This is a genomic window from Streptomyces sp. NPDC002867, assembly GCF_053591895.1.
The window spans coordinates 1-55327 of the sequence record NZ_JBSFUR010000038.1; the positions used below are offsets into that span (position 1 = coordinate 1).

Here is a 55327-nt window from a genome sequence, read left to right on the forward strand (position 1 = left end):
GCACCCTTCTGCCATTCGGGCGCCCCCCAGCAGTCGTTCTGTCTTTCATCGCCTACCCGGAGGCCGGGTGTTGCGACGTTGATTAGAACCCAAGACGGGGGCGGGGCGTGGGCGGGTTCCGGCGTCGGTACGCCGGGCCCGGGCGTCGGCCGGTACGCCGGGCACCGCGTCGGCCGTACGCCTCCCGGTGCGCAGGGCCCCGCGCCGGCCGTACGCCTTCGGTGCGCGCCCGACCTCAGCCGATGGCCAGCTCGGCGCACGCGGCCTTGAACTTCGGGGTGCAGATCTCCTCGGCCGTGTAGATGCCGTCCCTGATGACCGTCTCCTCGATGTTGGCCTGGGTCAGGGCGATGACCGGGACCAGGACGGAGGGGATGTCCTTGGTGGTCGGGCTGTCCACGTGCGTCTGGGCGACGGTGTGGAGCGACTCGCCCTTGGCGAGCGCCACGGCCATCTCGGCCGCGGCGGCGGCCTCCGGTGCGTACGGCTTGTAGACGCTCATGTGCTGCTCGCCGGAGATGATGCGCTGTACGGCGGCGAGCTCGGCGTCCTGGCCGGTGACCGGCGGGAGCGCGGTGACGCCCGCGGCCTTGAGGGCGGCGATGGCGCCGCCCGCCATGCCGTCGTTCGCGGAGTAGACGCCGTCGATGGCGTCGGCGCCGAGTTCGGCGATGGCGGCCTTCATGTTGGCCTCGGCGTTCTCGGGGCTCCACTCCTCGGTGTCGTACTCCTTGCCGACCGTGACCTTGCCGTCGAGTTCGGCGTGGGCGCCCTTCTTGAACAGCGCGGCGTTCGGGTCCGTGAGGGCGCCGTTCACCATGACGATCCGGCTGTTCTTGGCCTTGTTGCCGAGGGCCTTCAGAAGGGCCTTGCCCTGGACGTGGCCGACCTCTTCGTTGTCGAACGAGGTGTAGGCGTCGATCGGTCCCTCGGCCAGGCGGTCGAAGGCGACCACCGGGATGCCGGCCTCCTCGGCCTTCTCGACGCTGCCGGCTATGGCCTTGGCGTCGACGGCGTCCAGGATCAGCACGTCGACCTCGTCCTCGATCATGTTCTCGACCTGGAGGGCCTGGAGCGAGGCGTCCTGGTTGGCGTTGGCGTAGACGACCTTGCCCTCGCCGATCGTCAGCCTGTCGACCTTGTCCTCGATGACCGGCCGGTCGAACTTCTCGTAGCGCGCTGCCTCCCGGTCCGGGAGGAGCAGACCCACGACGATGTCGTTGCTGATCACACCGCTGTGTTCCTCGCTGCCGCAGCCGGACAGCGAGAAGGCGAGGACAGAGGCTGAAGCGGCCGCCACGGCACTACGCACACTTCTGTTCATTTGTGGAAACCAACCTCCAGGACAGGCCGCCAGTTTTCGGCCGAGGTGGCGCAAAGCCAACTCTCTGTCACTGCTGGGCGTCAAGAGCCGCACACGTAACGTGATGGCAACGGTGTTGCGTGTTGAACAAGTGGCGAAGGCGTGGTGAAAGCGCTGTCCGTCGGCTTTCGGGGCGTGCGGGAACCGATCCGCGCCGCCGCTCGTGTAGAAGAACGGAAGAGTCGGACGTCAGGTACAGGAGAAGGGGGACGCATGCCCGGTCGCACGACAAGCGTGTTCCGTCCCGCCGTGCTCCTGCTGTTCCTCCTCGTCGAGGTGCTCGTCGAGGCCGTTCTCGTCGACGGCGACGGCCTCACCGCCGCCCTCGCGCTCGCCGCGACCGCCACCGCGGCGGCCGGTTCCGCGCTCGTCGTCTGCGCCGTCATCAGCGCGCGCTGCGTGCCCGCCGTGCCGCGCACCCGGGTGCGCACGGCGATCCGCGACCGCGAACAGCGCACCGCCTTCCTCCCGCAGCGCGATCCCGACGCCCGGGGCCGCACGCGCCCCCGAGCCCCCGGCCGCCTCCTTCCGGCGGCCGTGTAGCGACAGATCCCTGCGAGGTCCCTCCACGGGCCGTCATGCCGCCATGCCCCGCATGACCCGTTCCCCGGCACGACACGACCCCTGGAGGGGGCCACCCATGTCCGTATTCGCCGATCTCGTCGAGCGCCTCGCCGACCTGCTCCACCCGCTGTTCGCCGCCTCGGCCACCGCCGCCGCCATCGTCGTCTTCACCGCGCTCGTACGGCTCGCCGTCCATCCCCTGTCCCGCTCCGCCGCCCGTGGTCAGAAGGCCCGCGCCCGGCTCGCCCCCGAGCTCGCCGCGTTGCGCGAGAAGCACGGGGGCGACCGGGAACGGCTGCAGAAGGCCACGATGGAGCTCTACGCGCGGCAGAAGGTGTCGCCGCTCGAAGGCTGCCTGCCGTCCCTGCTCCAGCTGCCGGCGTTCTTCCTCATGTACCACCTGTTCTCCAGCGCGCGGATCGGCGGCGAGCCGAACGGGCTGCTCGACCACACCCTCTTCGACGCCGCGCTCGGCGGGCGCTGGGCGGACGCGCTGTCCGACGGCGGCGTGCTCGGCGGCGCCGGGCTCGTGTACCTGGCCCTCTTCGGGATCGTCGCCGCCGTGGCGACGTTCACCTGCCTGCGCACCAAGCGGCAGATGGCGGCCGCGCCCACGGCGGCCGGGGAGCAGATGCCGGGCATGGGCGCGATGCTCAAGGTCATGCCGCTGATGCCGTTCGCCACGCTGATCACCGTCGCCGTCGTGCCGCTCGCGGCCGCGCTGTACGTCGTCACGAGCACCACGTGGTCGGCGGTGGAGCGGGTGTTCCTCTACCGGGACATGCCTCTGGCCGGGGCGCTTGCTACCGCCCCGTAAAGGTCCAGGTTGTGAACAGGGTCTTGCAGGGTGGTCGGATGTCTTGGAGGATCAGCCAACCCTCCGATCCTCCGATGGCCGCACCTGTCGGGCCGGGTCCGCACTCGACGCACTCGACCAGGGGAGACAAACCATGAAGCTGCTGCGTGTCGGTACGGCGGGCGCCGAGCGCCCCGCCCTGCTCGACGGGGACGGGCTGACCCTGCGCGACCTGTCCGGTCTCGTCGCGGACATCGACGGCCCGCTGCTCGCGGACGCCGCCGCCCTCGACCGGATCCGCGCCGCGGCCGAAGCCGGTGACCTGCCCGTACTCGACGCCGCCGGGCTCCGGGTCGGGCCGCCGCTGGCCCGTGTCGGCAAGGTCGTGTGCATCGGGCTGAACTACCACGACCACGCCGCCGAGACCGGCGCCCAGCCCCCGGCCGAGCCCGTCGTGTTCCTCAAGGCGGCGGACACGGTCGTCGGCCCGGACGACACCGTGCTCGTGCCGCGCGGCAGCCGCAAGACCGACTGGGAGGTCGAGCTCGCGGTGGTGATCGGACGTACGGCGCGCTACATCGCCGACGACGAGGACCCGCTTTCGTACGTCGCCGGGTACGCGGTCGCCCACGACGTCTCCGAGCGCGAGTTCCAGATCGAGCGCGGCGGCACCTGGGACAAGGGCAAGAACTGCGAGACGTTCAACCCGCTCGGGCCCTGGCTCGTGACCGCCGGCGAGGTGGCCGACCCGCAGGCGCTGCGGCTCAGGCTCTGGGTGAACGGCGAGCTCAAGCAGGACGGCACCACCGCCGACCAGATCTTCCCGGTGGCCGATGTCGTCCGCTACCTCAGCCGGTTCATGACCCTGTACCCGGGCGACGTCATCAGCACCGGTACGCCGGCGGGTGTCGCGCTCGGGCAGCCGGAGCCGAAGCCGTTCCTGCGCGCCGGTGACGTGGTGGAGCTGGAGATCGACGGGCTCGGGCGCCAGCGCCAGGAGCTCAAGGACGCGTAGCGGCCGACCGGGCCGGCGGCATCGGTGGGTGCCGCCGGCGGCGGGTTTCCGCACGGCTCGCCTCGCGCTGCCGGAACGGACGGCTGCTGGGACGGACGCGGCGGGCGGTGCGGCGGGTCAGGAAGGCGGCCCGGCCGTACCGCTCGAACCGTTGGCGTGCGCGGCGAACCGCTCCAGCGCCTCGACCACCATCGCGTGGTCGTCGGCCTGCGGCAGGCCCGAGACCGTGACCGAGCCGACGACGCCGACCCCCTCGATCGTGATCGGGAAGGAGCCGCCGTGGGCCGCGTACACGTCCGGGTCCAGACGCGAGGACTCCTCGAACGTCGTGCCCTTGGCGCGGTGCCGCGCCCCGACGAGGTACGAGCTCTCGCCGTAGCGCTCGACGACGCGGCGCTTGCGGTCGATCCACGCGTCGTTGTCGGCGCTGGAGCCCGGCAGGGCGCAGTGGAACAGCTGCTGGGCGCCGCGCCGGATGTCGATGGCGACGGGCGCGTTGCGCAGGTGCGCCATCTCGACGAGCAGGCTGCCCAGCTTCCAGGCGTCGTCGTGCGTGAAGCGGTGCAGCGTCAGCCGCCGCTCCTGCTCGACGATCTCGTCGACGGTGAGGTGCTGGCGGTGGGTGCTCATGCGGTGATCTCCACGGTGACGCCCTCGCGGGCGGAGCGGCGGGCGGCTTCCAGGACGTCGAGGGCGGCGGCCGCCTCGAGCGCGGTCACCGGCGGGGCGGTCTTGTCGCGCACGGCGGCGGCGACGGCCGCGTAGTAGGCGGGGTAGTCGCCGGGCAGGGTCTCGACCGGGGTGCCACCGCCCGTGACCGGGGACTCCCCGGCGCCGATGCGGCCCCACAGCGCCTCCGGCTCCACGCCCCAGGGCTCGCCGACGGCCGGCAGCCTGCCGTCGCGCAGGTCGGCCTCCTGCGGGTCCAGCCCGTACTTCACGTACCCGGCCTTCGAGCCGAGAACCCGGAAACGGGGACCGAGCTGGGCGGTGGTCGCGCTCACGTACAGGTGCGAGCGGACGCCGCCCTCGTGCGTGATCGCGATGAAGGTGTCGTCGTCGGCCGCGGCGCCGGGGCGGCGCACATCGGACTCCGCGTACACCCGCGCCGCGGGGCCGAACAGGGTCAGCGCCTGGTCGACGACGTGGCTGCCCAGGTCGTACAGCAGGCCGCCGATCTCCGCCGGGTCGCCCGACTCGCGCCAGCCGCCCTTGGGCTGCGGGCGCCAGCGCTCGAAGCGGGACTCGAACCGCTGGACGTCGCCGAGCTCGCCGTCGGCGACGAGGCGGCGGAGGGTGAGGAAGTCGTTGTCCCAGCGGCGGTTCTGGAAGACCGAGAGCATCAGGCCGCGCTCGTCGGCGAGAGCCGCCAGAGCGCGCGCCTCGGCGGCGGTGCCGGCGACCGGCTTGTCCACGACCACGGCGAGACCGGCCTCCAGGGCGGCGGTCGCGATCGGGACGTGCGTCTTATTGGGCGAGGCGACGACGACGAGGTCCAGCTCGTCCGCCCGCTCCCACAGCTCGTCGGGGGCCGCGGCGAAGCGCACGCCGTCGCCGAGAGCGGCGCGGGCCTTCGCCCGGCGCTCCTCGCTCGACGTGACGACCGTGTCGACGACGAGGCCGTCGGTGGTGGCGATCAGCGGGGCGTGGAAGACGGAGCCCGCCAGGCCGTAGCCCACGAGTCCGACGCGGAGGGGGGAGCCGGATCCAGTCATGGCTCCACTTAAGCAACGCTGTTGCCAAAGTGCAACCGCTGCGGAGAATGGGAGGGTGACGAGGGTGGAGGCGGGCATGAAACGAGGCGACGGCGCCGATCCGAGGGGCAGCGGGGCCGGAGTGAACCTTCCCGCTCTGCGCAGCCACAACGCGGCGCTGGTGCTCGACCTGCTGCGTACGGCCGGAGAGGCGGGCATCAGCCGGATCGAGCTCGCCGAGGGCACCGGGCTGACTCCCCAGGCCGTGAGCAAGATCGTCGGGCGTCTGCGCGAGGAGGGCCTGGCCGCGGAGGCCGGCCGGCGCGCCTCCACGGGCGGCAAGCCGCGCACGGTGCTGCGCCTGCTGCCGGCGGCGGGCCACGCGGTGGGCCTGCACCTGGACCGCGACGAGCTCACGGCGGCCCTGCTGGACCTGTCGGGCGCATGTGTCGCGACACGCACGTCCCCGCTCGACCTGGGCGCGGGCGCGGACGCGGTGCTGGAGGGGGCGGCCGGGGAGGTACGGGAGCTGATCACCGGGGCGGGGCGCCGCGGCGGCGGGACCCGGGTGCTCGGCGTCGGCGTGGCCATGCCCGGGCCGCTCGACCACGCCACCGGAGTGCCGCACCGCGTCACCGGCTTCCCCGAGTGGGACGGCTACCCGCTGCGCGACGAGCTCGCCGCGCGGCTGCGGCTGCCCGTGGTCCTCGACAAGGACACCAACGCCGCCGCGCTGGGCCTGGCGCTGCGCGGCCCCGGCGACTCCTTCGCGTACCTCCACCTCGGTACGGGACTCGGCGCCGGACTCGTGCTCGGCGGCGAGCTCTACCGGGGCGCGCGGACGGGGGCGGGGGAGTTCGGGCACCAGGTCGTCCAGCTCGACGGGCCGGAGTGCGGCTGCGGCAACCGCGGCTGCGTCGAGGCGCTCTGCCTGGCCGCCGTCGCCCGCGGCGACATCGCGGGCGCGGCGCGCGTGCTCGGCGTCGGCGCCGCCAACCTGGTCGAGCTGCTCGACATCGACCGGGTGGTGCTCGGGGGCCGGGTGGTGGACGCGGCGGAGGAGGAGTTCGTCCGCGGGGTGGGCGCGGTGCTCGCGGCGCGCAGCCGGGTGCCGGTGGCGACGGCGGGCGGCGGGGGGCGCACGGTCGCGGAGGGGGCGGCACAACTGGTGCTGGCTCCGGTGTTCGGCCGGGCGCGGGCGGCGTTCGCCGCGAACGAGGGTGAATGAGAAAGCGCTGACGGGAGGGGTACGGGGCCGCTGTTCGGCGGTACGCGACCGTACACAGCGGGCCGCCGCGGGCAACGATGGCAGAGCCCGCGCCGCGGCGCGGGCGTCCCCCGGCGGTACGCGAGCAAGCAAAGGCCTCTCATGCGACTGCGCAACGCCCTCGCCCTCACAGTCTCGACAGCGGCGCTGACGGCCGTCTGCCCCGCGACGGCCCTCGCCGCGCCCGCCGCCTACAACGCGGCAAAGACCGCTCCGGCGGCGGCCGCTCCCGTACGGGGCGTGCCCCGCGCCGAGGACGCCGCTCGCGTCGGCGGCGCGCCCGTGGGGGAGGACCGGCCCGGGGAGCTGCCCGCCGACCAGCAGCCCACCTGTGGCAACGAGGCCGACCCCGACTTCCCCATCCGGACCCGGATCCACGGCGGCCCGCGCACCGTCCACCCCGGGGGCGGATTCCAGAGCGTCGGGCTCGATCTCACCAACACCACCCGGGAGTTGTGCCACCGCATCCACCCCGTGGTCATTCTCACCGGCCGCGGCCCCGGCCTCACCGCCGACAAGGTCCGCGTCCAGTTCCGCGACGAGGACGCCGGACGCTGGCGGCCCGTCACGCTGGAGCGCTCCAGCGAGGACGAGATCATCGGCGCCTTCGACGACGGCTTCCGCGGCTTCGTCGTACCGGCCGGGAAGACCGTCACCGTCAAGGTCCGCCTCGCGCTCGCCGCCGGCACCGCGCCCAACACCGTCACCGTGAACGCCGCCGTCGTCCAGCGCAGGGGCAACGACGGCGACTGGGTCGGCGCGTCCGGCGACTACCGCTTCGACGTCACGGAGGCTCCCGAGGACTCGGTCCTCGCCCGCTCGCTCGACCAGCTCGCCACCACCGGCTCCCGGACAGCCGTCCGCGTCGCCGCCGCGGGCGCGGTCATCGCACTCGGCACCGGGCTGCTGCTGCTGGTGTCCCGCCGCTTCGTGACCCGCCGGCGCTGAGCGTTCACCCACGTCCGCGAACATCCGTACTACGCCGTCGAGGCCCGTATCCCGCAGGTGAGGGACGAATTGGGGCGAGGGTGGGCCGCTGCCCACCGAGCGTGATCTCGCCTGCGCCGGGAGGTCTCGACGAGACGGTCCGTCAGGCGCTGCCGCCTCAAACGTGAGCTTCCGCCTCCGTTGCACCGGTTCCGACAACTGGTACTGGGGCATCGACGGGGTCAAGATCCAGGCTTCCTGATTAGGCTGGGGGCCGTCGCCACAGTGCTGTCGCGGCGCCCCAGCACGCACGTATGCACGGCAGGAGTCCGCCACATGGCAGAGCGCAAGCCGATCGAATCCTGGCTCACCGACATGGACGGTGTCCTGATCCACGAGGGCGTACCGATCCCGGGCGCGGACGCCTTCATCAAGAGGCTGCGGGAGACCGGGAAGCCGTTCCTGGTGCTCACCAACAACTCCATCTACACGGCGCGCGACCTGCACGCCCGGCTCGCCCGTATGGGCCTCGACGTACCGGTCGAGAACATCTGGACCTCGGCGCTCGCCACCGCCCGGTTCCTCGACGACCAGCGCCCCGGCGGCACCGCGTACGTCATCGGCGAGGCGGGCCTGACCACGGCGCTGCACGACATCGGCTACGTGCTCACCGACCACGAGCCGGACTACGTCGTGCTCGGCGAGACGCGCACGTACAGCTTCGAGTCGCTGACCAAGGCGATCCGGCTGATCAACGCGGGCGCCCGGTTCATCTGCACCAACCCGGACAACACCGGCCCCTCCACCGAGGGCCCGCTGCCGGCGACCGGCTCCGTGGCCGCGCTGATCACCAAGGCGACCGGCAAGGAGCCGTACTTCGCGGGCAAGCCCAACCCGCTGATGATGCGGACCGGGCTCAACGCCATCGGCGCGCACTCCGAGACCAGCGCCATGATCGGCGACCGTATGGACACCGACGTGCTCGCGGGCCTGGAGGCCGGCATGGAGACGTTCCTGGTCCTCACCGGGTCCACGACGCCCGCCCTGGTGGAGCAGTACCCCTTCCGGCCGTCGAAGGTCGTCGACTCGATCGCCGACCTCGTGGATCGCGTCTAGGCAGGTCAAACGCCCCTTCGGTGATCTGGCGACCACCTCTGCGGATGCGGGATCGGCCCGCGCGCGTGACTCTTGGCCTATCAGGAGGTTCACGATGCGTGCAGGTTCGATTGCTTTCCGTTCCGCCGGGGTGGCCGCCGCCCTGATCCTGGCCCCCGCGACGGCGGCCGTCGCGGACGACTCCGCCAAAGCGGTCCTCGCCCCCGCCACGACGGCCCCTGGAGGCCGGGTCGGCATCAGCGCCACCGGCTGCACGGGCTCGACCGCCACCGCGAGATCCGACGTCTTCGTGACGGACGCCGAGCTGACGGCCCGGCGGGGCTCCCGTGGCCTGACCGGTGAGGCGAGCGTGCGGTCGGACGTCCGGCCCGGCGCCTACGACGTCCGCGTCCGCTGCGACGGCCGCGAGTACCCCTCCTCCGGCCGCCTCGAGGTCGTCGGCCGGCTGCCGGGGACCGCCGAGCCCGTGAAAGCGGCGCACGCGTCCCCCGTGGCGCCCGTCCGCGCGGGCGGCGGCGGGACGGTGGCGATCGCCGCGCCCGTCGCCGCCGTCGAGGAGGAGGACGCCGGTCCCAGCGCGACCCAGACCGTGATCGGCCTCGTGCTCGCGGGCGCCGCCGCCGTCGCGGTCGCCGTCCGCAGCGTGCGCCGCCGTCGTACGGACTCCGACTGAGATGTCCGGCACACGGCCGCGCGCACGGCACGCCATCCGAGGCTCGGGCACCGTCCGGGCGGTCGTCGGCGTGCTGTGGGCGTTCCTCGTTCTCGTCCTGTGGCTCTGGGGCGGCGGGGCCCCCGGCGGAGCGGCCGGCAGGTCGGCGCTCACCACGGGCGACATGGCGGCGGTCGGCCGTCCGCCCGGTGTCCCGATGCCCCCCGCGCACGCCCCGCTCGACGCCGCCGAACCGCGCCGCGTCGAGATGCCCGCTCTCGGCCTGTCCGCCCCCGTCGTCGTGCGCGGTCTCGACGAGCGGGGCGCCGTCGCACCGCCGCCCCTGGAGACGCCGGACACCGTGGGCTGGTACGGCGGGGGCGCGCGGCCGGGCGAGCGGGGCGCGGCGCTGCTCGTCGGTCATGTGGACACCGATACACGGCCCGCCGTCTTCTACGACCTGAGCGCGGCCAGGCCCGGCGAACGGATCCGGGTGACGGGGGCAGACGGCAGGATCGCCGAGTTCACCGTGGACGACGTGCGGGTCTTCGGCAGCGAGCGGTTCGACGCACGCGCGGTCTACGGGCCCCGTGAGCAGGGGCGGGCCGAGCTGCGCCTGATCACCTGCGGCGGCGCCTTCGACCGGGCGACCGGCAGCTACACGGCGAACGTCGTCGTCTCCGCGTACCTGACGGGCACGCGCTAGCGACGCGACAGGCCCCCGGCGTCACCCGCCGGGGGCCTGCGGTCACACGGTCACGCGGTCACGCGGTCACGCCGTGCGGACGGTGAAGCCGCACCAGGCGGTCCACTGCGAGACGGCGTCGCCGTCCTGGACCCGTACCCGCCAGCGGTAGTCGCCGTCGGCGAGCCGGCCCTCGGCCACTTGGAGCGCGGCGTTCTGGCTGGTCTCGCTGACCGTCTGCCGGCGCAGCACCGGCTTTCCGTCCGCCTCCTCGACCTCGAAGACCACCTTCCGGCCGGGTGCCGCCTCGCCGGGCCTCTCGACCGTTCCGGGCGGGGCCACCGACTCCAGCGTCGCGGCGAGCGTCGCCGAGCCCGAGGTGACGACCGGCTGCTGCGGCGCGCGGCAGAACTGGAAGCCCGCGTACGGGCCGTCGGACACGCGCGGGTTGTCCGGGGTGCCCAGCAGGTCCCCGGGCGTACCGGCTTCCGCGCCGGCAGCGGTGGTCCGGGTCCCCGGGTTCGGGTCGGCCATGGACAGCGGCGCCGCGACCGCGGCGGCGGGAGCCGGCGCGCCGCCCTGTTCTGCCGTCGGGCAGGTGGGTCGATCTGTGCACGTGGTTCAGCCTCCAGAACAGTTGCTGCATGAGAACTGCCTGAGTACTGGCATACGAATCGTGGTAGTCGACGCCTCGCCGTGTCCCGGATCTTCACGAGTGGGGGATGCGAGGGTGATCATGGACGGAATGAGGAACTCCGGTATCCGCGGCGGCAGTTGAAAGAAGATCGCCTTCGGTGGTGGTCACGTGCCGGCCGAGCGCGCCGCGCTCCCGAGGGGGAGTGACGGCACGAGGCCCCCGTCCGTGGGACGGGGGCCTCGTGTGTCGGTGCGCCGCCAGGGACTCGAACCCCGGACCCGCTGATTAAGAGTCAGCTGCTCTAACCAACTGAGCTAGCGGCGCCTGCTGACCTGGAGAACTCTACCCGATTCCCGGGGGTGCTCCGTGCGTCGCACTCTCGTTCCCTCGCCGCGCCCGGCCTGTCGGATCATCGCTTTTACCCCTCTATCGGTCAAAATGCATCAGGTCATGTCATTGAGGACTCTGATGCCCGTGAGAGACCGTCAGAAGATCTTGTCGACTGCAGCTGCGGAGGGGACGCGTATGGCCGTGCCGGTCTTCGAGGAGTACGAGCCCGCCGGTGACTGCGCCTGCGCCGGATGCGCTCGGCGGCGCAGGGCGCCCGCCGCCGGAGCACACCGGTCCGCCCACCGCTGCCGCCGTGCACTGGTGCTGATCACCGCACTCGGGCTGGTCCTCGGCGGCGGAGCGGGGACGGCGGCGGCAGCCGAGTACGTCCCCGGGGCCGCCCGGTCCGCGCCCTCCTTTGACCCCGGGCCGTCGACCGAGCAGGGGGCCGAAGGTCCCCTGTACGGGCCGTCGGGCAAGCCCGCTCGGGGGCAGGCCCTGCGGGCGTCGACCCGGGCGCAGATCATCAACCGCGCGAAGAAGTGGGTCGGCGCCAAGGTGCCGTACAGCATGTCGAAGTACTGGTCCGACGGCTACCGCCAGGACTGCTCCGGCTACGTGTCCATGGCCTGGAACCTCGGGAGCAACGAGTGGACCGGCAGCCTCGCCGAGTTCGGCGACCGCATCCTCCGCGAGGAGCTGCAGCCCGGCGACATCCTGCTCTTCCACAACCCCGAGAACCCCACCAAGGGTTCGCACGTCACGATCTTCGGCGGCTGGACCGACTACACGCACTCCTACTACGTCGCGTACGAGCAGACCAAGCCGCACACCCGCAAACAGGCCACACCCATGGCGTACTGGAACAACTCCGCGAGCTACGTCGCCTACCGCTACAAGGGCGTCGTCACCTCGGCGCCGACACGGGGCTCCGCGAGCTCGGCCACGCCCTACCCGGGTGATGCCTCCTTCGGCGCCGGCGCCGTCAACAAGTACGTCACCGAGCTCGGGAAGATGCTGATGGCGCGCGGAGGCGAACGCTTCTACGCCGACGGCCCAGGACCGCGCTGGTCCGACGCCGACCGGCGTGCCACCGAGGCGTTCCAGCGGGCCCAGGGCTGGCGGGGCGCCGAGGCGAACGGACTGCCCGGGCCCCACACCTGGCGGCTGCTGGCGAAGACGCAGGGCAAGGACATTCCGGCCGCGGTGACCGGCGGCTCCAGAGCGGCGCGGCCGCCCGCCTTCCCCGGGCGCGACCACTTCCGCCCCGGCCGGTCCAGCGGCCACATCAGCCTGCTCGGCAGGCAGCTCGTCCAGCGCGGCTACGGCAGGTACGACACCTCGGGCCCCTCGTCGCGCTGGAGCGAGGCCCACCGGCTGGGCGTCCAGGCGTTCCAGCGCGCGCAGGGCTGGCGGGGCGGTGAGGCGGACGGTTACCCGGGCCCCGATACCTGGCGGCGGCTCTTCGCCGCCCGCTGACCGGGCGGGCCGGTCCCGCCACCGATGCGTCATGAGTACGAGCTGACACGAGCAACGAGCGAAAGCCGAGGCGGCATGAACAGCACGATGTCGGAGCCGGAGGGCACGGTCCCGTCCGACGGCCAGCGGCGCAGCCCCGTCATCGCGGGCGAGACGACGACCGAGATCCCGGTGCACCTGCTCTTCCGGGACGACAACGGGCCGCTCAAGCTGCCCCCGGACCTCAGACCCGCCGTCGTCTCCCGGCGGCAGGGCACTGGCGAGCAGCCGAGGATCGGCCGCTCCACCCCGCCGCCGGCGCCGCCGCCGGCGGCTCCCGAGGCGTCCGTGCCGCCGGTCGACCCGTCCCTGGTCGAGCGTCCCGGACCCGTGCTGCCCGGCTGGACCGGGCTCGTCGCCGGGACCTTCTCGCTCGCCGGGATCGGCGCGGTGCTATGGGGGACGGGGGCCGTGCCGGATGTGGTCGCGGCCCTGTTCGGAGTGACCCCGCCGCCGTACCGGGGCATCGGCATCGGCCTGTGGTGCCTGCTCGCGCTCGGTGTCCTGCTCGCGCTGTTCGGGCTCGGCGGACTCGGCCGCGGGACCGTCGGCCACGCCTGGGTCCTCACCCTCTGCGGTGACTACCGAGGCACCGTGCGCCGTACAGGACTGGTGTGGATGAGCCCGCTGGTGCTGCGCCGCCGCGTCGACGTACGGCTGCGCCACTGGCGCAGCGAGCCGATGCCCGCTCGCGACGCCGAGGGCACGGCACTGCGGGTGGTGGTGCTCGTCGTGTGGCGCGTCAAGGACGCCGCGCGGGCGGTGCTCGGTGTCGAGGACCACGAGGCGTACCTCAGGGAGCAGGTCGAGCTGGCCACCACCCGGGTGCTCTCGCAACTGCCCGCCGACGCTCCCCCTGTCTTCGACGAGGGGACCCCCATCGGGGAGGCGGTCCCCACGCTGCGCGACGCCGAGAAGGTGGGGGCCACGCTGACGAAGGCTCTCGCGGCCGAGTGCGCCCCGGTGGGCATCGAGATCTTCACGGCCCAGCCGACGGCGATCGACTACGCACCCGAGGTGGCGGACGCCATGCAGCGCCGCCGGATCGCGGCGATCGACGAACGCCACCGCGACAGCGTCCTCACCTCGGTGGTCGACGCGGTGGACGACACGGTGAGCCGGCTCACCTGCCGGGGGCTCATCGAGCCGGACGACTACGAGCGCAAGGTGCTGGTGAAGGACCTGACCGTTGCCTTCTGTACGGGCCGGGCCGAGGGCGCGGACCGGTGGCACGCCTCTTCGTGATTGGTCTGGACATGGTGAACTCGCGTCAATACATTGGAACTTGGTCTAGACCGGAATAGGTACGACCGCACGCGTGCCGCACGTCCCACGGAACTCCCCCACGTTCTTCCTGGAGCCAGCATGCGAAAGAAGATAGGTGCGGCCGTGGTCGGCCTCGCCGTGACGGGCGCCACCCTGCTCGCCACCGGCAGTGCCAGCAGCCACGGCTACACCGACTCACCCATCAGCCGCCAGAAGCTCTGTGCCAACGGCACCGTGAGCAACTGCGGTCCCATCCAGTGGGAACCGCAGAGTGTCGAGGGCCCCAAGGGCTTCCCCGCCGCGGGCCCCGCCGACGGCAGGATCTGCTCGGCGGGCCTGTCGCAGTTCGCCCAGCTCGACGACCCGCGGGGCGGCGCCTGGCCCACGACCAGGGTCAGCTCCGGCCAGAACTACACCTTCCGGTGGCAGTTCACCGCCCGGCACCGCACCACCGACTTCAAGTACTTCATCACCAAGCCCGGTTGGAACCCCGGCCAGCGGCTGACCAGGGCCGCCCTTGAGTCGCAGCCCTTCCTGACCGTGCCCTACGGCGGTCAGCAGCCGCCGGCGACGCTCTCCCACTCCGGCAACCTGCCCCAGCGCAGCGGACGCCATCTGATCCTGGCGGTGTGGACCGTCCACGACACGGCCAACGCGTTCTACGCCTGCTCCGACGTCCAGTTCTGAGGCCGGACGTCGCCTGGCGGTCCGTCACGGGGGTAGGGCAGGCCCTACCCCCGTACACCCCCTGGGCACATGGCCCGCGCCGCCGCGCCGCGCCTACCGTGTGCGCCATGGACGGTGTGCGTAACCCCTGGCAGGCGCTGAGCCGGCGGGACTTCCTGCTGAGCGGATGGCCCTGGCGGGCCGCCGCGTACCTGGCGAGCAGCGCCGTCACCGGAGTCGTCGCCCTCACCGCCCTCGTCGTGCTCGCCGCGTTCTCGCTCGTCCTCGTCGGACTGCCGCTGCTCCTCCTCGGCGGGACCACCCTCGCCGTCGTCGAGCGGCGCAGACTGCGGATCGCCGACCGCGAGAACGCGCCCAGCCCGCACCGCACTCCCGGTGCGCCCGGCGTCGCCGCCTGGCTGCGGGTGCGCCTGGGCGAACAGGCGACCTGGCGGGAGTTCGCCTACGGGCTGCTGCACGCCCTGGTCCTGTGGCCGCTCGACGTTCTGACCGTGTGCGTCGGGGTCGGACTGCCCGCCGGGCTGGCCGCGGCGCCCCTGCAGCTCGCGCTCGACGGCGAGGAGGCGCGCGTGGTGAAGACCGTGCTGGTCACCACCTACCCGCAGGCGTTCGCGGTGGCCGCCGCCGGGCTGCTGCTCCTGCCCGTCCTGCTGTATCCGCTCGCCGCACTCGCCGGGGCGCGCGCCCAGCTCACCCGGTTGCTGCTCGCCCCGCGCGAAGGTGAGCTGCGGGAGCGGCTGACGGAGGTGACCCGGTCGCGGGCCCGGCTCGTCGCCGCCTTCGAGGCCGAACGCCGCCGTATCGAGCGCGACCTGCACGACGGCGCCCAGCAGCGGCTCGTCGCTCTCACCATGACCCTGGGTCTCGCCCGGCTCGACGCACCCGACGGGCCCTTCGCCGACCGGATCGCCGCCGCGCACGACGAGGCGAGCCGCGCCCTGACCGGGCTGCGGGAGCTGATCCACGGCATCCACCCGCGGGTCCTCACCGACTACGGGCTCGGCGCCGCGCTCGAGGACGCATCCGACCGCTCGGCTGTCCCGGTCGACACCGGCATCGCACTCCCCCGGCTGGAAGGGGCCGTGGAGAGCGCCGCGTACTTCGCCGTCTGCGAGGCACTCGCCAACGTCGGCAGGCACAGCGGCGCGGCCCGGGCCCGCGTGGACGCGCGGCACACCGGCGAGCGGCTCGTCGTGGAGGTGCACGACGACGGCCGCGGCGGCGCCGAGCCCGCGCGGGGCACCGGGCTGACCGGTCTGGCCGACCGGCTCGCCGTCCTCGATGGCACACTGACCGTCGACAGCCCGGAGGGCGGGCCGACCCTGCTGCGAGTGGAGATCCCTTGCCGAGCGCTCTCCGGATAGTCCTGGCCGAGGACGGTGTCCTGCTGCGCGAGGGGCTGATCGCGCTGATCGGCCGCTTCGGCCACGAGGTCGTCGCCGCGGTCGGGGACGCCGGGGCTCTGCGCGACGCGGTCGCCGCCCATGATCCGGACCTCGTCGTCACCGACGTCCGGATGCCTCCCGGCTTCCAGGACGAGGGGCTGCGCGCCGCCGTCGCCCTGCGCGCCGAACGCCCCGCCCTGCCGGTGCTGGTGCTCAGCCAGTACGTGCAACGGGAGTACGCGGCCGAGCTCCTCGGCACCGGCGACGGCTCGGGCGTGGGCTACCTGCTCAAGGATCGCATCGGCCAGGTCGAGGAGTTCCTGGCTGCCCTGACACAGGTCGCCGCGGGCGGCACGGTCGTCGACCCCGAGGTCGTGCGGCAGCTCCTGCGCCGCCGCCGTGATCCGCTCGCCGCTCTCACGCCGCGCGAGCGGGAGGTCCTCGCGCTGGTCGCGGAGGGGAAGTCGAACGCGGCGATCGCGCGACAGCTCGTCGTCACCGAGGCGGCCGTCGGCAAGCACATCGGCAACATCCTCGCCAAGCTCGACCTGCCGCCGGCCGAGGACACCCACCGCCGGGTGCTCGCGGTGCTCGCCTACCTCCGCTGACACCGCGTCCCGCCCCTTCCCGAACAGCCCTCGCGTGACGGCACGTCGGGACAAGTTCACCCTTTTGACCGGCGCGTACACGCTGTGCGGGACACGCGTTGAGCGGGACTCTGGATCCGCCGTGGACAGGCCACGTGCGTGCACCAACTCCCGCTCTTCGCCCGGAGGTTCTGCATGCGTCGCCGACTTGCCCTTTCCCTCGTGGCCACCGCTCTCGCGGTGCCCGCCGCGCTCCTGCCGGCATCCGCCGCGTCGGCAGCGCCGGCCGACAAGCCCCAGGTCCTCAGCTCCTGGACGCAGACCAGCGTCACCAGCCACCACGCCTGGGCGGCCGCCCGGGCGAACCGGAGCGCCTGGAGCGCGTACGGATTCAACTGGTCCACGGACTACTGCTCCTCGTCCCCGGACAACCCGTTCGGCTTCCCGTTCAGGACGGCCTGCGCCCGCCACGACTTCGGCTACCGCAACTACAAGGCGGCCGGCACTTTCGCGGCCAACAAGACGCGGCTGGACTCGGCGTTCTACGAAGACATGAAGCGGGTGTGCGCCCGGTACGCGGGCGCGACGCGCACCTCGTGCCGTTCGACCGCCTGGACGTACTACCACGCGGTGGCCGTCTTCGGCGTGACGGCGCCGGCCGACGCCCCCGTGACCTGAGCATGCCGAAGGGCCCCTCGCCTGGGCGAGGGGCCCTTCGCAGTGCGTGCGCCGCCAGGGACTCGAACCCCGGACCCGCTGATTAAGAGTCAGCTGCTCTAACCAACTGAGCTAGCGGCGCCTCTTTGCCTGCCGCTCGGAGCGGCTGACTCATTAATAGTACCTGGTCCCGGGGGGTGCTCCTGACCACCTGGGACCGGAGGCGGGTCGCGGCCCTAGATCGCCAGCGAGAGCACCACCGGAGCGGCCCTGCGGTTGAGCGTGTACGCCGCCGAGCGCAGCCGGTGGGCGTGCTCGATGGGCAGGGAGAGCGCCAGGCAGCCCACGGCCGAGCCCGCCGTCAGCGGCACCGCGGCGCAGACCGTGCCCACCGCGTACTCCTGCAGGTCGAGGACGGGGACCGTCGGCGGCTGGGCGTCCAGCTTCGAGAAGAGCAGACGCTCGCTGGTGATCGTCCGCGAGGTCAGACGCGCGATCTTGTGGCGCGAGAGGTGGTCGCGGCGGCCGTTCACATCCAGCTGGGTCAGCAGGCACTTGCCGACCGCGCTGGCGTGGGCGGCCGAGCGGAAGTCCACCCACTCGTTCACCTTCGGTGTGCGCGGGCCGTCGGCGAACTGGGTGATCTTGACCTCGCCGTCGATGTAGCGGCTGATGTAGACGGCGGCGCCCACCGAGTCGCGCAGCTCGGTCAGGGTCTCCTGGAGCTTGGCCTCCAGGGCCTCCTTGCGGGTGGCGCCGGAGCCGAGCAGGACCAGGGAGTCGCCGATCACGTAGGCGCCGTCGGCGACCTGCTCCACGTATCCCTCGCGGCGGAGCATGGCGAGCATGGGAGCGAGATGACCGGCGGGCAGGCCGGTCTCGCGTGCGATCTGGACGTCGGTGACACCGCCACCGTGCTTGGAGACCGTTTCCAGGACGCGCAAGACGTATTGCACCGAGTGGAACGGCGCGGTCGGCTCAGGCTTCAGCGCCACGGTTTCCCCCTAGCAGGTTGTGACCGCAAGCTTCCGTACCACGATACCGGCCAAGAGCCGTTTCGGACTGGGCTGTTGGCGTAAATGCCGCGGCGCCCCAGCGGCCTGTGCTGGGGCGCATCACTTTGGCATGTGCCAGAGTCAAGCCTCACCGACAGAGTGAATGGTCAGAGCACCGCACCGAGGAATTCGCGCGTGCGTTCGTGCTCCGGGTCGGAGAAGATTTTTTCCGGCGGGCCCGACTCGATGACCTTGCCGGAGTCGAACATCAGGACATCATCGGAGATGTCCCGGGCGAAGTTCATCTCGTGCGTGACGCACACCATCGTGATGTCCGTCGTGCGGGCGATGTCCCGCAGGAGATCCAGTACGCCGGCCACCAGCTCGGGGTCGAGTGCCGAGGTCACCTCGTCCAGCAGCAGCACCTGCGGCCGCATCGCCAGCGCGCGGGCGATCGCCACCCGCTGCTGCTGGCCGCCCGACAGCTGCGTCGGCTTCGCGTCGGCGCGGTCGCCGAGCCCCACCAGGTCCAGCAGTTCCCGGGCCCGGGCCTCGGCCTCGTCCTTGGACAGGCCGAGCACCCGCACCGGCGCCTCGGTGATGTTGCGCAGCACGCTCATGTTCGGGAACAGGTTGAACTGCTGGAAGACCATGCCGATCTTCTTGCGCGCCTCGCGGCGCTCCTTCTCGGCGGCCGGGAACAGCCGGCTGCCGTTCACCTGGATCGTGCCCTCGTCGGGCGTCTCCAGCGTCATCAGCAGCCGCAGGATCGTCGTCTTCCCGGAACCGGACGGGCCGATCAGGGTGACGTGCCTGCCGGACCTCACGGAGAAGCAGAGATCGTCGAGGACCGTGGTGTCGCCGAATCTCTTGGTGACGTTCTCGAACCGGATCAGTTCTTCGGGCGTGGTGTCGTGGGTGTCAGCGGACAAGGCGGCGCTCCAGGGCTCGTACGAGAAGAGATGCCGGATAGGCGATGAGGACGAAGGCGAGACCGATCACGGTCAGCGGCTCGGTGTACTGGAACGTCGAGGCGCTCTCCAGCCGCGACTGCTGGAGCATCTCCAGCACGCCGATGGCGGCGAGCAGCGGAGTGTCCTTGAGCATCGCGATCACGTAGTTGCCGAGCGCGGGGGTGATCCGGCGGACCGCCTGCGGCAGGATCACGGCGAACCAGGTGCGGTGGGCGGGCAGGCTCAGGGCCGTCGCCGCCTCCCACTGCCCGGGCGGCACGGCGTCGATACCGGCCCGGTAGACCTGCGCGGTGTACGTCGAGTAGTGCAGCCCGATCGCGATCGTGCCGGTGGTCAGGGCGGAGAACTGGATCCCCCACTCCGGCAGCACGAAGTACAGGAAGAACAGCTGCACCAGCAGCGGGGTCGTGCGGATGAACTCGGTGACGAGATTCACCGGCCACCGCACGAAGCGGCTCGGCGCCCGGAAGGCGATGGCCCACACGAGGCCGAGCGTGAACGAGATCAGCGAGCCGAGCACCAGCACCTGCAGGGTGACCAGCACACCGTCCCAGAAGCGTGGCATGAAGTCCGCGACCGCGGACCAGTCCCAGGTCACTTGGCCGCACCCCCCGTCACCGTGGCGCCGGCGGTCTCGGCCCCGGCGCGCCGGGAGAGCATGCCGCCCAGCAGACCGGGTTCCGGCTCGATGCCGATGTTCCGCTTCGTCCTGCGTTCCAGGGCCTTCATGGACCGGGTCACCGCGAGCGCGAGCACGAAGTAGATCACCAGGCTGATCGTGTAGATCTGCGCGCTCTCCTGGGTGGCGAGCCGCACCAGGTACGCGGCGAACGACACGTCGCCCACCCCGAGCAGCGACACCAGGGCGGTGCCCTTGAGCAGCTCGATCAGCAGGTTGCAGAACGGCGGGATCATCTCGGGCACCGCCTGCGGCAGCAGGATCAGCCGCATCCGCTCCCAGGGCGTGAGGCTGAGCGCGACCCCCGCCTCGCGCTGCGCCTTGGGCACCGCGTTCAGCGCGCCGCGCACGATCTCGGCGCCGTACGCACCGTACGACAGGCCGAGCGCCAGCACCGCGGCCCACATGGGCACCAACTGCCAGCCCATGAGCGGCGGCACCACGAAGAACAGCCAGAACATCAGCACCAGCGCCGACGTCCCGCGGAAGATCTCGGTGTACGCGCCCGCCAGGAAGCGGACGGTGCGCGAGCGGTGCGTCCGGGCCGCGCCGACGCCGAAGGCCACGACCGCGGCGAGCACGGTGCTGTAGACCAGGAGTTGAACGGTGATCCAGATACCGGGGAGCACCCAGTTCTGCCAGAGTCCGGCTGTCATTTCTCGCACAGCTCCTCGGCAGTCAGGGTGGTCATCTCGCTCTCCGTGAAGCCGAAGGGCTTCAGGATGCGGAAGAGTTCACCACTCTTCTTCATCTTGTGGATCTCGACGTTGAACGCGTCGCGCAGGTCGGTGTCGGTGGGGCGGAAGGCGAAACCGCCGCCGTCGATCTGCTTCTTGCCGTCCACGACCGCGGCGAACGGCTCGGTGGCCTCCGCCCGGGTGCTCTTGCGGACCACCTCGCGGGCGGTGAGCGCGGTGCCGGCGAAGACGTCGACGCGGCCGGACTCGACGGCGTTCAGCCCGGCCACCTGGTCCTGAAGGATCACGATGTCCTTCTCGGGTATGCCGGCCGCGACCGCGTACCCGATCTCCGCGTAGCCCGTACCGGACGCGAGCCTCGCCTTGGCCCGCACCACGTCCTCGTACGTCCGCAGGTTCTTCGGATTGCCCTTGCGCACGATGAACGAGTCGAGCATCTGGTACTCGGGGTCGGCGAAGACGACCTGCGCGCACCGTTCCTTGTTGATGTACATCCCGGCCGAAACCACGTCGAACTGCTGGGAGTTCAGCCCGGGTATCAGGGAGGCGAAGTCGGTGGCGACCGGCTGCACCCGGTCGATGCCGAGCCGCTTGAAGATGACCCGGGCGAGCTCGGGCGCTTCGCCCGTGAACTCGCCCTGGTCGTCCACGTAGCCGTACGGCACCTCCCCGGCGATGCCGAGGCGCACCGTGCCCTGGGACTTCAGGCGGGCCAGCGCGTCGCCGGACGGCACCCGGCCGCAGCCCGCGGCGCCGACGGCGGTGAGCGCGCCCGCCGCCGCGGTGCCGAGCAGCAGGGAGCGTCTGCTCATCGATCGTGGTTGTCTTCTACGAGCCATGGGCGCGCGGCTACCCGGGTCGCTCGCGGGTATGCGTAGGAAATGGCCGACCGATACGTGACCGTTGCCCTGGACCGGCGCGGAGTGCGGTGCACCGCCCGGCTCCTGACCGACAAGGCTCCGCTGACCTGCGCGGCGGTGTGGGACGCGCTTCCGCTGTCCGCGGACGTGTACCACGCGAAGTATGCGCGCAATGAGATCTATGCCCTTTTCCCAGCCTTCGCGCCCCAGGAACCGCCGCTGGAGAACCCGACGGTGACTCCGATCCCCGGCGACCTGTGCTACTTCACCTTCACCGACGTGCAACTGGGCACATCGTCGTACGGCTACGAGAGCCGCGCCGCCCCCGTGACGGTGGACCTCGCCCTGTTCTACGAGCGCAACAACCTGCTGCTGAACGGGGACACGGGGTGGGTGCCGGGGATCGTGTGGGGCACGGTGGTGGAGGGCCTGGAGGAGATGGCCTCGGCCTGCCAGGACCTCTGGCGCACGGGCGCGTCGGGGGAGACGCTGAGCTTCCGGCGCGCCTGACGCCCGGGGGCGCTGCCCCTACCCCAGCGCCCCCGGCCCCGGGACCCCTGCCGCGCCCGACTCGTACAACGCGTGGGCCACCCGCAGCACCAGGCCGTCCGCGTACCGCGGTCCCACCAGCTGCGCGCCGATCGGCAGCCCCTCCGCGTCCAGCCCGCACGGCACCGTCGCCGCGGGCTGCTGCGTCATGTTGAACGGGTACGTGAAGGGCGTCCACCCCGTCCACCGCCGGTGGCCCGACCCCGGCGGGACCTCCACGCCGGCCTCGAACGCCGTCAGCGGCAGCGTCGGCGTGACCAGCAGGTCGTACGCCGTGTGGAACCGCGCCATCCGCCGGCCCAGCTCCGCCCGGACGTCCACCGCCGCCAGGTACTCCAGCGCGCTGCGCCGCGCGCCGATGTCGCAGATCTCCCGCAGGCCCGGGTCCAGCTGCTCCCGCTGCCGCGGGCCGAGGTGCTGCACCAGCCGGGCCGCGCCGGTGAACCACAGGGTGTGGAACGCCTCGACCGGGTCCGTGATGTCCGGATCGGTCTCCTCGACGTACGCGCCGAGACCGGCCAGCGCCGCGACCGTCCGCCGCACCGCCGACGCGACCGCGGGGCGGACCGCGACCTGGCCGCCGAGCGTGGGGGAGTACGCGATCCGCAGGCCCTTCACCCCCTCGCCGAGCCCGTGCCGCACCTCGCGTGCCGGCCCCAGATGGGACCAGTCCCGCCAGTCCTCGCCGCTCATCACGTCGAGCATGAGCGCCGCGTCCGCCGCGTCCCTGGTCATCGGCCCGATATGGGACAGGCTGCCGAAGGGGCTCGACGGATACAGCGGCACGCGCCCGTACGTCGGCTTCAGCCCGAAGATCCCGCAGAAGGACGCCGGGATGCGGACCGACCCGCCCCCGTCCGTGCCGACCGACAGCGGGCCCGCGCCGAGCGCCACCGCCGCCGCGCCGCCGCCGCTGGAGCCGCCCGCGGTGCGCGAGGGGTCGTACGGGTTGCGCGTCACGCCGTGCCGCGGCGAGTCCGTGACCCCCTTCCAGCCGAACTCGGGCGTCGTCGTCCTCGCGAGGAACACCGCGCCGTGCTCCCGCAGCCGTGCGACCGACGGGGCGTCCTCGTCCCAGGCCCGGTCCGCGCGCACGGTCAGGGAACCGCGCAGCGTGGGCACACCGCGCTGGAGGACGAGGTCCTTCACGGTGACGGGCACCCCGTCGAGCAGCCCCTGCGGCTCTCCCCGGCGCCAGCGTTCCGCCGACGCCTCGGCCGCGGCGAGTGCCGCGTCGGCGTCGGTCCGTACGAAGGCGTTGACCAGCGGCTGCACGCTCTCGACGCGTTCCAGCGCCGCGCGGGTCGCGTCGACGGGGGAGAAGTCGCCCTGTGCGTAGCCGGCCAGCAGTTGACGAGCGGTGAGGTCAGTCAGGCGAGTGGTCATGCATGGGGACGTACCCACGTTTCTTGTCGACCACGTTCGGCAGGGGCTCTCCGGCCGCCCACAGCTCGTACATCCCGACGAACTGCTCGCTCAGCCGGTCCCGCCAGCCGATCGTGTCACCGCTCATGTGCGGGGAGACGATCAGCCCCGGAGTGTCCCACACCGGGCTGTCCGGCGCGAGCGGCTCCGACTCGAAGACGTCGAGGGCCGCGCCCGCGATCCAGCGCTTGTGCAGGGCGTCGAGGAGGTCGGCCTCGACGACGAGCGGTCCCCGGCCGACATTGACGAAGCGGGTCGAGGGCTGCATCAGGCCGAAGCGGCGCGCGTCGAACATCCCCGCGGTCGCCTGGGTGAGCGGCGCCGCGCAGACCACCCAGTCGGCTCGGGCGAGCAGCGGGTCGAGGTCCTGCTCGCCGTGGATGCCGGGGCGGGCCTGACGGCCCACGACAGCCGTGGTGGCGCCGAGGGCCCGCAGGGCGCCGGCGACCGCCCGCCCGATGGGCCCGGCGCCCACCACCACGGCGCGACTGCCCGCGACCGCGAGGCCCTCCCGGTGCCGCCACTCGTGGCGGCGCTGGAGCTCCAGCGTCACCGGCAGGTCCTTCGCCATGGCCAGGACGAGCGCCGCCACGTACTCGGCAATAGGCTGCTCGAAGATGCCGCGCGCATTGGTCACCACGGTGTCGGACACGGCAAGTTCCGGACAAAGGACGCGGTCGACGCCGGCGCTCGGGGTGTGCACCCACCGGGGCCGGTGACCTTCGCCGGGCCAGGCCCGACGGACCGCGTCGGAGGCGAAGTCCCACACCAACAGGACGTCCGCATCGGGGAGTCGGTCCGCGAGCGTCTCCTCGCCGGCGTACTCCACCCGCACCTTGCCGGTCAGGCGGCCGAGGCGCGGCGGGGGGTCCGCGTTCAGCACGAGCAGAGTGGGTTCGGCCATCGGTCGGAGACCACCTCGTCACGTCGTAGATGTACGGATTGACCCACGCTCGCACCGGAACCTACCTTCGTCAACAAGACGCCAAGGGGGCTGAGCGCATGGATGTCGTCTCCTTTCTCGCCGGGCCGCAACCGCAGCACGGCATTGGTGTGGTGGCACCCTTCGACTTCGCTCTGGACCGGGAGCTGTGGCGCTGGGTCCCCGACGACGTCTCGCTGCGTCTGACGCGCACCCCCTTCGTGCCTGTCGGGGTCTCCCTGGACCTGGCGCGGCTGGTGAGCGAGCACGAGACGCTGCGGGACGCGGTGCGGGCGCTGGGCGCCTCCGAGCCGGAGGTCGTCGCCTACGCGTGCGCATCGGGCAGTTTTGTCGGCGGCCTCGCCGGGGAACGCGCTCTGTGCGAGGTGATGCGCACGGCCGGCGACGTGCCGGCCCTGACGACGTCCGGCGCGCTCCTCGACGCGCTCGGCGAGCTGGGGGCCCGGCGGATCGCGCTGCTGACGCCCTACACGGAATCGGTCACCCGGTCATTGGAGGACTATCTGGCGGAAGCGGGAGTGACGGTGGTGGGCCGGGCCTTCCTCGGGCTGACCCGGCACATCTGGAAAGTGCCGTACCGCGCGGTGGTCGACATGGCACGGGAGGTGTCGGTGGAGGGCGCCGACGCGCTGTTCATCAGCTGCACGAACCTGCCGACGTACGACGTGATCCCGCAACTGGAGGCCGAGCTGAGGATGCCGGTGGTCTCCGCCAACCAGGTCACGATGTGGTCGGCCCTGCGCGCCGTCGGCGCCTCGGCGGTCGGCCCCTATCAGGCTCTGCTGATGGACGCCACGGCGGCGACGGCGGAGCCGGAAGGACAGGAGGGCGTGACATGACGACGGTGGGCCTGCTCTACCCCGGGCATGCGGCCGAGGACGACTACCCCCGTATCGAGACGCTGCTGACCGGTGTCAACCTGCCGGTCGTCCACACCGACATCGGCGAGGACGCGCACCGCGAGGACGCTCTGCGCGAGATGGGCTCGGCCGAGCGGCTGGCGGCCGGCGTGGAGGAGCTGAGGCTGTCGGGCGCCGAGTCGGTGGTGTGGGCATGCACCAGCGGTTCGTTCGTGTACGGGTGGGAGGGGGCCCATGAGCAGACCCGGGCCCTGGCGCTGGCGGCCGGGCTCCCGGCCTCCAGCACGTCGTTCGCGTTCGCCCACGCCGCACGGGAGGTCGGGGCCACGCGGGTGGCGATCGCCGCGACGTATCCCCAGGACGTGACGGACCTGTTCGCCCGCTTCCTCGAGGCGGCCGGGCTCGAGGTGGTGGCCGCGCGGGCGAGCGGGATCGTGACGGCGGCCGAGGTGTCGACCTGGGGGCGCGAGCAGGTGCTGGAGCTGCTGCGGAAGGGGGACGACCCGAGGGCCGATGCCGTCCTGCTGCCGGACACCGCCCTGCACACGGTGGCGCACCTGCCGGAGCTGGAGGAGGTGACAGGCAGGCCCGTGCTCACGGCGAACCAGGTGACGGTGTGGGAGGGGCTGCGGCTGGCGGAGCGCAGGGGCGCCTGGTCGGACGAGCTGGGCAGGCTGTTCGCCCGCAAGGACTGACCGCCCGGTTCGCGGGTCTGCCGGGAATAAAGCGGAGATGGCCTCCTGTTGTGGGTCGGGATACGTACGACTCATCCAGGAGGGCCCCACCCGTGAACGCAGTGGACGAGATCCGAGGCACGGCGGCCGGCACCGCCCCCGTCCCCCTGTCCGTGCTCGACCTGGTCACGGTCGGCAGCGGCCGCACGGCCTCCGACGCGCTGCGCACCAGTGTGGCCATCGCCCGCCTCGCCGAGAGCCGGGGCTACCACCGGCACTGGGTCGCCGAGCACCACTCCATGCCCGGCGTCGCCTCGTCCTCCCCGGCCGTGATCCTCGCCCACCTCGCCGCCCACACCGAGCGCATCCGCCTCGGCTCCGGCGGCGTGATGCTGCCCAACCACGCCCCGCTGGTCATCGCCGAGCAGTTCGGCACCCTGGAGGCGCTGGCGCCGGGCCGCGTCGACCTCGGCCTCGGCCGCGCGCCGGGCACGGACGGCGCCACGGCAGCGGCCCTGCGCCGTTCCGACACCCTCCACGAGGGCGCCGACGACTTCCCGCAGCAGCTCGCCGAGCTGATCCGGTTCCTCGACGACGACTTCCCGGACGGGCACCCGTACGCGCGCATCCACGCCGTGCCCGGACCGGTGCAGGCCACCGCGCCCGGCGGCGTCCAGTCCCCGGCCCGCCCGCCTGTCTGGCTGCTGGGCTCCTCCGGGTTCAGTGCCCGGCTCGCCGGGGCGCTCGGGCTGCCGTTCGCCTTCGCCCACCACTTCTCCGCGCAGAACACACTCCCCGCCCTGGAGCTGTACCGGGAGAGCTTCCGGCCCTCGGCCGTGCTGGATGCCCCGTACGCCCTGATCGGCGTCTCGGCCCTCGCGGCGGACGACGAGCGGGAGGCCCGTCGCCAGGTGCTGACCGGAGCGCTGTCGATGGTGCGGCTGCGCACCGGCCGGCCCGGGCTGATCCCGACGCCGAAGGAGGCGGAGGAGTACGCGTTCAGCCCGATGGAGCGGGAGTTCGTCGACAGCTGGCTGGCAAACATCGTCCACGGGACGCCGGACGCGGTGCGGGCGGGGCTGGACGACCTCCAGAAGCGCACCGGTGCGGACGAGCTGATGATCACGGCCAACGCGCACGGCGGTGATGTGCGCCTGCGCAGCTACGAGTTGATCGCGGACGCGTACGGTCTGCCCGCCTGAGTGGTTCGCCGGTGAACCTCTCGCGCGTGGCTCATTAAGGAGGACTTAAACCGCTCGTCACCCCGTGTGGCGAGCGGTTTTTCGCAACAGGCGCAGGTCTCGGGCGAGGGATTTCGGGCCGAAATTGGTCTAGTCCTCATTTGGTGCAGACCATTGACGCGGGCTTCCGGGGACCGTTATCACTGCTCCAACTCCCGTACCACGCACCCCCCTCGGAGGTCGCACGTGCACGTCCGCAAGCCCTTGCTCGCCGCGCTCACCGGTGTGGCGCTCGCCGCCGGCGCGCTGACCGCCGTCGGCGGCCCCGACACCGCCCAGGCGGCCGACGCCGCGCCCGCCGCGTCCGCCGGCGGCGTCAAGATCGCGTACTACGACCAGTGGAGCGTGTACGGCAACGCCTTCTACCCCAAGCACCTGGACACCCGGGGCATCGCGGGCGAACTCGACGTCCTGAACTACTCGTTCGGCAACATCCACCCCACCGACCTCACCTGCTTCATGGCGAACAAGGCGGCGGGCGACGACGCCAATCCCAACGCCGGTGACGGCGCGGGCGATTCGTACGCCGACTACCAGCGCAGCTTCAGCGCGGCCGACAGTGTCGACGGCGTCGCGGACACGTGGGACCAGCCGATCGTGGGCGTCTTCCACCAGTTCAAGGAGCTGAAGGCGAAGTACCCGAAGCTGAAGATCAATATCTCGCTGGGCGGCTGGACCTACTCCAAGTACTTCCACGACGCGGCGAAGACGGACGCGAGCCGCAAGAAGCTGGTGTCCTCCTGCATCAAGCAGTACATCGCCGGCGACCTGCCGGTCGAGGGCGGCTACGGCGGTCCCGGCACCGCCGCGGGCATCTTCGACGGCATCGACATCGACTGGGAGTACCCGGGCTCGCCCGACGGCCACCTCGGCAACCACTACGGCCCCGAGGACAAGCAGAACTTCACGCTGCTGCTGGCCGAGTTCCGCAAGCAGCTCGACGCGTACGGCGCGGCGCACGGCGGCAAGCAGTACCTGCTGACCGCGGCGCTCCCGGCGGGCCAGGACAAGATCAAGCACATCGAGACCGACAAGATCGGTGCGTACCTCGACTACGCGAACATCATGACGTACGACATGCACGGCGCCTGGGACGGCGACGGGCCCGCCTACCACCAGTCACCGCTGTACTCCCCGGCGTCGGACCCGACCGACCCGATCAAGCCGGGCACCCAGAAGTACTCGATCGCGGGCGCCATCGACGCCTGGATCGACGGCAACGCGGCGTACGGCATCACCGGCGGCTTCCCCGCGGGCAAGCTGACGCTCGGATACGAGTTCTACTACTGCGGCTGGAAGGGCGTCCCGGCCGGCACGAAGAACGGTCTCGGCGGCAGCGCGACCGGCGCCTCCGCCGCCCGTCCCGTCAGCCAGCAGGCCGGAATCGCGCACTACAAGGAGCTCGGCGGCATCGTCGACAACCCGGCGACCACCTTCTGGGACGACGAGGCGAAGGCGGCGTACTTCTACAAGGACGGCGAGTTCTTCACCGGACTGGACCGGCGGGCGATCCAGGCACGGGCCGACTACGCCCACAGCCGGGGCCTGGCGGGCGCGATGATGTACTCGCTGCTCGGACTGGACGCGAACGCCACGCTGTTCAAGGACATCGTCGCGGCGGTCGGCTCCTCCCCGACGGGCCCGACCCCGACCCCGACTCCCACCCCCACGCCGACGGACCCGACGCCGACGGACCCGACGCCGACGGACCCGACGCCTTCCCCGTCGGAACCGGGCCTCGGCTGCACGGCCCCGGCCTGGTCCGCGACCGAGACGTACACCGGCACCACGGAGGTCTCCCACGAGGGGCACACGTGGCGGGCGAAGTGGTGGACGAAGGGCGAGGAGCCGGGCACGACGGGCGAATGGGGGGTCTGGCAGGACCTGGGCGCCTGCTGACGGACGAGGGCGGGGTGGTTCCCCACCCCACCCCGCCCTCTCCCCTGCGGCCTGTCGGCCGTGGGGGACCCCCCTTTCCGCAGCCGGGGCCGCTGCCGGGGGCCCGTCCCGGCGCGTACCGCGCGCCGCGCGGTGTCCCGTTCCGGTTCCGCCCCGGGGCCGTGGTCCTGCGCCCTTGCGGGCGCGGGCTGCGGGGTTCGGCCCCGGTCTCCGTTCGAGGCTCCGCCCGGCCCCTTCCTGCGCCTGCGCGCGTGCGGGGAACCCAGCACCTCGATCACCGGCCCGTTCGGGGACTCCGCCTGGCTTCGCCGGCGGGGACCACACCCACGGCCGCCAGGCCGTAGGCGAGCTCGAGGACACCGCGCGAAGCGCGGTACGAGTCCGGGGCTTGCCCCGGTTTCGGGGTGGGGTATCGCCCACGGCGGCCAGGCCTTCGGGGGAGGGCGGGGAGGGGAACGGCCCCGCGCGGCGGCCCCGCCACCCGGCGGCGTCCCCTCAGCCCGACGCCCCCGCAGGCTCCGCGCGCGTACCCGTGCCGAGCATCTCCGCGATCCGCTCCGGCGCCACCGCCCGCGAGTACAGCCAGCCCTGCCCCGTGTCGCAGCCGATGCGCCGCAGCCGGGACGCCTGTCCCGAGGTCTCCACGCACTCGGCGGTGACCGTGAGCCCCAGCCGGTGGGCCAGTTCGACCAGCGCCTCGACGATCGTCTCGTCCGCCGGGTTCGCGTGGGCCTCGTCCTGGAACCCACGGACGAACGTTCCGTCGAGCTTCAGTGCGGACACCGGAAGCCGGCTCAGGTACGCGAGGTTCGAGTAGCCGGTCCCGAAGTCGTCGATCGCGATCTGCACGCCCATCTCGCTGAGCGCCTTCAGCGCCTGGAGCGGCCGGCCCGCCGAGCCCATCACCGCCGACTCGGTGAGCTCCAGCTGGAGCAGATGCGGCGGCAGTCCCGTCTCGGCCAGGATCTCCGCGACATCCGCCACCAGGTCGGAGTCCCACACCTGCCGTACGGCGACGTTGACGCTCACGAACAGCGGTTCCACGCCGGGGTGGTCGAGCTGCCAGCGGCGCGCCTGGCGGCACGCGGTGCGCAGCACCCACCGCCCGAGCTGCACGATCGAGCCGTCCTCCTCGGCGATGGCGACGAACCGATTCGGCGTCAGCGTGCCGAACTGCGGGTGGTTCCAGCGCACCAGCGCCTCCACTCCGCGCGTCACCCCGTCCGCGAGTCCCACCAGCGGCTGGTACTCCAGCGCGAACTCGCCGCGTTCCACGGCCGGGCGGAGCGTGGAGGAGAGCGCCTGGCGCGTCATCCGGTGCGCGTTGCGCTCGGGGTCGAAGAGGGTCCAGCGGGCCCGGCCGTCCTCCTTGGCCCAGTACAGCGTCGTGTCCGCGGCCTGCATCAGCCCGGTGGCGCTCGTGCCGGTCACCGCGCGCTCCACGACACCGATGGAGGCCGACACCGACAGACGCCGGCCGGCCAGGTCGAACGGTTGCTGGAGCGCCGCCAGTACGGCCCGTGCGAGATCGGCGAGCTGCTCGGTGCCCGTGGAGTCCTCGACCAGGATGGCGAACTCGTCCCCGCCGAGCCGGGCGACGAGGTGGCCGCAGCCGCGCGCCCCGCTGTTGTCGGCGCACTCGGTCAGGCGGTCGGCCACGGCGGCCAGGAGCCGGTCGCCGACCCGGTGCCCGAGCGTGTCGTTGACGGCCTTGAACCCGTCGAGGTCCAGGTAGCACAGCCCGATCCGGCCGGTGGAACCGTGGTCGTACGGTGAGGACTCCAGCGCGGCGGTGAGCCGTTCGAAGAACAGCGTCCGGTTGGGCAGCCGGGTCACGGGGTCGTGCAGCTGCAGATGGCGCAGCCGTGCGTGCAGCTCGCGCCGGTCGCTGATGTCGGCGACGGACAGCAGCACGTCGCCTGTTCCGGACACGGGGGCGACGGTGACCTCGGCCCAAAGCGCCCGCCCATCAGGATGCTTGAGCCGCCGGGTGCAGCGGAACCGCGAGCGCCGGCCGCGCAGCACCTCGCGGTAGGCGTGCCAGGTGCGGGCGTCGGAGGCGAGGTCGATGAGGTCGGCGGCGCACTGGTCGCGCAGTTCGGCGGGACGGGTGCCGAAGAGGGCCGCGAACGCCTCGTTGGCGCCGACGACGAGTCCTTCGTGGTCGACGACGGTCATGGCGAGCTGTGCGGCGTTGAAGGCGGCACGGTAGTCGCACAGCTCGGCGGAGCTCCGGCCCACACCGTTACGCTCGGTGACGGACTCTCGGACGTTTCCGGGGACTGCGACGCCCGCGGGCCCTTGTCCCTCGGAGGTTCCGCTCACCGCTCACTCCCGCATGCAGTGTGTCGTACAGGGTCGTGCAAATGTGGTCGGGGGCTGGCCGCCCGAGACATTCACCGAAGAAATCCCGCAAGGACTCGGGGAAAGTGTGCCGATCATAGAGGCTGGCGCGGCGGCCGTTCCAGCGTCACCGACCCGGCGCGGGCCCCCGCACACCACGGCCGATCGTTTCTGCGCGGGTGGCGACCGGTGTCGGAACCAACCTGACCGGATGTGACGTTCCGTGAACCTTCGGAGTGTCGCCGCATCTCGGGTCGGCATCGGGCCGGTGTCAGGTCGGTCACCCGAGTGGGGCACCGGAACAGGGCAAACATCCGTAAAACATCACAAGGTGGGTGAGGCATCCAGCATTCCCGAGCCGGAGGTCTACGTGGAGGGTCAGCAGTCGCCCGAGGGAACACCCGTGAGAGTGGAAGGGGCGCGCCTGCGCAGTGTTGCCGCGGCGCTCACCTCTCTCGTGGCGTTCACGGCAACGTCCCTCGTGACCGGGCCCGCCGTGGCCGTCTCCTCCGCCGGTCCCTGCGCCCTGCCCCGCACGCAGGCCCACCACTCCCTCGGCCTCGACTCCTGGAACTCCGCCTATCCGCAACCCGTCGACCGGCTCGACGCCGTCATGATCTTCCTGTCGTTCCCGGACTCCGTCCCGCTGAACAGACCGCAGGAGCTCGCCGCCGACCACTTCCCCGCCACGAGCGACTTCTTCCGGCGCGCCTCGTACGGCAAGTTTCTGCTGCGCGCGCACCCGCAGAAGGAGTGGGTGCGCATGCCGAAGGCGTCCGTCGTCTACGACATAAGGCGTGACTGGGACCCCGAGCGGCGCGCCACCTACCTCCAGGACGCGATCGACGCGGCCGACGACGACGTCGACTTCTCGCGCTACGACGTGGTCTACCTGGTCGCGGACCCGGACGCCCCCGGGGTCGACTCCGACGCCACCAAGGTCGTCAACTTCGACCGGCCGCTGTCCGCGGACGGCGCCGAGATCCGGCGGGTCGTCACCGTCTTCGAACGCCACCCCCCGGACCGCAACGTCCTGGCCCACGAGACCGGGCACGTCTTCGACCTGCCCGACCTCTATCACCGGCCCGAGGACGGCGGCTACGGCGACTGGGACACCCACGTCGGCGACTGGGACGTCATGGGCAGCCAGTTCGGCCTCGCGCCCGACCTGTTCGGCTGGCACAAGTGGAAGCTCGGCTGGCTCGGCCGGGCGGAGGTCCGGTGCGTGAACGGCGCGGACGAGGCGCCCGCCTCGGCCGGCCCGCCGGGCGGCGCGGAGATCGTCACCCTGGAACCGCTCGCCGCCGCGCCCGTGCACGGCGGCAGCGTCGGTACGCGGCTCGCGGTGGTGCGCACCGGGCACAACAGCGTGCTCGCGATCGAGGCGCGCAGCGCCACGGGCAACGACGAGTTCACCTGCACCGAGGGGGTGCTCCTCTACCGGGTCCGGGGGGAGGCCGCGTCCGGGGACGGGCCGATCGAGGTGGTGGACACGCACCCGGAGACCGAGGCGTGCGGCGACGAGTCGGTCTACCCGCCGCTGGCGGACGCACCGCTGCAGGTGGGCGAGACGTTCACGGTGCCCGGTCCGCCGGGCGGGCGGGCCCGGGTGGAGGTGGCGGACCGTACGGCCACCGGAGCGTGGACGGTCAAGATCACGACCGCGTGAGGGCGCGTGCGGGCGGTCTGCGCGGACGGATACGAAAAGGCCCCTCGCTCTCGCGAGGGGCCTTTTCCGTCTGTGCGCCGCCAGGGACTCGAACCCCGGACCCGCTGATTAAGAGTCAGCTGCTCTAACCAACTGAGCTAGCGGCGCCTGCTGACGTCGTAGACCTTAGCATCCTGGTCGGCGGGAGGAAAAATCGATATGCGGACCCCCTGCCGCGCCCCGTCGCGAGCGGCCCGGACACAGGCCCAGAGCAGCACCTCGGGCCCCGGCAGCCAGGGGCGACGTGTGTCGGGGGCCACAAGCCAGCGCGGCGCCGAGGGGGCGCCGGAGGGCGTCAGGGCCGGGACGGTCACGGCGTCGCCGATGCCGTGGCAGATGAGCGGCGGGACGGCCTCGCCCCACTCCTCCCAGTCGAGCAGCGACGGCAGGCGCTGGGCTGTGCCGGGGGCGGCGAAGAGCATCATGCGCCCCCGGTGCATGGCGACGGGCCCGGAGCCGGGACCCTCGTCCCACAGCCGGCCGAGCATCCGGCGTCCGAAGACGGTGGGCACGTTCACGACGTCGAAGACGGTGCCGCAGGGGAGGACGGCGGGGGCGGTGGGCCGGTCCTCCCACTGCGCCAGCGCCGAGCGGGGATGCGCCTGGGCGGAGGCGAGCCACCCGTCGCCGGGCGGGGTGACCTCGGCGACGTGATCGCGGCTCTCCTCGCGCAGGAGGGCGAAGATGTCCGTGGTGTGCTCTCGGTCTCGCGGCCATGCGCTCATGGGGACAAGGTCTACCGGCAGTAACGTTCCGGTTTCCCAGGGTTGACGAAATCGGGGACAGGGTGGGGCGGAGGGGAGTATCTTGCGCCTGGCCGCGTGTGGCTGGCATATGCGGGGCCATGGCGCACGCGGGCGTGCGGGCGCGGACCGGGGGCCTTTCCCCCGCCCCGCCCCTTCCCGGAACCGGGGCTTCGCCCTGGACCCGTGCGGGCCAAGGGAACGTGGGGGCTGATGCCCCTACGCCCCTACGCGGCGGCTTCTTCGCCGTGGGATGGCGGCACGTCCTCCGGGCGGCGGCTTTGCCCCGCGGGATGGTCGTATGCGGCGCGCGTGCTTGGCCTGGCCGGTGGCTTTCCCCCCGCCCCGCCCCTTCCCGGAACCGGGGCTTCGCCCCGGACCCCCGTTGCGGGGCAAGGGATCGTCGGGGCTGACGCCCCTGCGCCCGTCAGCGGCAGCTTCGCGCCGTGGGATGGCGGCACGCCCTCGGGCGGCGGCTTTGCCTCGTGGGATGGTCGTACGCGGCGCGCGGGCTTGGCCGGTGGCTTCCCCCTCCCCGCCCCTTCCCGGAACCGGGGCTTCGCCCTGGACCCGTGCGGGCCAAGGGAACGTGGGGGCTGACACCTCCCCTACGCCCCTACGCGGCGGGATGGCGGCACGCCCTGAGAGCGGTAGCTCCGCGCTGCGGGCATGATCGCGCCCGGCGCGCGGCGTCGCCCCCTTTCGCGGGGGAGCTTCCGCGCCTCGGAATGGTCGGGCGCGGCGTGCGGGCGGGCCTGGCCCGGGCTTTCGGCTACCCTGCCCCTTCCGAAAACGGGGGCTTCGCCCTCGGCCCTGTGCGGGCCAGAGGACTGTCGGGGCTGACGCCCCTGCCCCCGTTAGCGGCAGCTGCGCGCCGTGGGATGGCGGCACGCCCTCGGGGCGGCGGCTTCGCGCCCCGGATGGCCGCATCCCCATACGCGGCAGCTTCGCGTCGCGGGCATGGGGGCCCGCTGGAGGCGGCAGCTTCGTGCTGCTGGCGCGGGCACGCGCCCACGTGGCGGCTCCCCGTCGCGGCATGGTGGGCCGGCCCCACCATTTCCACGGGATCGGGGCGTGGCACCCCGGGGCGCGGGGACACGCGAGCGTCAGCGAGCCCCGCGGAGGAGGTCGCGGCCGAAGTCGATCATTTTCTGCGCGTAGTCCTCCGTCCAGCCCGCCCGTTCCCCGATCTCCGTCGGCGTCAGCCGGTCGAAGCGGCGCGGGTCCGCCAGCTGGGCCGCGGCCATCGCCTGGAACTCCATGGCGCGGTCCGTCGCCGCCCGGAAGGCCAGTGTGAGCTCCGTCGCGCGGGACAGCAGCTCCTGGGGGTCCTCCAGGGACTCCAGGTCGAAGAAGTGCTCGGGGTCGGCGGCAGCCTCCGAGGGCTCGAAGAGCAGCGGGGCCGGCCGCATCCTGCGCTCGGTCGTCCGCTCCGGTTCTGCCATGTCCGTTCTCCTCCTCGCACCACGGCCCGGGCCCCGGGCCGTCATCCATTGTCCCGCTCGCCGCAAGAGGGCCTCACGGCCGCCAGCTCACCCGGTGCTCGGCCAGGTGCGCCAGCACCGCGTGGTTCGCCTCCCAGCCGTCCGGGAACTTCACGGTCACGCCGAGCTGCACCGGCTCCGTCGAGGGGTGCTCGTCCAGCAGATCGCCCACACCCGCGCGGCACACCACGATGCACGCGTGCCGGTGGCGCGAGGCGAGGACGCACAGGCGGCCCGTCTCCAGATGGAACGCCGTCGCGTCCGGGCGGCCCGACAGCGGGTGCAGCACGACGGTCACGTCGTACTCGCGGCCCTGCAACCGGTTCGCCGTGTCGACCGTGACGCCCGAGACCCCCAGGTCCGCCAGCGCCACGCGGACCGCCGCCGCCTGGTCGCGGTGGGCGGTGCCGACCGCGATCCGGTCGGCGGTCAGGGGCACGGGCTCGGCGGAGACCTCGGAGACCGCCGCCCCGCCCCGGTCCAGCAGCCGCCGCACCACCAGCGCGACCGCCCCGACCGCCTCCGGGTCCGTACGGGGCGTGCGGCGCGCGGGCAGCTCCAGCAGGCCCCAGCCGGACTCGGCCGCCTCGTCCAGCACCCGGTCCGGGCCCGAGCCGTCGGAGGGGACGCCGAAGGCGAGCCGCCGGTCGCCCGCGCCGGTGCCGCTGCGGAAGGGCGTGAACGGGTAGAAGGCGTCGGACACCAGCGGCGCCGCCGAGGCCGGCAGCCGCCACGAGACGGGCAGCCGGTGCTGCGGCAGGTCCGGGTTGTGGGCGAGGAGCGTGGAGACCGCACTCGCCGACGGGTCGTACGAGAGCCCCGCCCACTGCTCGGAGCCGACGATCGAGAACGGGTCGAGCTGGCCGGGATCGCCGACGAACAGCGCACGCTCGAACAGTCCGGCGACGGCGAGCAGCGCGTCCGAGCGCATCTGGTAGGCCTCGTCGACGATCGCGTGCCGCCACGGCTCGACGTTCTGCACGTGCGCCCACTTCGCCGCCGTCGAGATGACGACGTCCAGGCCGGCGAGATCGGCGGCCTTCGCCGACGTACGGACGTTGTCCAGGGCGTCGAGCGCCTTGTCGTACGGGTCGGAGTCGTTGGAGTGGAGGCGGCCGACGGGCAGCTCCGGCTCCTTGTCGGCGAGACGGAGCACCAGGTCGTCCACCTGCGCGTTGGTCTGCGCGACGACCATCAACGGGCGCCCGGCCCCGGCCAGTTCGAGCGCGGCCCGCACCACGAGCGTCGACTTGCCCGCGCCGGGCGGGGAGTCGACGACGACGCCCCGGGCGTCCCCGTGGAGGGTGTCGTGCAGGATGCCGGCGGTGGCGCGCGCGGCCTCCGCCGAGGGGTCGAACGTCACGGGAGACGTCACAGGAGATCCTCCGGGGTGACGAGGTCGGGGCTCTCGGCGGTGTCGGAGCGCGGAGGTCCGCCGTGTGTCCACGGCGTCTCCTCCGGGTCGGGCAGCTTCGGGCCGCCCCGCTGGTCGTGCTCGAACAGGGTCCAGTCGATCAGGTCGCCCTTGGCCGGCACCGACCCCTCGGCGGGCTCCTTCGCACGGCCCATGCGGTCGGTGACGCGCAGCACGAGGACGCCGTCCCCCTCGTACCGCACGAACTCGGCGGTCTGCGGCTTGCCTTCGAGCGAGCGGTACACCTTCGCCCGCTCGCCGAGGTGCGGGCGGTCGTCCGTGCGCACGGTGACCAGCGGGCGCGGGCTCGGGCGCTTCGACTCGGACCAGGCCATCTCCACGTCGAGCACCTCGGCGGTGAACGCCTGGCCCGCGAGCCGGTGACCGGCCAGCACCAGCGGATCGTCCAGCGCCTCGTGCGCGTCCAGCTGGGCCTGCGCGCTCTCCCGCGCGGCGAGCTTGTGCGCGGCGGTCACCGCGTCGTCGCGCCTGGGCTGCGGCGGCTCCCCGGCCCGCACCCGGTCGCGATGCGCGGTGAACGACCAGCGGTCGCGGGTCCAGCGGTCTGCCACCCGGGCGCCCTCGGGCAGTGCGCGCATCAGCTCCACCGTCCGCCACACCGCCTCCCAGGTGGGCCGCAACTGGCTCGCGATCAGGCGGCGGATCTCCCGCTCCGCGTCGTGCAGTTCGCCCAGGCGCTCGTCCGCGCTCGCCCCGTCCTCCGCGGCCGCCAGCAGCTGACGCGCCCGGTCGAACCGCTCCGTCGCGGGCGCCAGCAGCCGGTTGTCGAACGCCGGGTCGGTCGCGGGACCGGCCGGCGGGCACAGCAACTGCCCGTCCCGGCCGCGGGCCAGCTCCGCCCGCAGCGCGGCCTCGGCCCCCGACTCGCCCTCGCCCGCGTCGATCCACGCGAGCACGGCGCCCAGGTGCTGGTCCTCCAACGAGGACTGGCCCGTCGCCCAGTGCCGGTTGAGCAGGTCGGTCGCCGCCAGCAGCAGCGAGGAGCCGGGCACACGGGCCCGCTCCCCGTAGTGCGTGAGCCAGCGGCCCAGCAGCGGGACGCGCGGCGGCGCGGGGTAGGGGGTGTCGGGGTCCTGCTCGGCCGTGCGCCGGAAGCGCATCGAGCGGCCCAGGATCCGCACGTACTCGACGCCCGCGCGGCTCGGCACGATCAACTGCGGGGCGTCAGCGCACAGTTCCACCTCGACGGTGACCTTCTTGCCGGTCTCCGCGTCGGTCTCCTTGCGTTCGACGTGCTCGACGTCGTCGCCGAACCCGTCCATGTACGGAAGGACGGCGTCGGCCAGCTCCGCGAGGAAGGCCGACCGCAGGTCGCGGTCGCGCGGCTGGGCCACGACCAGCAGCCGCGGCCGGCCGGGGTCCGTGCCGACCAGTGCCCCGAGCGGGGCGCCGGCCTCGCCCGCGGTCGTGAGCGGGACGAACACCAGGGGCCGCTGCGACAGATGGCGGTGGCGGACCGTCGCGAGGGGCTGGGCCCGCCCGGACTCGACGGCCTCCAGCCGCGCGAGGGTCGAGATCAGCGACATTCGACGCCCTCCTCGGCCAGGGCCCCGCGCGGCGCGACCGAGCTCGCGCGCGCGGCGTCGGCCTCCCTCACGGGCGCGGTCTCGCGGCCGGCGGCAGCCTCCTGCGCCACGGCGGGCCTGTCGGCGGCGGTCCGGCCGGTCGTGGTGGGACGGCCGGCCGCGCGGTGCGTCCCCGGGCCCGGGGACGGGACCCGGTCGGGGGCGGTCTCCGTCACCGCGGCGCTCCGGCCGGCCGGCCGCAGGGACTCCGCCGCCCGCAGCGACTCCGCCCGCAGGGCCGCCGCCCGGCGCAGCGCGCCGACCGCCGGGTCGTCGGGGTCGCCGTCCTCACCGCGCGCGGCGGCGAGGACGTCCCCGATGGTCGTCAGCCCGCCGAGCTCGCCCCGCACCGACCGGCCCAGCGCCTCCACCGCGCCCGCGAGCCGGGCGCGGTCGCGGCAGTGGAACGCCAGCTCGCAGGCGGCCAGACACTCGGGCGCGTACGCGTGCGGCACCTGCTCGACGGCGTCGGCCAGCTCCTCGGCCGAGCACGACTCCACGTCGAACGTCACGCCGTCGGGCAGCTCCGCCGCGATGTCCTCCAGCCGCGCCAGCCGGGTCAGCTGGCGCCGGGTCACCGACAACTGCTTGCGCACGTCCACCACGGACGCGGTCGGCATGTTGGTGAAGTCCTTCGGGCAGACCAGCAGAACACTGTGGGACACGGAGGCGCCCTCGGTCAGCGCCGCGAGCCGCTCCAGCGCCAGCACGTACACCGCGGCCTGCCGCGCAGCCGCGCCCACCTTCGCGGCGTCCGCGGCCGCGTCGATCATCGGGAACGACTTGATCTCCACGACCGTCCACCGGCCGTCGGGATGCACCACGACCGCGTCCGGCTCCAGATACGCCGGGGAGCCCGCGACGTCCAGCGCCAGCATCGGGTGGTCGAGCAGCGCGAAGCCCCCGGCGCCGGTCGCCTCGCGCAGCGCCAGCGCGGTGCGGGCCGTGCGGCCCTCGGGGCCCGTCGCCGAGAGGTCGGGGACATGCACCTCGTGCGGATCGTCGAGACCGAGCAGCCGCATCAGCTCCTTGCCGCTGTCGGCCTTGACCTTGGCCTCGAAGGCGTTGCCCCGCATGAACGCGAACTGCGACTGGCCGAAGGACGCCGGAGAGCCGAGCGCCGAGGCCAGCGCGGCCTTGTCCACGCCGACGCCGTCCAGCAGGGCGCGCCGCTCGCAGCCGGGGTTGGCGGCGAGGGCCGCGAGCGCGCGGGCGTCCAGCGGTTGGGGCTGCGCGGCGGGGCCGCGCAGCTCAGCGAGCCGCTGCCTGAGTGCTGTCGTCGGCGCCTTCGGAGGAGGTGCGCTGTCCGGGGATTCGCTCACCCGCCGAAGTCTCGCATCCGCCACCGACAACGGGGAGAACGGCGGGCGTCGCGCGGTGCGCGAAGCGGCCGGTGACCCGGTCGGCGAGCCGCATCGCGTACGGCCCGAGCAGCGCGCCGACGCCCATCACGGCGGCTCCGGCGACGGCGTCGAGGAAGTAGTGGTTCGCGGTGCCCATGACGACGACCGTGGTCAGCAGCGGGTAGGCGACGCCGAGGGCCTTCATCAGCGGCGTACGCCCGTGCCGCCAGAGCATCACTCCGCACCACAGGGCCCAGCCGACGTGGAGGCTGGGCATGGCCGCGTACTGGTTGGTCATGCCGCCGAGCCCGCGCGGAGCGCTCGCCTCCCCGCCCCACCAGCCGTACGCGCTGTACTGGGCCATCGTGTCGACGAAGCCGTGGGCCGCGTCGAGCAGTCTCGGCGGACAGGTCGGCATCAGCGTGAACCCGGCCAGGCCGAGCAGGGTGGAGACCATGAGCCAGGTCCGGGCGGCCCGGTAGCGGGCGGGGCGGCGGCGGAAGAGCCAGACGAGGATCGCCGGGGTCACGAGGTAGTGCAGGGTCGCATAGGCGAAGTCGGCGGGTATGCCGATCGCCGGGGTCTCGGTGAAGAGACGGTTCAGCGGGTGCTCGGCATCGACGAGGAGCGCCTTCTCCACGCGCAGGATCGCCAGTCCGTGGTCCACGGCCGTCGACACGTCGCCGCGGGCGAGGAGCCGTCCTGCGGAGTAGGCCGCGTACACCACGGCGATCAGCATCAGCTCGGTCCACCAGCGGGGCCGTTGGTGCTGCGCGGGGAGCGGCATCCGGTCGGTCTCCGTCTTCAGTTCGAAGGATCACTCGTCCTGGAAGGGGACGCCTTCCCCGTCCCGGAGGTTGCCTCCCGATGGGGTGCGGGATGATGGGACGACAAGCACTCGTGAACACCAGGGAGCGCCCATGGCACCGCGGATCCTCCTCGCACGGCACGGCCAGACCGAATGGTCGCTGAGTGGCCGGCACACCGGCAGGACGGACATCCCGCTGCTCGACGAGGGCAGGCGCGGCGCCAAGCTGCTGGGCGAGCGGCTGCACCGGGCGCCGTGGTCCGGGCTCCCCGGTGCCGAGATCCGCACCAGCCCGCTCGTGCGGGCGAGCGAGACGTGTTCCCTGGCCGGCTTCGGAGACCGGGCGCAGCCGTGGGACGTGCTGATGGAGTACGACTACGGGGCGTACGAGGGGCTGACCCCGCCCGAGATCCAGGCCCGGCAGCCCGGCTGGCTGCTGTGGCGCGACGGCGTCCCGGAGGGAGAGACGCTCGCCCAGGTCTCCGCCCGCGCGGACGAGGTCGTCGAGTGGGCGCTGTCCGCCGACCGTGACGTGCTCGTCTTCGCGCACGGCCACATCCTGCGCGCGATCGGGGCGCGCTGGCTGGGACAGGACATCTCGTTCGGCGCGCGCATCCGCCTCGATCCGACGAGCCTGTCGGTCCTCTCGTGGGCGTACGGGGAGCGCGCGTTCGAGCGCTGGAACGATCTGGGGCACCTGGAGGTCTGAGCAGCGGCCGGCGTCCTCCTACGGGCGCCCGGCCGTCCTCCCGCGGGCCCGCGCCTTACGCGCGGGACACCCCTCGGGTCGCCGTCGCATGGTGGTCCAGGAAGGCCGCGACCCCCTCGGCACGCCGGTGCGGCGCCAGCACCCGCGCGGTGTCCGCCAGCATGGTCCGGATACGCGACGACCGGACGTCCCCGAGCAGCGCGAGCACCTGCTCACCTGCCGCGGCCGCCTCGTCCGGGACGCCGGCGCGCGCCAGGTCGGCGGCGAGCTCCGCGCGGTAGAGCGCGAGGTTGCGGGTGAAGCGGTGGTCCTGGAGCGCCGCCGCGCGGCGCGCGTGGTGCGCGGCGCGCGTGAAGTCGCCGAGCGCCGCCCAGCACTGCGCCTGCAGCGCCTCCCGTTCGGGCTCGGCGAAGAACGACATCCATTCCGGGTCGTCGGGCGACGCGCCCTGCTCGAAGTACGTGTGCGCGCGGGCGAGCGACTGCTCGCAGCCGGCGCGGTCCCCGAGCCCGGCCCAGCCGCCCGCCTCCCGCAGCGCGAGCAGCGACAGCAGCCGCGGCGAGGCGACCTGCCGGGCCGCGCGCCGGCCGGCCTGCGCGGTGCGCACCGCCTCCCGGAACCGGCCGGCATCCCTGGCCAGGAACGACGTGTTGCAGAACGCGTGCGCCTCCAGGGCCGGGTCGCCCGCCACGCGCGCGGTGGCCAGCGCCTCCGCGTAGTGCGAGCGCGCGTCGTCGAAGCGGCCGGAGTCATGGGCCAGCCAGCCGACGGAGATGGCCAGTTCGCCCGCCCCGGCGTGCAGCCGGTCCGCCGTGGACCTGCGGGACCACGTCCCGGCGTCGAGCAGCGCGTACGCGGCGCGCAGGGGCTGGGCGGCCCGCCGGTAGAGCCCGTCGGCGCCGTGCCGGTCGTCGAGGAGGCGGATGCGTCGCACCGCCTCCTCGACGGCGCCGACCTCGGCCTCGCCGACCCGGTGCTGCGCGGGCACGGAACCGGATCCGGAACCGGATGCGAAACCGAGTCCCAGGGAGGCGGCCGCCACCGTGACGGAGCCGCTCGTCATGAATGCGCGACGCAGCACGTCGCTCTCCTCGTCGATGTCACTGTCGCTGCTGGGCCGGCCGCCGTCGAAGGGACGGCACGGCGGGAACGGGGGTGCCGGGGGGCGGGCCTCCGGCGCATCGGTGGCCGCGCGGCGGCCGCGGCCGCGCACGTCCTCCCGGGCGGTGAAGCCCAGATCGGTCAGGGTGAGACCGGGGAACATGTGCAGGAACACCCGCTCGTAGGCGTAGTTGGGGCAGCGGATCTCGCCCGCCTCGACCCGGCCGATGTAGCGGGCGTCGCACGAGACCTGCTCGCCGATCTCGCGGGCGGCCCTGCGGACGGCCGTGGCGAACTCGCCCGCGGAGCGAGATCCGCGCAGTCGGCGGAAGGCCAGGTTGGGGTGCGCGGGGTGCGCCCTCGATGCCTGTGACGACGACGCCATGGCCGAGCCCTCTCTTGGTGCAGCCGTGTTCCGGCGGAGCAAGAACGTACCTGCTGTGACAGGGAACTCACACAGGGTTTGGCTACAAAAGGGACATCTCGTCGGCGATCTGCCATGAACTGCCATCCTTTGCGGCGGCGTGCCGCCGTAGCCGTTGACGCGCACGGCCGTTGAACCGTAAGGAGACCGGCTACGTGTCTCCCTATGGGACTCGGCGAGGAGGGGGATCCCCTTGTTGGAGGTCGGCATGGAGACCGGTGCGACGCCCTCGACCACGGTGGCCCACGGGCCCACCCCGGACAGCAGCGTGCCGCCTGCCGCGCCGTGCGACCTGGTGACGGTGCCCGCGCGCCAGGGCCTGGAGGCCGTCGACATCCTGCGCCGCGCGGCGGCGGCACCGGGGGTGGGGCCGGTGCTGCACGACGGGGCGTGCGACACGCTCGGCTTCCTGGTGCCGCCGGGCACGGCCGACGGGTGGGACGTGCCGGGGAGTGCGTGTACGCAGACGTCGGGGCGGGGGCTGCGGCTTCCCGGCGTTCCCGGCGTGCCGCCGCCGGTGCTGGGCTCGGGCTGGCTGCTGCCGCCGGAGGGCGCGGAGGCGGTGACGGACCCGGCGGTGCTGAGGAAGGCGCTGGGGGAGGCGGCGCGGCTGATCGAGGCGGCGGACAACTGCTGCTGAGGCGCGCGCGCAGCGCGGGCCGTCCGCGGGGGTGATGCCCCCACCCCGCCCCTCCCCGAAACTCTGCCGAGAGCTGGGGCGCTGCCCCTGCGCCTGCTGCGCGGCGCGAGGGAATGCGGACCGGGGCTCCGCCCCACGCACCTGCCGCGCCCGCTTCGCGGCGCGAAGGCACCGTCGTGCCGGTGCTCCGGCCATGCGTCTGCTGGGCGGCGCGGCGGGCCCACCCCCGAGACCGGCCCTGCCGCGCCCGCTTCGCGGCGCGCGAAGGCATCCGCCGGTGCTCCGGCCATGCGTCTGCTGAGCTGTGCGGGGGGTCCACCCCGAGCGGCCCTGCAGCGCCTGCTGCGCGGCGCAAGGGAATGCGAACCGGGGCTCGGCCCACGCACCCCTGCGGCGCCCGCTTCGCGGCGCGAAGATGCGAACCGGGGCTCCGCCCACGCGCCCCTGCGGTGCCCGCTTCGCGGCGCGCGAAGGCATCCTCGGGCCGGTGCTCCATCCATGCGTCTGCTGGGCGGTGCGGCGGGTTCACCTCCCGGATCGGGTGTTTCGCGGCGCGGTGGGCACGAGCTTGGGACCGGGCCCATGGGCGCCTGCCGCGCGGCGCCGGCGAGCACCGTTGTGAGCGGTCTTTCCGCAGGGAGGGGGCACAACGTCACGGGGGCGGGCGGGGGAGGCCCCCGGCGCGCTCGTGTGCGAGCCGCGGCGATAATGGAGGCGTGGGCAGGCGCAGACAGCGGGAGCGGGACGGCGGGGGGCTCGTCGAGCGCGTGGACGGCGGCGTCGCCGAGCTCGTCGAGGACCGCGAGCGGCCCCGCGGCTGGACCCTCCTCATCGACGGCGCGCCCCAGTCGCACGTCGACCTCGACGACCCCGGCCACCTCTCCTTCGAGTACCAGCGCAGACTCGGCCACGTCATCGACCTGACCGCCCCGCCCGGCCGTCCCCTCCGCGTCGTGCACCTCGGCGGCGGCGCCTTCACCCTCGCCCGGTACGTCGCAGCCACCCGGCCCCGTTCCACGCAGCAGATCGTCGAGGTCGACGCCGCCCTCGTCGAACTGGTGCGCACCCGGCTCCCGTTGGACCCCGGCGCCCGGATCCGGGTCCGCGCGGCCGACGCCCGCGCCGGACTCGCCAAGGTGCCGGACGGCTGGGCGGACCTCGTCATCGCCGACGTGTTCAGCGGGGCCCGCACGCCCGCCCACCTGACCAGTACGGAGTTCCTCGCCGAGGTGAGAAGGGCGCTGCGCCCGGGCGCGTACTACGCGGCGAACCTCGCCGACGGCCCCCCGCTCACGCATCTGCGCGCCCAGATCGCGACCGCCGCCGCCGTCTTCCCCGAGCTCGCGCTCGCCGCCGATCCGACGGTGCTGCGCGGCCGCCGCTTCGGCAACGCCGTACTGCTCGCCTCGGACTCCGAGCTGCCGGTCGCCGAGCTGACCCGCCGCGTCGCCGGCGACCCCTTCGCGGGGCGCGTCGAACACGGCCGGGCGCTCGCCGACTTCACCGGAGGAGCGGCGCCGGTCACGGACGCGAGCGCCAAGGACTCGCCCGTGCCGCCGGCCGCCGTCTTCAAGAGCTAGCTACCGCTCGTCGAACTGGACCATCGGCGGGTGTCCGTTCCAGGTGCAGAACACCGACACCTCGTGGCCGTCCCGCGTGAACGTCACCCGGATCCACGCCGGTTGCGTCCACACCTGCATCTGCCAGCCCGACGCCGGGGTCGCCGAGACCAGTTCGGCCGAGCTCTCGCCGATGTCGAAGACGACCCGGCCGCCCTTGACCGTGTAGCCCTTGACGTTCCCCGCGGAGGCGGAGGGCGACGGACGCTTCGACGGCTCGGCCGGCGACGGCCGCGACGGCGGGGGCGTGGCGGACGGCTTCACCGGGGACGGCGTGGGAGACGGGCTCGGCGGCGGCGGCTCCGGCGACGGAGCCTGCGGGGCCGAGGTCTGCGCCGTGATGGGCAGCGCGCGCGGGCGGTCGTACGCGGTTCCGGCCATGACCGTGTGGACGCCCCACCAGGACAGCGTCACCGCGGCTCCGGTGGACAGCGACCATGCCAGGGCATGCACCAGTCCTCTGCTCATCCGGGCCATAGTGCACCACTCGGTCCCCGGCTGTCCCGCCTGCCCGTCCACGGGGCCGGTGTCCTCCGGATGGCGTACGGTGCGGCCCATGGCAAGTGTGCTCGTGGTCGAGGACGACCAGTTCGTGCGTTCCGCCCTCATCAGGCACTTGACCGACGCCTCCCACACGGTACGGAGCGTCGGCACGGCCCTGGAGGCCCTGCGTGAGGTGGCCCATTTCCGTTTCGACGTGGTCATTCTGGACCTCGGTCTGCCCGATCTGGACGGCGCCGAGGCCCTGAAGATGCTGCGCGGTATCACCGACGTACCGGTGATCATCGCGACCGCGCGGGACGACGAGGCCGAGATCGTGCGGCTCCTCAACGACGGCGCCGACGACTACCTCACCAAGCCGTTCTCCGTGGAGCACCTGTCCGCGCGGATGGCCGCCGTGCTCCGCCGGGCGCGCGCCGGCACCGGTGACGCCCCGCCGAGCCGTGTCCTCCAGGTCGGCGGGCTGTCCATCGATCCGCTGCGCCGCCAAGCGGAGTTGGACGGGGCCCCGCTCGATCTCACCCGCCGCGAGTTCGACCTGCTGGCCTTCCTCGCGGGCCGGCCCGGCGTCGTCGTCCCCCGCAAGGAGCTGCTGGCCGAGGTGTGGCAGCAGAGTTACGGCGACGACCAGACGATCGACGTCCATCTGAGCTGGCTGCGCCGCAAACTCGGCGAGACGGCCGCTCGCCCCCGGTACCTGCACACCCTGCGGGGAGTGGGAGTGAAGCTCGAGCCGCCGAAGGCCGTGCGGCCATGAGATGGGCCCTGGTCAAGGTCTCCCTGGCCGTCACGGTGATGGTCGTGCTCGCCTTCGCGCTGCCGCTCGGCATGGTGATCAAGGAGATGGCGCGCGACCGCGCGTTCTCCAACGCCGAGCGGCAGGCCGCCACCATCGGCCCCACGCTCACCGTCACCACCGAACGCGGGCCTCTGGAGCGGGCCGTCGAGTCCACGCCCGCCGGCGCGGCCGGCCGGATGGCCGTGCACATCCCCGCCTCCGGCGAACTCGGCAGCGTCCCACTGGAGATCGGGAGCCGGCGCGCGGCCGCCAAGGACCTCGCCACCGTGCAGCGCATCGGGCGTGCCTCGATCACCGAGGTGCCGGGCGGTTCCGCGCTGCTGCAGCCCACCGCCATCGGCACCGGGCAGATCGCCGTCGTCGAGATCTTCGTGCCGGAGGGCGAGGTGTCCAACGGCGTCGACACCGCCTGGCTCGTCCTTTCGGGCGTCGGTGTCGCGCTCGTCGTCGGGTCGGTCGCCGTCGCCGACCGGCTCGGCGTCCGCATGGTGCAGCCCGCCCAGCGGCTCGCGGGTGCGGCGCAGGAGCTGGGGGAGGGCAGGCTCGGGACCCGCGTCCCCGAGGAGGGGCCGCCCGAACTGCGCTCCGCGGCCGTCGCGTTCAACTCGATGGCCGACCAGGTCGTCCAGCTCCTCGCCAACGAGCGCGAGCTGGCCGCCGACCTCTCGCACCGGCTGCGCACCCCCCTCACGGTGCTGCGCCTCAACGCGGCCTCGCTCGGCGAGAGCGCCGCCGCCGAACAGACGAGGGCGGCCGTCGCCCAGCTGGAACGCGAGGTCGACACCATCATCCGTACGGCGCGCGAGGCGAAGCCGCAGACCGCGACGGCCGGGCCCGGCGCGGGCTGCGACGCCTCGGAAGTGGTGCGCGAGCGGATGGAGTTCTGGTCGGCGCTCGCCGAGGACGAGGGCCGCACGGTGCGGCTCGCGGGCGTGGACCGGCCCGTGCGCATCCCCGTCGCCCGCCCCGAACTGGCCGCGGCCCTCGACGCGCTGCTCGGCAACGTCTTCCGGCACACCCCGGAGGGCACCGCGTTCTCCGTCGACGTCCACAACAGCGACGACGCCGTCATCGTGCTCGTCTCGGACGCGGGCGAGGGCATCGCCGACCCGGCCGCCGCGCTCGCCCGCGGCAACAGCGGGGCCAAGGAGGGCTCTACCGGTCTCGGTCTGGACATCGTGCGCCGGGTCGCGGAGTCGACCGGCGGTGACGTGCGCATCGGCCGCTCGGTGCTCGGCGGTACGGAGGTCCGCGTGTGGATCGGACTCGACCCGCGCGAGTCAGCGCGTGGCGAGCGCCGGCGCGGCCACCGCGGGCGGGTGCAGCGGCGCCGCAGGGCGACCGTCTGAGAGCGCTCCACACCTGGCCGGGCCCCGATCATTAATCGGCCCCGATGCCGTCCTTAAGCGCGCCCTAAGGAACCCGACGCCCGCCTGCGATCGGCCGATTGTCCGTTTCGCGGTCGCTAGCGTGCTGCCGCATCCACCCCCACTTCAGCAACGCAGAGGCAGGACGCGATGGGCAGCAGTACGCACCGGCGCAGGGCGAGCGTCAGGACCAAGGCCGTCGGCGCGGTCGTCGTGGCCGCCGTGATCGGCGGCGCGGCGATCGTCCTCACGGGCACCGCGCAGGCCGCGGCGGTCGGCGCCGCGTACACCAGGACCAGCTCCTGGGACGGCGGTTACACCGGTCAGTACGTCATCACCAACGAGACCGGCACGGCACGGTCCGGCTGGACGCTGGAGTTCGACCTGCCCGAGGGCACCACCATCGGCTCCCTGTGGAACGGTGAGCACACGGTGGAGGGGCGGCACGTCACCGTGAAGCCCGCGAGCTGGAACAAGGAGCTCGCGCCCGGCGCCTCCGTCACGGTCGGCTTCGTCACCTCGGCGACCGGCAAGGCGGCCGACCCGGCGTCCTGCCTCATCGACGGGGCCGTGTGCTCGGCCGACGGCGGCCCGACGCCGCAGCCCAGCGGCCGTCCCACCGAGCAGCCCACGCCGACGCCGCCCCCCACGCCGACGCCGAGCGTCCCGAGTTCCACGCCCACCCCCACCCCCACCCCCACCCCGACCCCGACCCCGACGCAGACGGGTGCGCCCAAGCCGGGCGCGTCCGCGCGGTTCGCGCCGTACATCGACACCTCGCTGTACCCGGCGTACGACATGCTGGACACCGCCGCGAAGACGGGCGTCGAGGAGTTCCACCTCGCCTTCATCACCGCAGGCGGCGGCTGTGTGCCGCTGTGGGGCGGCGTGACCGGACTCGGCGACGACAAGGTCGCGGCCCAGATCGGCGACCTGCGCGCCAAGGGCGGCGACGTCCGCATCTCCTTCGGCGGCGCGGCCGGCCGCGAACTGGCGCTGAACTGCGCGACGGCGGACGAGCTGGCGAAGGCGTACGGCAAGGTCGTCGACACGTACAAGCTGACCAAGGTCGACTTCGACGTGGAGGGCGCCGCACTTCCGGACACGGCCGCCAACTCCCGGCGTGCGCAGGCCATCGCGCAGCTCCAGAAGTCGCACCCGGACCTGGACGTCTCCTTCACCCTGCCGGTCATGCCGGAAGGGCTGACCCAGCCCGGCGTGGACCTGATCGCCGACGCGAGGAAGAACGGTGTGCGCATCGACGCGGTCAACATCATGGCGATGGACTACGGGCCGGCGTACAGCGGCGACATGGGCGAGTACGCGATCCAGGCCGCCACGGCCACGCAGGCGCAGATCAAGGGCGTCCTCGGGCTGTCGGACGCGGACGCGTGGCGGACCGTCGCGGTGACGCCGATGATCGGCGTCAACGACGTCGTCACCGAGATCTTCAGGGTGGAGGACGCGACCCAGCTGGTGCGGTTCGCCGAGTCGAAGAACCTGGGGTGGCTGTCGATGTGGTCCTCGACGCGCGACAAGCAGTGCGCGGGCGGGGAGAAGCCGGCAGCGGACGCGACGTGCAGCTCCATCCTCCAGGAGCCGCTGGCGTTCACGAAGGCGTTCGCCGCCTACAAGTGACACCGGGACCCGCCCCGGGGAGCCCCGCGCCTCAAACGCCGGCGGGGCTTCCCGGGGCGTGACGCCAGGAGGGTCGGACCGTGGGAGGCGAATGGGATCGCCGGTTCCGCCAGGGACAGCGGCCTACCGCCTACCGGGGCAGGACGAGGCGATGAGGCTCGCGCAGCCAGATCTCCCGACCACCGCGGGCCGTGACGGTGAGACCGAACTCATCGGCGGCCGGCGACCCGAACGCCTCGTACTCGCGGTAGGTCTCCTCGATCTCCTCCCACAGATTGCCGTCGCCGTACTGCCACACCTCCTCACCCGTTGCTGCCGTGGCCGCGGCGCCGTTCGGGCGGGAGGCCCACACCTGCACATGGCCAGGCTGCTCCCCGTGCCAGAGCGACACGTCCGGCAGCCGGGTCCCGGCGTACAGAGCGAACCCGAGCGTGAGGATCTTCGCCGGGTCCAGGCCCGACGCTCGTGACCGGGCGGTGTTCTCGTCGATCGCGGCCTCGGTCGCCAGGCGGTGCGAGCGCATCGGCATGTACGACGCGCCGTCCCCGAACGGGCCCGACGCGGTGCCGTCCTCCCCGACCGTGAGCTGCACCAGCGCGCCGCTCCAGAACGTGCGGCCATCGGCGCGACGATGATCCCGCCCGCCCGGACCTGCTGCACGTACGGGAGCGGGATGTGCCGCAGCGCGCACGTGGCGACGAGCCGGTCGAACGGGCGGGCGTCGGGCCAGCCGGCCTCGCCGTCGCCGCACCGCAGCTGCGGCATGTAGCCCGCGCATACAGTGCTGACGCCGCGTGCACAGCAAGCACCGGATCGATCTCCACGCTGTACACCCGGTCCTCGCCGACGCGCTCGGACAGCAGCGCGGCGACGTAGCCGGACGCGGTCCCGATCTCCAGCACGCGGTGCCCGTCCTCGGCGTCGAGGAGGCCGAGCATCTTGGCGACCGTGCTCGGCATGCTGTTGGACGAGGCGGCGACGCCGGGGCCGTCGTCGCGGCCGTCGTCGACCTGGATCACGACCGGCTGATCACTGTGGATCAGGTTGAGCCGCTCGGCGGGGTCGGTGACCGGGACGCAGCGGTCCGGCTCCTGTCGCCAGATGCGCTCGGGGATGAACGCCGCCCGGGGGACGGCGTCGAACACCTTGCGCCACTCGTCGTCGAGGAGGCCGCGCCTCTGGAGGTCGTCCAGGAGCGCGGCGTACCCGTCGGTGCGGGTGGTGGTCATCCGTCAGCCGCCGATGTACCGGCCGCCGGAGCCGTCAGGGTTGGGCGGGGTGGGCGGCGGCGTCCAGGGCTTGATGGGGGCGGGCTTGGCGCCGTGCTTTCCGCTGTCTGCCGTCGGCGGGTACTGAGAGGTCACGTCTCACTCCATCTCGTGGGCAGGCGCGTGGACTTCCCACGCGCCATGGTGCATGGGCTGGGCCCTCAGTGGGGCCGAGCCCGCCCCCGGACACGGTCCTGCCGGGTAATCGGTCCGGGGCGGGAGTCAACGGGCGCTGCTCGCGGAGCGCGGGCAGGGCAACTTGTGGAAGTGCAGCGTGGTGCCGCCGCCGGAGCCGGACACCTTGTCGATCACCTCGTAGTCCTCGCCGGGGAGGATCGCGCGATGGCAGCGGGCACAGGGCCACCGCCTCGGAGCCGTGCCGCCGGCAGGCGCGCGGGAACCAGCGGGTGACGAGGTCGGCGATGCGCAGCCGCTGCGGGCCGAGGTCGACGGCGGTCTCCGCGGTGAGGACGATGCCGCAGAAGACGCAGTCCATGCCGCGCTGCTGGCGCTGCGAGAGGCTGCCGATCGGGGGCAGTTGTCTCCGTTCGCTGATCATCTGAACGCCCTCGCAGACTGGCCACTGATGCGCACTGCTCCGGAAGGTAGGGACGGCTCGTGCGCGCACACCAGCAATGTGCAGATCTGTGCGCACATTCACTCCAGGGCAGGACTTTGGCTGCCTCGCACCTTGACCGACCCCTGCCTGTCGGTGACGGTGTTGCACAGATCCGCACACCTCGTCGCAGGAGGCTGACATGTCGTTACTGTTCATCGGGATCGACCCCAACACGGGTCAGAACGAATCCCCGACAGCCTGGGTGGACACGGAGAACGGAGACATCGCTCTCCAGAGCTACACAGCTGACGCCGCGACGCGTGACCAGTGCGTGGAGAACCCCGCGCCGGGGCACGCGAAGGGAATCCCTGACCACGAGACCGTGATCCGCGTCCCCGCACACATGGTGTCCATCCTCAGGGAGGCCTGCGATGCCGCAGAGCGCACCACGCTTCGATGACCTGTTGGCGGCCGCGGAGCGCTCAGCCGTCCACCTCGAGATGCGGGACCAGTACGGCGTCAGCGGCGAAGCCGACGACTTCAGCACGTGGCTCCGCACCGGGAAATGCGACACAGATCCCGGCTCCGCCTACTGGGCGCCGTGGGTGGATCTGATCTCCAAGGCCGTAGCCCGCGGGGTCACGGTAAGGCGGGCTCGGATCGTGTCGGAACCCGTCACTGACTACATCCGCTACGAGCACGCCGGTACGGCCGTCAACGTTCAGGCGGGCGAGCAGGTGCGTTGGCTGCCGAGACGGCAGGCATCCGACATCGCGCTCCCGGGAAACGACTTCTGGCTCTTCGACGGGCGCCTGGTCAGGTGGCACCACTTCACCGGCAACGGTGCCTCGGCAGGGCCTGAGGACATCGAGGACCCCGCAGTTGCCAAACTCTGCGGGGACGCCTTCGAGGCGGTGTGGGAACGCGCAGTACCGCATGATCAGTACGAGATCCGCTGACGCACGACGCACCGGACAGGCCAGCTCATGCCCATCTCTCCATCCTCCTCTGCACAAGCCGCGCGGGAAGTCGTCGCGCGGCGACTGCGTGATCTGCGAAGGAGCGCGGGACTGACGGTCACAGAGCTGGCCGACCGCTGCCATTGGCATCACGCCAAGACGTCACGCATCGAGAACGCCCGCACGGCCCCGTCCGCCAAGGACATCCGACTGTGGTGCGTGGCCTGCCAGGTCGAGGATGAAGCAGGCAACCTGATCGTTCAGTCCCTCAACGCTGAATCGATGTACCGCGAGTGGCGCCATCAGGTCCGGAACGGGCTGAAGCAACTGCAGGACAGCTTGCTCCAGTTCTTCCGCGAGACCAGCCTGTTCCGGGTGTACTCGTCCACGCTCGTGCCGGGTCTGCTGCAGACCGAGGGCTACGCGGCCGCCGTGCTTGGTACGGTCGCCGACTTTCGTGAGCTGCCCGACGAGGACATCACCAAGGCGGCGCAGGCACGCGTCGACCGGTCCCGCATCATCCATGAACCAGGACACCGCTTCGTCCTGCTCATTGAGGAAGCCGTTCTGCACCACCAGATCGGAGACTCTGAGGTCATGGCTGGCCAGCTCGGCTACCTGCTCACCGTGGGCGCCCTGCCTGCCGTCTCCCTGGGAGTCATCCCCATGGCGACCCCGGGGCGGCAGCAATGGCCGCGTGAGACATTCCACGTGTACGACGACGCCCTGGTGTCCGTCGAGCTTGTGTCCGCCCAGGTCCAGATCACGCAACACGCCGAGATCGCCCTGTACCTGAAGGCGTTCGAGGAGCTGCGGTCCATGGCCGTGTACGGTGCACAGGCGCGTGCCCTGATCGTGAAGGCGATCGACGCACTGAGCTGACTGAGCACAGACAGGGAACCGGTCGAAGGGGTCGCTTCCGTCCTTCTTGGGCCGTTCCACGATGCTTGCTCGCGTCGTGTTCCCCAATTTGGGGTACGAAGAAGGGCTGACCTGTTTCACAGGTCAGCCCTTGATCGTCAGGGTGAGTGACGGGACTCGAACCCGCGACATCCTGGACCACAACCAGGTGCTCTACCAGCTGAGCTACACCCACCACGACCGGTCTTCTTCCCGACCGGCCGAGAAAAAGTGTACAGGGTCCCGGAGGGTGCTCGCGCCAGGGTTTCGCGGGGCCGCCCACGGGGGGTGGTGCTGCTAGGTCGCGGGCTCCGCCGGCTCCGCGGGCAGCACGTGCTTCGCCGCGATCGCCCGCGCCGTGTCCGAGTCCGGCCCGGGCTGCGGGACGAAGACCGCCTCGCGGTAGTAGCGCAGCTCGGCGATCGACTCCCGGATGTCGGCGAGCGCCCGGTGGTTGCCGCTCTTCTCCGGACTGTTGAAGTACGCCCTCGGGTACCAGCGGCGCGCCAGTTCCTTGATCGAGGAGACATCGACGATCCGGTAGTGGAGGTAGCCCTCCAGCGTCGGCATGTCACGGGACAGGAAGCCGCGGTCGGTGCCGACCGAGTTCCCGCACAGCGGGGCCTTCCCGGGCTCCTTGACATGTTCGCGGACGTACGCGAAAACCTGCTCCTCGGCGTCCGCCAGCGTGGTGCCGCCGGGGAGCTCCTCGAGGAGGCCCGAGGCGGTGTGCATCTGGCGCACGACCTCCGGCATCGTCTCCAGCGCCGCCTCCGGCGGGCGGATCACGATGTCCACGCCGTCGCCGAGCACGTTCAGTTCCGAGTCGGTGACCAGCGCGGCCACCTCGATGAGTGCGTCGTCCGTCAGCGAGAGCCCGGTCATCTCGCAGTCGATCCACACCATGCGATCGTTCATGCGCCCTACCTTATGGGGCGCGTGACGATCAGGCCCCGGGCGTGCGCACACGCGACCGGGCCGGGCGCTCACGCGCCCGGCCCGGTGCTCACGAACAGTGCCGTGCTAGCCCATGCTCCGCTGCCCCGGCACGCCGGCGCGGCCGTACATCTCGGCCGCGCCCCGGACCGCCTCGGACGGCGCGGAGGCGGTGGCCGCCGGTCCCGGCAGGCCCGCGGCCGCGCGGCGCATCACCGCCGTGGCCTGGGTCGGCATGACCGCGTCCACCATCGACGCCTGGCCCGGCTCGGCCTGGGGCCTGCGTGCCCGGTACGCGGCCCGGTAGGCCGCCGGGGAGGACCCCAGCTGCCGCCGGAAGTGGCCGCGCAGTGCCACCGGTGACCGGAATCCGCAGCGGCCCGCGACCTCGTCGACCGAGTAGTCGGAGGTCTCGAGCAGCCGCTGCGCCTGCAGCACCCGCTGGGTGATCAGCCACTGGAGCGGCGCCGAGCCCGTCAGCGAACGGAAGCGGCGGTCGAACGTCCGGCGGCTCATGTACGCCCGGGCGGCCAGCGTCTCCACGTCGAACTGCTCGTGGAGGTGCTCCAGAGCCCAGGAGACGACCTCGGCCAGCGGGTCGGAGCCGATTTCCTCAGGTAAAGACCTGTCGAGGTAGCGCTCCTGTCCGCCGCTGCGGCGCGGCGGCACGACCAGCCTGCGGGCGAGCGCTCCGGCCGCCTCGGCGCCGTGGTCGGTGCGCACTATGTGCAGACAGAGGTCGATGCCTGCGGCCGTGCCCGCCGACGTGAGGACGTCGCCGTCGTCGACGAACAGCTCCCGCGGATCCACGTGCACGGACGGATAGCGCTTGGCCAGCGTCGGCGCGTACATCCAGTGGGTGGTCGCCGGGCGGCCGTCGAGCAGGCCGGCCGCGGCGAGGACGAACGCCCCGGTGCACAGTCCGACGATGCGGGCGCCCTCCTCATGTGCCCGGCGCAGCGCGTCGAGCGCGTCGGGCGGCGGCGGCGAGGTGATCGAGCGCCAGGCGGGCACCACGACGGTGCCTGCCCTGCCGATCGCCTCCAGGCCGTACGGCGCGGTCAGTTCCAGGCCGCCGGTGGTCCGCAGCGGCCCCTCCTCACCACCGCACACCAGCAGGCGGTAGCGGGGAACTCCGGCGTCCTGACGGTCAATTCCGAACACCGAGAGCGGGATGGAACTCTCGAAAATGGGGCCGCCGCTGAACAGCAGCACCGCGACGACTTCCCGGCGCCGGCGGCCGGAAAGTTTCCGTGCTGCCTCCGGTGCAGCGGAGTCCTGACTCATGACGCTAAGCCCCCCTCGAAGTGCGCGTCTCCCCGTTCTTTTCGGGCCTTTCGCTCCTGCACGTTTCCCCTCGGTTCTGCACGAGTCCCCCGGCCTTCGATACTCATGATCGAATCTACTGCGTCGCGCGGTGCCGCCGTGACAAGTTCGGCATGCCCCGCTATGTCGACTTGGCAACTTGGCGCGATGCTGTCGATCACGAAGCGTTCCACTCGACGGGCCCGCAGGGAAGTCCGCATTCCGGGCAT

The 55327-nt window shown here is 72.7% G+C and carries 52 protein-coding genes, 4 tRNA genes and 2 pseudogenes; 30 read left to right on the forward strand and 28 right to left on the reverse strand.

Annotated features, from left to right (window positions below):
• Positions 1-235: 235 nt before the first annotated feature.
• Positions 236-1324 (reverse strand): sugar ABC transporter substrate-binding protein, encoded by a 1089-nt coding sequence (locus tag ACWD0A_RS26930; protein WP_451302152.1) that lies wholly within the window; start codon positions 1322-1324, stop codon positions 236-238.
• Here ACWD0A_RS26930 and ACWD0A_RS26935 point away from each other — a divergent pair.
• The 4 genes from ACWD0A_RS26935 (at position 1215) to ACWD0A_RS26950 (ending at position 3738) form a co-directional block, all read left to right on the forward strand.
• Entirely contained in the window at positions 1215-1472 is a 258-nt protein-coding gene (locus tag ACWD0A_RS26935; RefSeq protein WP_451302243.1) for a hypothetical protein, read from the forward strand. The two genes, ACWD0A_RS26930 and ACWD0A_RS26935, sit on opposite strands and share 110 nt — an antisense overlap.
• Positions 1473-1576: 104 nt before the next feature.
• Positions 1577-1906 carry a DUF6412 domain-containing protein gene (locus tag ACWD0A_RS26940; RefSeq protein WP_307715332.1) on the forward strand — a complete coding sequence of 110 codons (330 nt, stop codon included), beginning with the start codon at positions 1577-1579 and terminating at the stop codon, positions 1904-1906.
• A gap of 97 nt (positions 1907-2003) precedes the next feature.
• Positions 2004-2744 (forward strand): YidC/Oxa1 family membrane protein insertase, encoded by a 741-nt coding sequence (locus tag ACWD0A_RS26945; RefSeq protein WP_451302154.1) that lies wholly within the window; start codon positions 2004-2006, stop codon positions 2742-2744.
• Positions 2745-2877: 133 nt separating this feature from the next.
• Positions 2878-3738, forward strand: coding sequence for a fumarylacetoacetate hydrolase family protein (locus ACWD0A_RS26950; RefSeq protein WP_451302156.1), 861 nt, complete (start codon positions 2878-2880; stop codon positions 3736-3738).
• Between the two features lie 117 nt (positions 3739-3855).
• On the opposite strand, the gene ACWD0A_RS26955 is transcribed toward ACWD0A_RS26950, so the two are convergent.
• Complete coding sequence (locus tag ACWD0A_RS26955) at positions 3856-4368, reverse strand: heme-degrading domain-containing protein (protein WP_307715335.1); 513 nt, start codon at positions 4366-4368, stop codon at positions 3856-3858.
• Positions 4365-5453: a Gfo/Idh/MocA family protein gene (locus ACWD0A_RS26960; RefSeq protein ID WP_451302158.1), complete on the reverse strand. Its 1089-nt coding sequence runs from the start codon at positions 5451-5453 to the stop codon at positions 4365-4367. Before ACWD0A_RS26960 ends, ACWD0A_RS26955 begins: the two co-directional genes overlap by 4 nt.
• 76 nt (positions 5454-5529) lie before the next feature.
• On the opposite strand from ACWD0A_RS26960, the gene ACWD0A_RS26965 reads away from it, so the two are divergent.
• The 5 genes from ACWD0A_RS26965 to ACWD0A_RS26985 all read left to right on the forward strand — a co-directional run bounded on the left by ACWD0A_RS26965 (position 5530) and on the right by ACWD0A_RS26985 (position 10100).
• The gene (locus tag ACWD0A_RS26965) at positions 5530-6660 is read left to right on the forward strand and encodes an ROK family transcriptional regulator (RefSeq protein WP_451302160.1); all 1131 of its coding nucleotides are present in this window, start codon (positions 5530-5532) and stop codon (positions 6658-6660) included.
• Positions 6661-6801: 141 nt separating this feature from the next.
• The gene (locus tag ACWD0A_RS26970; protein WP_451302162.1) at positions 6802-7647 is read left to right on the forward strand and encodes a hypothetical protein; all 846 of its coding nucleotides are present in this window, start codon (positions 6802-6804) and stop codon (positions 7645-7647) included.
• Positions 7648-7962: 315 nt separating this feature from the next.
• Positions 7963-8742 (forward strand): HAD-IIA family hydrolase, encoded by a 780-nt coding sequence (locus tag ACWD0A_RS26975; RefSeq protein WP_307715340.1) that lies wholly within the window; start codon positions 7963-7965, stop codon positions 8740-8742.
• A 94-nt stretch (positions 8743-8836) separates the two neighbouring features.
• Positions 8837-9415 (forward strand): hypothetical protein, encoded by a 579-nt coding sequence (locus ACWD0A_RS26980; protein WP_451302164.1) that lies wholly within the window; start codon positions 8837-8839, stop codon positions 9413-9415.
• A 1-nt stretch (position 9416) separates the two neighbouring features.
• Positions 9417-10100: a class F sortase gene (locus ACWD0A_RS26985; RefSeq protein WP_451302166.1), complete on the forward strand. Its 684-nt coding sequence runs from the start codon at positions 9417-9419 to the stop codon at positions 10098-10100.
• A 66-nt stretch (positions 10101-10166) separates the two neighbouring features.
• On the opposite strand, the gene ACWD0A_RS26990 is transcribed toward ACWD0A_RS26985, so the two are convergent.
• Both ACWD0A_RS26990 and ACWD0A_RS26995 read right to left on the reverse strand, forming a co-directional pair.
• Positions 10167-10613 carry a hypothetical protein gene (locus ACWD0A_RS26990; protein WP_451302168.1) on the reverse strand — a complete coding sequence of 149 codons (447 nt, stop codon included), beginning with the start codon at positions 10611-10613 and terminating at the stop codon, positions 10167-10169.
• A 353-nt stretch (positions 10614-10966) separates the two neighbouring features.
• A tRNA-Lys gene (locus tag ACWD0A_RS26995) sits at positions 10967-11040 on the reverse strand.
• 201 nt (positions 11041-11241) lie between these two features.
• Between ACWD0A_RS26995 and ACWD0A_RS27000 the strand changes: the two genes are divergently transcribed.
• The 6 genes from ACWD0A_RS27000 (at position 11242) to ACWD0A_RS27025 (ending at position 17167) form a co-directional block, all read left to right on the forward strand.
• Positions 11242-12525 carry a peptidoglycan-binding protein gene (locus ACWD0A_RS27000; protein ID WP_451302170.1) on the forward strand — a complete coding sequence of 428 codons (1284 nt, stop codon included), beginning with the start codon at positions 11242-11244 and terminating at the stop codon, positions 12523-12525.
• A 75-nt stretch (positions 12526-12600) separates the two neighbouring features.
• Positions 12601-13809: an SPFH domain-containing protein gene (locus ACWD0A_RS27005; RefSeq protein WP_451302172.1), complete on the forward strand. Its 1209-nt coding sequence runs from the start codon at positions 12601-12603 to the stop codon at positions 13807-13809.
• Positions 13810-13929: 120 nt separating this feature from the next.
• Complete coding sequence (locus ACWD0A_RS27010; protein WP_451302174.1) at positions 13930-14517, forward strand: lytic polysaccharide monooxygenase auxiliary activity family 9 protein; 588 nt, start codon at positions 13930-13932, stop codon at positions 14515-14517.
• Between the two features lie 107 nt (positions 14518-14624).
• Positions 14625-15881, forward strand: coding sequence for a sensor histidine kinase (locus ACWD0A_RS27015; RefSeq protein WP_451302176.1), 1257 nt, complete (start codon positions 14625-14627; stop codon positions 15879-15881).
• Positions 15860-16510 carry a LuxR C-terminal-related transcriptional regulator gene (locus ACWD0A_RS27020; protein WP_177152513.1) on the forward strand — a complete coding sequence of 217 codons (651 nt, stop codon included), beginning with the start codon at positions 15860-15862 and terminating at the stop codon, positions 16508-16510. The genes ACWD0A_RS27015 and ACWD0A_RS27020 overlap by 22 nt, the downstream gene beginning before the upstream one ends.
• Before the next feature lie 174 nt (positions 16511-16684).
• Positions 16685-17167: a phospholipase gene (locus tag ACWD0A_RS27025; protein ID WP_451302178.1), complete on the forward strand. Its 483-nt coding sequence runs from the start codon at positions 16685-16687 to the stop codon at positions 17165-17167.
• A 47-nt stretch (positions 17168-17214) separates the two neighbouring features.
• Here the strand turns inward: ACWD0A_RS27025 and ACWD0A_RS27030 are convergent.
• The 6 genes from ACWD0A_RS27030 to ehuB all read right to left on the reverse strand — a co-directional run bounded on the left by ACWD0A_RS27030 (position 17215) and on the right by ehuB (position 21304).
• Positions 17215-17288 (reverse strand) — tRNA-Lys (locus ACWD0A_RS27030).
• A 94-nt stretch (positions 17289-17382) separates the two neighbouring features.
• The gene (locus ACWD0A_RS27035) at positions 17383-18141 is read right to left on the reverse strand and encodes an IclR family transcriptional regulator (RefSeq protein ID WP_177153749.1); all 759 of its coding nucleotides are present in this window, start codon (positions 18139-18141) and stop codon (positions 17383-17385) included.
• A 167-nt stretch (positions 18142-18308) separates the two neighbouring features.
• Positions 18309-19073: an ectoine/hydroxyectoine ABC transporter ATP-binding protein EhuA gene (gene ehuA, locus ACWD0A_RS27040; protein ID WP_451302180.1), complete on the reverse strand. Its 765-nt coding sequence runs from the start codon at positions 19071-19073 to the stop codon at positions 18309-18311.
• On the reverse strand, positions 19063-19713 hold the full coding sequence (ehuD, locus tag ACWD0A_RS27045; RefSeq protein WP_451302182.1) for an ectoine/hydroxyectoine ABC transporter permease subunit EhuD: 651 nt from the start codon (positions 19711-19713) through the stop codon (positions 19063-19065). Before ehuD ends, ehuA begins: the two co-directional genes overlap by 11 nt.
• The gene (gene ehuC / locus ACWD0A_RS27050; protein WP_451302184.1) at positions 19710-20450 is read right to left on the reverse strand and encodes an ectoine/hydroxyectoine ABC transporter permease subunit EhuC; all 741 of its coding nucleotides are present in this window, start codon (positions 20448-20450) and stop codon (positions 19710-19712) included. The genes ehuD and ehuC overlap by 4 nt, the downstream gene beginning before the upstream one ends.
• The gene (gene ehuB / locus ACWD0A_RS27055) at positions 20447-21304 is read right to left on the reverse strand and encodes an ectoine/hydroxyectoine ABC transporter substrate-binding protein EhuB (RefSeq protein ID WP_451302186.1); all 858 of its coding nucleotides are present in this window, start codon (positions 21302-21304) and stop codon (positions 20447-20449) included. The genes ehuC and ehuB overlap by 4 nt, the downstream gene beginning before the upstream one ends.
• 69 nt (positions 21305-21373) lie before the next feature.
• Here ehuB and ACWD0A_RS27060 point away from each other — a divergent pair, with 69 nt between their 5' ends.
• Positions 21374-21862, forward strand: coding sequence for a DUF3830 family protein (locus ACWD0A_RS27060; protein WP_451302188.1), 489 nt, complete (start codon positions 21374-21376; stop codon positions 21860-21862).
• Positions 21863-21880: 18 nt separating this feature from the next.
• Here the strand turns inward: ACWD0A_RS27060 and ACWD0A_RS27065 are convergent, their stop codons facing one another.
• Positions 21881-23287, reverse strand: a complete 1407-nt coding sequence (locus ACWD0A_RS27065; protein ID WP_451302190.1) for an amidase — start codon at positions 23285-23287, stop codon at positions 21881-21883.
• Positions 23268-24230 (reverse strand): D-2-hydroxyacid dehydrogenase, encoded by a 963-nt coding sequence (locus tag ACWD0A_RS27070; protein ID WP_451302192.1) that lies wholly within the window; start codon positions 24228-24230, stop codon positions 23268-23270. Before ACWD0A_RS27070 ends, ACWD0A_RS27065 begins: the two co-directional genes overlap by 20 nt.
• A gap of 98 nt (positions 24231-24328) precedes the next feature.
• Between ACWD0A_RS27070 and ACWD0A_RS27075 the strand changes: the two genes are divergently transcribed.
• From ACWD0A_RS27075 to ACWD0A_RS27090, 4 genes are all read left to right on the forward strand, one after another.
• Positions 24329-25108, forward strand: a complete 780-nt coding sequence (locus ACWD0A_RS27075; protein ID WP_451302194.1) for a maleate cis-trans isomerase family protein — start codon at positions 24329-24331, stop codon at positions 25106-25108.
• Positions 25105-25824 carry a maleate cis-trans isomerase family protein gene (locus ACWD0A_RS27080; protein ID WP_177153758.1) on the forward strand — a complete coding sequence of 240 codons (720 nt, stop codon included), beginning with the start codon at positions 25105-25107 and terminating at the stop codon, positions 25822-25824. Before ACWD0A_RS27075 ends, ACWD0A_RS27080 begins: the two co-directional genes overlap by 4 nt.
• Positions 25825-25916: 92 nt before the next feature.
• Positions 25917-27005, forward strand: coding sequence for an LLM class flavin-dependent oxidoreductase (locus ACWD0A_RS27085; RefSeq protein WP_177153759.1), 1089 nt, complete (start codon positions 25917-25919; stop codon positions 27003-27005).
• Positions 27006-27230: 225 nt separating this feature from the next.
• A complete protein-coding gene (locus ACWD0A_RS27090; protein ID WP_451302197.1) occupies positions 27231-28943 on the forward strand; it encodes a glycosyl hydrolase family 18 protein in 1713 nt (570 codons plus the stop codon).
• 495 nt (positions 28944-29438) lie between these two features.
• On the opposite strand, the gene ACWD0A_RS27095 is transcribed toward ACWD0A_RS27090, so the two are convergent.
• Complete coding sequence (locus ACWD0A_RS27095) at positions 29439-31268, reverse strand: putative bifunctional diguanylate cyclase/phosphodiesterase (RefSeq protein ID WP_451302199.1); 1830 nt, start codon at positions 31266-31268, stop codon at positions 29439-29441.
• Positions 31269-31656: 388 nt separating this feature from the next.
• Between ACWD0A_RS27095 and ACWD0A_RS27100 the strand changes: the two genes are divergently transcribed.
• On the forward strand, positions 31657-32955 hold the full coding sequence (locus tag ACWD0A_RS27100) for a M6 family metalloprotease domain-containing protein (protein WP_451302241.1): 1299 nt from the start codon (positions 31657-31659) through the stop codon (positions 32953-32955).
• A gap of 73 nt (positions 32956-33028) precedes the next feature.
• Here ACWD0A_RS27100 and ACWD0A_RS27105 read toward each other — a convergent pair.
• The 7 genes and pseudogenes from ACWD0A_RS27105 to ACWD0A_RS27135 all read right to left on the reverse strand — a co-directional run bounded on the left by ACWD0A_RS27105 (position 33029) and on the right by ACWD0A_RS27135 (position 40351).
• Positions 33029-33102, reverse strand: a tRNA-Lys gene (locus ACWD0A_RS27105).
• Positions 33093-33719, reverse strand: a complete 627-nt coding sequence (locus ACWD0A_RS27110; RefSeq protein WP_451302201.1) for a bifunctional DNA primase/polymerase — start codon at positions 33717-33719, stop codon at positions 33093-33095. The genes ACWD0A_RS27105 and ACWD0A_RS27110 overlap by 10 nt, the downstream gene beginning before the upstream one ends.
• 1124 nt (positions 33720-34843) lie before the next feature.
• Complete coding sequence (locus ACWD0A_RS27115; RefSeq protein ID WP_451302203.1) at positions 34844-35182, reverse strand: hypothetical protein; 339 nt, start codon at positions 35180-35182, stop codon at positions 34844-34846.
• A gap of 73 nt (positions 35183-35255) precedes the next feature.
• Positions 35256-36596 carry an AAA domain-containing protein gene (locus tag ACWD0A_RS27120; protein WP_451302205.1) on the reverse strand — a complete coding sequence of 447 codons (1341 nt, stop codon included), beginning with the start codon at positions 36594-36596 and terminating at the stop codon, positions 35256-35258.
• Positions 36593-38182 carry a hypothetical protein gene (locus ACWD0A_RS27125; RefSeq protein ID WP_451302207.1) on the reverse strand — a complete coding sequence of 530 codons (1590 nt, stop codon included), beginning with the start codon at positions 38180-38182 and terminating at the stop codon, positions 36593-36595. Before ACWD0A_RS27125 ends, ACWD0A_RS27120 begins: the two co-directional genes overlap by 4 nt.
• A 221-nt stretch (positions 38183-38403) precedes the next feature.
• Positions 38404-39543: pseudogene (locus ACWD0A_RS27130) on the reverse strand (hypothetical protein); the annotation flags it as partial.
• On the reverse strand, positions 39473-40351 hold the full coding sequence (locus ACWD0A_RS27135) for a phosphatase PAP2 family protein (RefSeq protein WP_451302209.1): 879 nt from the start codon (positions 40349-40351) through the stop codon (positions 39473-39475). The pseudogene ACWD0A_RS27130 and the gene ACWD0A_RS27135, both read right to left, overlap by 71 nt.
• 133 nt (positions 40352-40484) lie before the next feature.
• Between ACWD0A_RS27135 and ACWD0A_RS27140 the strand changes: the two genes are divergently transcribed.
• Positions 40485-41081 carry a histidine phosphatase family protein gene (locus tag ACWD0A_RS27140; RefSeq protein ID WP_451302211.1) on the forward strand — a complete coding sequence of 199 codons (597 nt, stop codon included), beginning with the start codon at positions 40485-40487 and terminating at the stop codon, positions 41079-41081.
• Between the two features lie 55 nt (positions 41082-41136).
• Here the strand turns inward: ACWD0A_RS27140 and ACWD0A_RS27145 are convergent, their stop codons facing one another.
• Positions 41137-42567, reverse strand: coding sequence for a tetratricopeptide repeat protein (locus tag ACWD0A_RS27145; RefSeq protein WP_451302213.1), 1431 nt, complete (start codon positions 42565-42567; stop codon positions 41137-41139).
• A gap of 247 nt (positions 42568-42814) precedes the next feature.
• Between ACWD0A_RS27145 and ACWD0A_RS27150 the strand changes: the two genes are divergently transcribed.
• Both ACWD0A_RS27150 and ACWD0A_RS27155 read left to right on the forward strand, forming a co-directional pair.
• Complete coding sequence (locus ACWD0A_RS27150) at positions 42815-43246, forward strand: hypothetical protein (protein ID WP_451302215.1); 432 nt, start codon at positions 42815-42817, stop codon at positions 43244-43246.
• Between the two features lie 716 nt (positions 43247-43962).
• Positions 43963-44826: a spermidine synthase gene (locus tag ACWD0A_RS27155; RefSeq protein WP_307715369.1), complete on the forward strand. Its 864-nt coding sequence runs from the start codon at positions 43963-43965 to the stop codon at positions 44824-44826.
• Here ACWD0A_RS27155 and ACWD0A_RS27160 read toward each other — a convergent pair whose 3' ends face one another.
• Positions 44827-45333, reverse strand: a complete 507-nt coding sequence (locus ACWD0A_RS27160) for a hypothetical protein (RefSeq protein ID WP_451302217.1) — start codon at positions 45331-45333, stop codon at positions 44827-44829.
• An 88-nt stretch (positions 45334-45421) separates the two neighbouring features.
• Between ACWD0A_RS27160 and ACWD0A_RS27165 the strand changes: the two genes are divergently transcribed.
• From ACWD0A_RS27165 to ACWD0A_RS27175, 3 genes are all read left to right on the forward strand, one after another.
• Positions 45422-46123 (forward strand): response regulator transcription factor, encoded by a 702-nt coding sequence (locus ACWD0A_RS27165; RefSeq protein ID WP_177153711.1) that lies wholly within the window; start codon positions 45422-45424, stop codon positions 46121-46123.
• Positions 46120-47514 carry a HAMP domain-containing sensor histidine kinase gene (locus ACWD0A_RS27170; RefSeq protein ID WP_451302219.1) on the forward strand — a complete coding sequence of 465 codons (1395 nt, stop codon included), beginning with the start codon at positions 46120-46122 and terminating at the stop codon, positions 47512-47514. Before ACWD0A_RS27165 ends, ACWD0A_RS27170 begins: the two co-directional genes overlap by 4 nt.
• A 168-nt stretch (positions 47515-47682) precedes the next feature.
• Positions 47683-49170: a glycoside hydrolase family 18 protein gene (locus tag ACWD0A_RS27175; RefSeq protein ID WP_451302221.1), complete on the forward strand. Its 1488-nt coding sequence runs from the start codon at positions 47683-47685 to the stop codon at positions 49168-49170.
• A 130-nt stretch (positions 49171-49300) separates the two neighbouring features.
• Here the strand turns inward: ACWD0A_RS27175 and ACWD0A_RS27180 are convergent.
• Together ACWD0A_RS27180 and ACWD0A_RS27185 are read right to left on the reverse strand one after the other, a co-directional pair.
• Positions 49301-50399: pseudogene (locus ACWD0A_RS27180) on the reverse strand (methyltransferase domain-containing protein).
• Between the two features lie 3 nt (positions 50400-50402).
• The gene (locus tag ACWD0A_RS27185; RefSeq protein ID WP_451302223.1) at positions 50403-50534 is read right to left on the reverse strand and encodes a hypothetical protein; all 132 of its coding nucleotides are present in this window, start codon (positions 50532-50534) and stop codon (positions 50403-50405) included.
• A 662-nt stretch (positions 50535-51196) separates the two neighbouring features.
• Between ACWD0A_RS27185 and ACWD0A_RS27190 the strand changes: the two genes are divergently transcribed.
• Genes ACWD0A_RS27190 through ACWD0A_RS27200 form a run of 3 tightly spaced genes read left to right on the forward strand, consistent with a single transcriptional unit; the run spans position 51197 to position 52838 of the window.
• Complete coding sequence (locus ACWD0A_RS27190; RefSeq protein ID WP_451302224.1) at positions 51197-51457, forward strand: hypothetical protein; 261 nt, start codon at positions 51197-51199, stop codon at positions 51455-51457.
• Positions 51429-51956, forward strand: coding sequence for a DUF6879 family protein (locus ACWD0A_RS27195; protein ID WP_451302226.1), 528 nt, complete (start codon positions 51429-51431; stop codon positions 51954-51956). The genes ACWD0A_RS27190 and ACWD0A_RS27195 overlap by 29 nt, the downstream gene beginning before the upstream one ends.
• A gap of 27 nt (positions 51957-51983) precedes the next feature.
• Positions 51984-52838: a helix-turn-helix domain-containing protein gene (locus ACWD0A_RS27200; RefSeq protein ID WP_451302228.1), complete on the forward strand. Its 855-nt coding sequence runs from the start codon at positions 51984-51986 to the stop codon at positions 52836-52838.
• A 141-nt stretch (positions 52839-52979) separates the two neighbouring features.
• Here the strand turns inward: ACWD0A_RS27200 and ACWD0A_RS27205 are convergent.
• From ACWD0A_RS27205 to ACWD0A_RS27215, 3 genes are all read right to left on the reverse strand, one after another.
• Positions 52980-53052: transfer RNA gene (locus ACWD0A_RS27205), tRNA-His, on the reverse strand.
• Positions 53053-53153: 101 nt separating this feature from the next.
• Entirely contained in the window at positions 53154-53774 is a 621-nt protein-coding gene (orn, locus tag ACWD0A_RS27210; RefSeq protein WP_451302230.1) for an oligoribonuclease, read from the reverse strand.
• 105 nt (positions 53775-53879) lie between these two features.
• Entirely contained in the window at positions 53880-55079 is a 1200-nt protein-coding gene (locus ACWD0A_RS27215) for a helix-turn-helix domain-containing protein (protein WP_451302232.1), read from the reverse strand.
• Positions 55080-55327: the final 248 nt, after the last annotated feature.

Coding starts and splice junctions, on each gene's coding strand:
- ACWD0A_RS26935 (WP_451302243.1), top strand. CDS start 1,215: ATGTCGTTGCTGATCACACCGCTGTGTTCCTCGCTGCCGCAGCCGGAC.
- ACWD0A_RS26930 (WP_451302152.1), bottom strand. CDS start 1,324: ATGAACAGAAGTGTGCGTAGTGCCGTGGCGGCCGCTTCAGCCTCTGTC.
- ACWD0A_RS26940 (WP_307715332.1), top strand. CDS start 1,577: ATGCCCGGTCGCACGACAAGCGTGTTCCGTCCCGCCGTGCTCCTGCTG.
- ACWD0A_RS26945 (WP_451302154.1), top strand. CDS start 2,004: ATGTCCGTATTCGCCGATCTCGTCGAGCGCCTCGCCGACCTGCTCCAC.
- ACWD0A_RS26950 (WP_451302156.1), top strand. CDS start 2,878: ATGAAGCTGCTGCGTGTCGGTACGGCGGGCGCCGAGCGCCCCGCCCTG.
- ACWD0A_RS26955 (WP_307715335.1), bottom strand. CDS start 4,368: ATGAGCACCCACCGCCAGCACCTCACCGTCGACGAGATCGTCGAGCAG.
- ACWD0A_RS26960 (WP_451302158.1), bottom strand. CDS start 5,453: ATGACTGGATCCGGCTCCCCCCTCCGCGTCGGACTCGTGGGCTACGGC.
- ACWD0A_RS26965 (WP_451302160.1), top strand. CDS start 5,530: ATGAAACGAGGCGACGGCGCCGATCCGAGGGGCAGCGGGGCCGGAGTG.
- ACWD0A_RS26970 (WP_451302162.1), top strand. CDS start 6,802: ATGCGACTGCGCAACGCCCTCGCCCTCACAGTCTCGACAGCGGCGCTG.
- ACWD0A_RS26975 (WP_307715340.1), top strand. CDS start 7,963: ATGGCAGAGCGCAAGCCGATCGAATCCTGGCTCACCGACATGGACGGT.
- ACWD0A_RS26980 (WP_451302164.1), top strand. CDS start 8,837: ATGCGTGCAGGTTCGATTGCTTTCCGTTCCGCCGGGGTGGCCGCCGCC.
- ACWD0A_RS26985 (WP_451302166.1), top strand. CDS start 9,417: ATGTCCGGCACACGGCCGCGCGCACGGCACGCCATCCGAGGCTCGGGC.
- ACWD0A_RS26990 (WP_451302168.1), bottom strand. CDS start 10,613: ATGGCCGACCCGAACCCGGGGACCCGGACCACCGCTGCCGGCGCGGAA.
- ACWD0A_RS27000 (WP_451302170.1), top strand. CDS start 11,242: ATGGCCGTGCCGGTCTTCGAGGAGTACGAGCCCGCCGGTGACTGCGCC.
- ACWD0A_RS27005 (WP_451302172.1), top strand. CDS start 12,601: ATGAACAGCACGATGTCGGAGCCGGAGGGCACGGTCCCGTCCGACGGC.
- ACWD0A_RS27010 (WP_451302174.1), top strand. CDS start 13,930: ATGCGAAAGAAGATAGGTGCGGCCGTGGTCGGCCTCGCCGTGACGGGC.
- ACWD0A_RS27015 (WP_451302176.1), top strand. CDS start 14,625: ATGGACGGTGTGCGTAACCCCTGGCAGGCGCTGAGCCGGCGGGACTTC.
- ACWD0A_RS27025 (WP_451302178.1), top strand. CDS start 16,685: ATGCGTCGCCGACTTGCCCTTTCCCTCGTGGCCACCGCTCTCGCGGTG.
- ehuC (WP_451302184.1), bottom strand. CDS start 20,450: ATGACAGCCGGACTCTGGCAGAACTGGGTGCTCCCCGGTATCTGGATC.
- ehuB (WP_451302186.1), bottom strand. CDS start 21,304: ATGAGCAGACGCTCCCTGCTGCTCGGCACCGCGGCGGCGGGCGCGCTC.
- ACWD0A_RS27060 (WP_451302188.1), top strand. CDS start 21,374: ATGGCCGACCGATACGTGACCGTTGCCCTGGACCGGCGCGGAGTGCGG.
- ACWD0A_RS27065 (WP_451302190.1), bottom strand. CDS start 23,287: ATGACCACTCGCCTGACTGACCTCACCGCTCGTCAACTGCTGGCCGGC.
- ACWD0A_RS27070 (WP_451302192.1), bottom strand. CDS start 24,230: ATGGCCGAACCCACTCTGCTCGTGCTGAACGCGGACCCCCCGCCGCGC.
- ACWD0A_RS27075 (WP_451302194.1), top strand. CDS start 24,329: ATGGATGTCGTCTCCTTTCTCGCCGGGCCGCAACCGCAGCACGGCATT.
- ACWD0A_RS27080 (WP_177153758.1), top strand. CDS start 25,105: ATGACGACGGTGGGCCTGCTCTACCCCGGGCATGCGGCCGAGGACGAC.
- ACWD0A_RS27110 (WP_451302201.1), bottom strand. CDS start 33,719: ATGAGCGCATGGCCGCGAGACCGAGAGCACACCACGGACATCTTCGCC.
- ACWD0A_RS27115 (WP_451302203.1), bottom strand. CDS start 35,182: ATGGCAGAACCGGAGCGGACGACCGAGCGCAGGATGCGGCCGGCCCCG.
- ACWD0A_RS27125 (WP_451302207.1), bottom strand. CDS start 38,182: ATGTCGCTGATCTCGACCCTCGCGCGGCTGGAGGCCGTCGAGTCCGGG.
- ACWD0A_RS27135 (WP_451302209.1), bottom strand. CDS start 40,351: ATGCCGCTCCCCGCGCAGCACCAACGGCCCCGCTGGTGGACCGAGCTG.
- ACWD0A_RS27140 (WP_451302211.1), top strand. CDS start 40,485: ATGGCACCGCGGATCCTCCTCGCACGGCACGGCCAGACCGAATGGTCG.
- ACWD0A_RS27145 (WP_451302213.1), bottom strand. CDS start 42,567: ATGGCGTCGTCGTCACAGGCATCGAGGGCGCACCCCGCGCACCCCAAC.
- ACWD0A_RS27150 (WP_451302215.1), top strand. CDS start 42,815: ATGGAGACCGGTGCGACGCCCTCGACCACGGTGGCCCACGGGCCCACC.
- ACWD0A_RS27160 (WP_451302217.1), bottom strand. CDS start 45,333: ATGAGCAGAGGACTGGTGCATGCCCTGGCATGGTCGCTGTCCACCGGA.
- ACWD0A_RS27165 (WP_177153711.1), top strand. CDS start 45,422: ATGGCAAGTGTGCTCGTGGTCGAGGACGACCAGTTCGTGCGTTCCGCC.
- ACWD0A_RS27170 (WP_451302219.1), top strand. CDS start 46,120: ATGAGATGGGCCCTGGTCAAGGTCTCCCTGGCCGTCACGGTGATGGTC.
- ACWD0A_RS27175 (WP_451302221.1), top strand. CDS start 47,683: ATGGGCAGCAGTACGCACCGGCGCAGGGCGAGCGTCAGGACCAAGGCC.
- ACWD0A_RS27190 (WP_451302224.1), top strand. CDS start 51,197: ATGTCGTTACTGTTCATCGGGATCGACCCCAACACGGGTCAGAACGAA.
- ACWD0A_RS27195 (WP_451302226.1), top strand. CDS start 51,429: ATGCCGCAGAGCGCACCACGCTTCGATGACCTGTTGGCGGCCGCGGAG.
- ACWD0A_RS27200 (WP_451302228.1), top strand. CDS start 51,984: ATGCCCATCTCTCCATCCTCCTCTGCACAAGCCGCGCGGGAAGTCGTC.
- orn (WP_451302230.1), bottom strand. CDS start 53,774: ATGAACGATCGCATGGTGTGGATCGACTGCGAGATGACCGGGCTCTCG.
- ACWD0A_RS27215 (WP_451302232.1), bottom strand. CDS start 55,079: ATGAGTCAGGACTCCGCTGCACCGGAGGCAGCACGGAAACTTTCCGGC.